The following is a 56,014-nucleotide window of genomic DNA, read 5'->3' on the forward strand; positions in this document are numbered from 1 at the left end:
GACATCGGCCCGTTCCGCGCCGAGCTGAAGCTCAGCCCGTCACTGAGCGGCGGCACCACCGTCGACATCCCTCCCCTGGGCGCGCTGCTGCTGGACAGCCACGACGGCCCGGCGTACCTCACCGTCGAGGTGGGCTCGCTGGACCAGGGGCGCACCGAGGCGCTCCTCGACGACCCGGCCAGCATCAGCCGGGCCAGCCAGTCGGCGGTGCAGGACGTCCGCGACGGCGTGATGCGGCTCGGGCTGCGTACGCTCGCCTCGGTGGTGCTGGCCACGCTGATCCTGGCGGCGCTCGTCTTCCGGGACGTCCGGCGTACCGCGTGGGCCGGCGGTATGGCGCTCGTCATCACGGCGGGCAGCCTCGGGACGGCGGCGAGCACCCTGCGCCCGCAGGCCATCGAGGAGCCCCGGTACGAGGGCCTGCTCGTCAACGCGCCCGCGATCGTCGGTGACGCTCGGCGGATCGCGAACGACTACACCAAGTACGCCGAGCAGCTCCAGCGGCTGGTCGGCAACGTCAGCAAGCTCTACACGACCGTCTCGGCGCTGCCGGTGGTGCAGCCGTCGCCCGGCACCACCCGGGTGCTGCACGTGTCGGACATCCACCTCAACCCGACCGGCTGGCAGTTGATCCGTACCGTGGTCGAACAGTTCGGCATCGACGTGGTGGTCGACACCGGCGACATGACCGACTGGGGCAGCGAGCCGGAGGCGTCGTTCGTCGGCTCGATCGGCCTGCTCAAGAAGCCGTACGTGTTCATCCGCGGCAACCACGACTCGCCGCGTACCGCCGCCGCGGTGGCGCAGCAGCCGAACGCGATCGTGTTGAACAACTCCGTCACCACAGTCGGCGGGCTGACCATCGCCGGCCTCGGCGACCCCCGCTTCACCCCGGACAAGGAGACCTCACCGGCCGGGAGCGGCCTCACCTCGGCCGTGGCCGACCAGGTGATCGGCGCCGGCGAACAGCTCGCCGCCACGATCGAGAAGTCGCCGCGCAAGGTGGACATCGCGCTCATCCACGATCCCGCCTCGGCCGGCCCGCTCTCCGGCACCTGCCCGCTCGTGCTCTCCGGGCACACCCACTCCCGGCAGGTGTCGAAGCTGCCGCAGGTGGAGGGCAAGCAGCCGACCACGCTGATGGTGCAGGGCTCGACCGGCGGGGCCGGGCTGCGCGGCCTGGAGGGCGAGAAGCCGACTCCGCTGACCATGACGGTGCTCTACTTCGACCAGCAGAAGCTGCTCCAGGCGTACGACGACATCACAGTCGGCGGCACCGGGCAGTCGCAGGTCAACCTGGAGCGGCACGTCATCCGCGACCCGGCAAAGGGTGACCAGGTGCCGGTCACCCCGACCCCCACCCGCGGCCCCTCCGAGTCGCCGTCGCCGGGTACGACCACCCTGAGCCCCACCCCCACGAGCTGACCGTCCCGGATCCTCGCCTTCCTCGCGGCCACGCCGGGCGCCCTGCCGCGTGACACCCGGTCACTGCGCGTCATGAAGCCGTCCGGCACCGGGATGCCCCACCGCCGCCTTTGCTCTGCACCCATCGGCGCGGCAGGCACCGAGAGTCACCGCGCGGATGGGTGCAGAGCAGCGAGCGATCCATTCCGCCCCAGCTCAGGGTGGTGCTGCGGATTTGGCTGCAGAGCAAAGGCGGCACGAGGCCATACCTCCGACCGCAGAGGCAGTCACTTTCCGCAACCGAAATCGCTTATGACCTTCCGTTACGGCAGCGGGCTGTCGTGCCACCCGGACCGGCCGGCAGCGACCCGCCGTCGTCGCGAGCCGGCGCAGCCGCGCAGCCGACAGACTGGGCGCGAGCCGGCGCGCTGGCGAGCCAGCGAGCCGACCGACCGGGCGCGAGCCGTCAGCGCAGCGCGATCGCGGCCAGCGCGGCGTTGACGATGCTGCCGGGCAGCAGGTCGTGCAGCTCGTACAGCTCCCGGACGCTGCCGGACTGGCCGAACTCGTCCACGCCGAGCGGCACCGCCGGGGCGCCGACCGCCGAGCCGAGCCAGGCCATCGCGTGCGAGGCCGCGTCGTGCACGGTGACCACCGGCACCCGGTCGGCGAACGCCGACCGCAGCGCGCCCGGGACGCTCGGCACGGTAGCGGTCCGCACACCCTGGCGCAGCGTCCGCTGCCACGCCCGGTAGAGCCGGTCCAGGCTGGTCACGTCGACCACGTGCGCGGCCACGCCCTCCTCCGCCAGCTCCGCGGCGGCGGCCAGGACCTCCGGCAGCACCGCGCCGGAGGCGGCGAGCTGCACGACCGGGGCATCAGCCAGATCGGGGTACGCCTGGTGCGCGTCGACGAGCCGGTACGCGCCGGCCACCACCTGCCGCCGCAGCACCGCGTCCCCGAGCCGCGCCCGGGCCGCCTCGAACGGCGCCTGGTCGACCGGCCGGGTGCTGAGCCGGAAGTAGTACGCCCCGTCCTCGGCCGGCGCGGCTGTGGCGGCCGGTGCGGCACCACCGGCGATCTGCCCGAGCGCGTCGCAGAGCAGCCAGTCGAGGCTGCCGGCGTACGCGGGCTCCAGGAACGTCACCCCCGGCAGCTCCAGGCCGACCGACGCGGTGATGGTGGACTGGTGCGCCCCGCCCTCCGGGGCGAGCGTGATGCCCGACGGGGTGCCGGCCACCACGAACCGGGAACCGGAGTACGTCCCGTAGAGGAACGCGTCCAGACCGCGCAGCACGAACGGGTCGTAGACGGTGCCCACCGGCAGCAGCGGCTGACCGGACAGGTCCCAGGACAGGCCGAGCTGGCCCAGCAGCAGGAACAGGTTCATCTCCGAGATGCCCAGCTCGATGTGCTGCCCGGCGGGGCTCTCGGTCCAGCGCAGCATCCGGTCCTCGGTCCAGGAACGCTGCTCCGTCGGGGCGAACACGCCCGTCTTGTTGATGAACCCGGCCAGGTTGGTCGAGGTGGCCACGTCCGGCGCGGTGGTCACCAGGTAGGGCGCGACCTGCGGATCGCGGGCCAGGTCGACAAGCACCCGGCCGAAGGCCTCCTGGGTGGAGACGGGCTTGTTCGCGCGTACCCTCGTGGTCTCCGGAACGGTGACGCCCAGCGCACGCTCGCGCGGCGGGCGGGACAGCGCCTCCCGGCGCTCGCCGGCCCGGATACCGGCCGGGGACGCCGGGTCGAGGCGGTCCCACTCGGTCTCCGGCGTCAGGCCGTGCGCGGCGCGCAGCGCGTCGACCTGCTCGGTGGTGAGCAGCGCCGAGTGGTTGCGCGGGTTGCCGGCGATGGGCAGGCCCCAGCCCTTGACCGTGTACGCGAACACGACGCTGGGCCGGTCGGTCACCGCGTCGCACTGGGCGTACGCGTCGAGCATGGCCTGCGCGTCGTGCCCGCCCAGGTCGGTGACGAGCGGGCCCAGCTCGTCGTCGCCGATGTCGGCGACGAACGCGGCCACCTCGGCCGGGGCGCCGTCCAGGAACTGCTTGCGCAGCGCGGGCCCGGCCAGCCCGAACAGCGACTGGTACTGCTCGTTGGGCATCCGGTCGATCCAGTCGCGCAGCGCCGCGCCACCCGGCCGGGCGTACGCCTCGGCGAGCCGACGGCCGTACTTGACCTCCACGACGTGCCAGCCGGCCGCCTCGAACTGGCCGCGCCACTGGTTGATCCGGATGCCGGGGACGACCCGGTCCAGCGACTGGCGGTTGAAGTCGACGAGCCACATCACGTTGCCGAGCCCGGTGGTGGCCGGGTCGGCGACCGCCTCCCAGATGTTGCCCTCGTCCAGCTCGGCGTCGCCGATGAGGGCGACGAACCGGGAGTGCGGGCGCGGGCCGAAGTGCGCGTCGACGTAGCGGCGGGTGACGGCGGCGAACAGCGGCGCGGCGGCGCCCAGGCCGACCGAGCCGGTGGAGAAGTCCACCTCGTCCGGGTCCTTGGTCCGCGACGGGTACGACTGGAGCCCGCCGCGTGCCCGCAGCTTCGGCAGGTACGACCGGTCGAGGTTGCCCAGCAGGTACTGGATGGCGTGGAACACCGGCGAGGCGTGCGGCTTCACCGCGACCCGGTCCTCGGCGTCCAGGTGCTGGAACCAGAGCGCGGTCATCGCGGTCACCAGCGAGGCGCTCGACGCCTGGTGGCCACCGACCTTCACCCCGTCACCGGTGTCGCGGTCGTGGTTGGCCGCGTCGACGATGCGGGTGGCGAGCCAGAGCACCCGGCGCTGGATCTCGTCGAGGACGTCGAGGTCGTGCTGGTTCACGGTGACTCCATCCGGGCGTCGCCGTTGACGCCCCGTGAGTGGGGTGAGGCGTTAGGAAGGGCCCCTTCCCATGCACCAGGCGTTAAGAAGGGGCCCTTCCTTGCACGTCAGGCGCCGAGGCGCGCCAGGATCAGCTCGCGGACGGTCTTCGCGTCCGCCTGGCCGCGCGTGGTCTTCATGACCGCGCCGACCAGCGCGCCGGCCGCCGCGACCTTGCCGCTGCGGATCTTGTCGGCGATGGCCGGGTTGGCCGCGATCGCCTCGTCCACGGCGGCGGTGAGCGCGCCGGTGTCCGAGACGACCTCCAGGTTGCGGTTGGTCATGATCTCGGTCGGCGAGCCCTCGCCGGCCACCACGCCCTCCAGCACGGTACGGGCCAGCTTGTCGTTGAGCTTGCCCGCGTCGACAAGGCCCTGAAGCTCGGCGACCTGAGCCGGGGTGGCGCCCACGTCGGCCAGCTCCACGCCGGTCTCGTTGGCGCGGCGGGACAGCTCACCCAGCCACCACTTACGGGCCGCCGCAGGGGTCGCGCCGGCAGCCACAGTCGCCTCGATCAGCTCGACCGCGCCCGCGTTCACCACGGACTGCATGTCGAGGTCGGACAGGCCCCAGTCCTGCTGGATCCGCTTGCGGCGCAGGCGCGGCAGCTCCGGCAGGGCGGCCTTCAGCTCGGCCACCCACGCGGTGTCGGGGGCGAGTGGCACCAGGTCCGGCTCCGGGAAGTACCGGTAGTCGGTGGCGGTCTCCTTGGACCGGCCCGACGTGGTGTCGCCGGTGTCCTCGTGGAAGTGCCGGGTCTCCTGCGTGATCCGGCCGCCGGCCTCCAGCACCGACGCCTGGCGCAGCATCTCCGAGCGCACCGCCCGCTCGACCGAGCGCAGCGAGTTGACGTTCTTCGTCTCGGTGCGGGTGCCCCACTCCTCGCCCGGGCGGTTCAGCGACGTGTTGACGTCGCAGCGCAGCGAGCCCTCCTCCATCCGCACGTCGGAGACGCCGAGCGAGCGGATCACGTCGCGCAGCTCGGCGACGTACGCGCGGGCGACCTCGGGCGCGAGCGCGCCGGTGCCGGGAATCGGCTTGGTGACGATCTCCACCAGCGGGATGCCGGCCCGGTTGTAGTCGACGAGCGACTCGGTGGCGCCGTGGATGCGACCGGTGGCGCCGCCGACGTGCAGCGTCTTGCCGGTGTCCTCCTCCAGGTGCACCCGCTCGATGCCGATGCGGACCAGCTCGCCGTTCACCTCGACGTCCAGGTAGCCGTCGGAGCACAGCGGCTCGTCGTACTGGCTGATCTGGAAGTTCTTCGGCATGTCCGGGTAGAAGTAGTTCTTCCGGGCGAACCGGCACCACTCGGCGATGGAGCAGTTCAGCGCCAGCCCGATCCGGATGGTCGCCTCGATGGCGGCCTTGTTCGCCACCGGCAGCGAGCCGGGCAGGCCCAGGCAGACCGGGCAGACCCGGGTGTTCGGCTCGCCGCCGAAGTCGGTCGGGCAGCCGCACCACATCTTGGTGTTCGTGCCCAGCTCGACGTGGGTCTCCAGGCCGATCACCGGTTCGAAGCGCGCGACGACCTCGTCGTACGCGGGCAGTGTCGTCGTCATCTGAGCTCCAGGCGCGATCCGGACAGAACCGTTCCAGCCTAATCGGCTGGCCCGGCCACCCCGCTGCCGGGCTTCGAGATCACCGCGTGGACCGCCCCGACGCCCCGGCCCGGCCCGGGCGTCACTCGGGTGGGGTGAAGGTCCGACGACGGTTGTACGCCAGCACGAGCAGGATGCCGCCGACGGAGAAGGCCACGACGCTCAACAGCAGCAGCACGAGCGGCGAACCCGGCCCGGTGGCCGGCAGCCACGTGCCACTGGCCTTCGACGGTGACGGCGTCGGCTGGGGCGTCGCCGGGCTGCCCTCCGACGGCGTGGCGGCCGGATCGCTCGCGGTCGGCGTGGCCGTCGGGTCGGTCGGAGCGGGCGTCCAGCCGGTCGGGGTCGCCGTCGGGGTGCCCGGGGTCCGGGCGGCGACGGTCAGCGACACCTGCTTCGTGGCGCTGGTGCTGTGCCCCTTCGCCGCGACGGTGAAGGTGAACGTGCCGGCGCTGCCCGGTGTGCCGCTGAGCCGGCCCTTCTCGTCGAGGGTGAGGCCGTCCGGCAGGGCCCCGGCGGCCAGGGCGAACACGATGTCCGAGTCGCCGTCGGCGGTGAACCGGAAGGAGTAGTGCTTACCGACTGTGGCGGCGGGCGGTTCGCCGGAGGTGAAGGCGGTCGCCGCCACGGCGACGACGACGGTGGCGTCCTGCTCGTCGAAGAGGCCGTTCTTGTCGGTCATCCGCAGCGTGAACGTGTATGTGCCGGCTGTGGTCGGCGCACCGCCGAGCGACGTACCCACCACCAGCATCCCCGGCGGCAGGCTGCCCGAGACCACCGACAACCCGTACGGCGCGGCGCCGCCTGTCGCCTCGACCGTGTGGATCGCGTACACCCGGCCGAGGTACATGGGAGACCGGGGCTTGCCGGACGTGATGACGACCTTCGGCTGGCGTACCTCGATCGTCGCCGTCTGCTCGTCGAAGAGGTCGTTCTGATCGGTCATCCGCAGCGTGAACGTGTACGTGCCGACTGTGGTCGGCGCGCCACCGAGCGACGTACCCACCACCAGCATCCCCGGCGGCAGGCTGCCCGAGACCACCGACAACCGGTACGGCGCGGTCCCGCCTGTCGCCTCGACCGTGTGGATCGCGTAGACCTGCCCGATGACCATGACCGACCGGGGCTTACCCGAGGTGATGGTGACGGTCTCGGTGGCGGCGGTGACCGGTTGCGCGGTGGCCGGCTGGGCGACACCCAGCAGCAGCGCGACGGCCATCGTCAGGGCCATGACCGGGCGAAGTGTCCCCATCGCACATCCAGGTCTCGATCGGAGCCGCTCGCATCCGCCAGCGGACCGTAGTCCAGTCGATCCAGCAGCCTCGAATCCTATTCGACCAGTGCCAGTGACAGGTGGCAATCCGCTGTTCGGTGATCACCGTGTCGGTACGGAGGCGGGTGGCCCGCCTCCGTACCCCCGGTTTCTAGAGCGTCGGCGGGGTGAGCGTGCCGACGGCGTTCTCCAGCGCGGCGGCGACCCGGTACATCCGGTCGTCGGCCATGGTCGGCGCCATGATCTGGAAGCCGACCGGGAGCCCGTCGGACAGGCCGCACGGCACCGAGATGGCCGGACCGCCGTACAGGTTCGTCGGGATGGTGAACAGGTCGGCCAGGTACATCTGGTACGGGTCGGCGGTGCGCGACCCGATCGGGAACGCCACGAACGGCGTGGTCGGCGAGATCAGCGCGTCGACCTGCTCGAACGCGCTGGTGAAGTCCCGCGTGATCAGGGTGCGGACCTTCTGCGCCTGGCCGTAGTAGGCGTCGTAGTAGCCCGACGAGAGCGCGTACGTGCCGATCATGATGCGGCGCTTGACCTCGGGGCCGAAACCGGCCTCGCGTGTCAGCGACATGACCTCCTCCAGCGACCGGTTGCCGTCGTCGCCGACCCGCAGGCCGAACCGGACGCCGTCGAACCGGGCCAGGTTGGAGGAGCACTCGCTCGGCGCGATCAGGTAGTACGCCGGCAGCGCGTACTTGAAGTGCGGGCAGGAGATCTCGACGATCTCGGCGCCCAGCTTCGCCAGCGCCTCGACCGACTCGCGGAACGCGGCCATCACGCCCGGCTCCGCGCCCTCGCCGGTGAACTCGGTGACCACGCCGAGCTTCACGCCGGTCAGGTCGCCGGTGGCGCCGAGCCGCGCCGCGGCCACCACGTCCGGCACCGGTGCCGGGATCGAGGTGGAGTCGCGCGGGTCGTGACCGCCGATCACCTGGTGCAGCAACGCGGCGTCGAGCACGGTACGCGCGCACGGGCCGGGGGTGTCCAGCGACGAGGAAAACGCCACAAGGCCGTAGCGGGAGGTGCCGCCGTAGGTGGGCTTCGCGCCGACGGTGCCGGTGACCGCGCCGGGCTGGCGGATCGAGCCGCCGGTGTCCGAGCCGATCGACAGCGGCGCCTCGTACGCGGCCAGCGCCGCCGCGCTGCCACCGCCCGAGCCGCCCGGGATCCGCTCCAGGTCCCACGGGTTACGGGTCGGCCCGTACGCCGAGTATTCGGTGGAGGAGCCCATCGCGAACTCGTCCATGTTCGTCTTGCCGAGCATCACCGTGCCGGCGGCGCGCAGCCGCTCGACGATCGTCGAGTCGTACGGCGGGCGCCAGCCCTCCAGGATCTTCGACCCGACGGTGGTCGGCACGCCCTTGGTGGTGAGCACGTCCTTCACCGCGACCGGCACACCGGCCAGCGGGCCCAGCTCCTCACCGGCGGCGCGACGCTCGTCCACCGACCGCGCGGCGGCGAGCGCACCCTCGGTGTCGACGTGCAGGAACGCGTGCACCCGGTCGTCGACGGCGCCGATCCGGTCCAGGTGCGCCCGGGTGACCTCGACGGCGGAGGTCTCGCCGCTCGCCACCAGCCCGGCGATCTCGACGGCGCTCAACTTCGTCAGGTCGGTCATGCCGGCACTCCCGCTGCGCTCGCTCATGAGGCCACATCCTCGTCCAGGATCCGCGGGACGCGGAACCGCTGCTCCTCGGCGTCGGGGGCGCCCGACAGCGCCTCCTGCGGGGTCAGGCCCGGCCGCACCACGTCCTCGCGGAGCACGTTTGTCAGCGGCACGGAGTGGGACGTCGGCGGGATGTCCGCCGCGGCTACCTCGCCGACCTGCGCGACCGACTGGAGGATCACATCCAGCTGGCCGGCGAAGGTGTCCAACTCCTCCTCGGTGACGGCGAGCCGCGACAGTCGCGCGAGGTGCGCGACCTCCTCGCGGGAGATGGCGGCCATCGGTGCCCCCTTCGTGGCTGTCCTGAGACGTCTGGCGGTGGGCCGGCCGCGCGTACGGGCGTGCTCGATGACGCGCGGTGACCGGAGCGAGTCTATTGTCCCGCCGTCACGACGACGCCTTCGACTCCCCCTCCGGCGCCGGAGCTCCACGGCTGCCCGCCTCGGCCGGGCGCACCGGACGGTAGCGGGACAGCCAGGCCACCAGGTCCTCGGCCGGCATCGGCCGGGCGTGGAACCAGCCCTGCGCCACGTCGCAGCCGGCGGCGTGCAGCAGCCGCCAGGTGCGCTCGTCCTCCACGCCCTCGGCCACCACGCGCAGCCCGAGCGCCCCGGCCAGCTCGATCATCGAGCGGACGATCGCCGCGTCGTCCGGGTCCTCGGCCATTCCGAGGACGAACGACCGGTCCACCTTCACCTCGGACAGCGGGAGCCGGCGCAGGTGTTGCAGCGACGAGTAGCCGGTGCCGAAGTCGTCGAGCGCGATGCCGACGCCGATCCGGTGCAACTGGGTGATGCTGGCGAGCACCCGCCGTGGGTCGGCCATCAGCGCGCCCTCGGTGATCTCCACCTGGAGCCGCTGCGGCGGCACGCCGTACCGGGTCAGCCGGTCGGCGATCTGGTCGGCGATCTCGCCGGTGTGCAGGTCGCGGACGCTGACGTTGAGCGCGGCACGCAACGTGAGCCCGGCCGCCGACCACTTGGCGAGCTGCTCCACCACGTCGTCCACCACGCGGCGGGTCAGCAGCCGCATCACCGCGCTCTGCTCGGCGACCTGGATCAGCTCGCCCGGGTCGACCATGCCCCGGCGCGGGTGCCGCCAGCGCAGCAGCGCCTCGACGCCCACCACCTCGCCGGTGGCGATGGCGATCTGTGGCTGGTAGTACATGGTGATCTCGCCCGGGTGCCCGGCCTGCTCCTCCGGCCCGCCGGCGGCGCTCCCGTCCGCGGTCGGCCCGATGACGCCCGGCGCACCGGTGCTGACGGCCACCTGCGCGTCGTGCGCGGCGTCGGTCCCGTCGGCACGGTCCGGCGTGGCTTCCCCGCCACCGACCACGAACGGCGTGACCACCGGCCCGGCGGCGGCGCCACCGGGAGCGGCCCGGCGGCGGATCGGGTCGGCGCCGGTGAGGATGCGCTCGATCAGGTCGTCCTCGTGCCGCTCCTGCGCGCGGTCCCGGCGGCGCCGCAGCCACCGGTTCGACCCGTCGCCGGACCGTCCCCCGCCCGCCCGTCCGCCGCCCCGGCCTCCGTCGCGCGCCGGGCGCTGGTTGCGCGACGGCCGCTCGGCCCGGGCCGGTCGCGCGCCCGGCAGCGCCGGCTCCAGCGCCGCTCCGTCACCCCCGCGTACGCCCACCGTCTCCCCGGCCGACGCGGACGGGCCGGACTCCAGCACCCGCCGCAGGTCGGCCAGCAGGCTCAGCCGCTCGGCCGAGTTGTGGTCGGACTCCGGCGCGTAGACCGCCACCGTGTCGTTGCGGTGCTTCGCGTCGTACATGGCCACGTCGGCGTGGCGCATCAGGGTCGCGAAGTCCTCGCCGTGGTCGGGGTAGAGCGCGATGCCGATGGCACCGCCGACGTCCAGCGGCAGCCCGTCCAGCGGCACCGGCTCGGCGAGCGCGGCGACCACCCGGTCGGCCCGCTCGCGCGCCTGGTCGATGTCGGTGAGCCGGGGCACCACGATGGCGAACTCGTCGCCGCCGAGCCGCGCCACCATGTCGCCGCCGCCGACCGCGCCCATCAGCCGGGCGCTCACCTCGACCAGGAGGCGGTCTCCCACCGCGTGCCCGAGCGCGTCGTTCACGTGCTTGAACCGGTCGAGGTCGAGCAGCAGCAGCGCCAGGTGCGCGTCCGGCGCGCCCCGGGCGGCCCGCTCGCCGTGCAGGTGCACCTGCTCGGCCACCTCGGTCAGCAGCGCCTTGCGGTTGGGCAGCCCGGTGAGCGGGTCCACGTCGGCGAGATGTTCCCGTTCGTCGGAGAGCCGGGCCATCCGGTAGACCGCGAACAGCGGCACCAGCACCAGCGGGATCAACGCCGCGCTGGCCCGGGCGGCGGCCACCAGGACCGGGGCCAGCAGCAGCAGCGAACCGGTGGCCAGCAGCTCGTAGGCAAGGCCGCTGCGGAAGCTCGGCCACCACCGGTCCCCGAAGCGCAACCGGACCGCGGAGCTGACCAGCCCGTAGTTGACCACGAACCAGGCCACCGTCGCGCCACCCACCGCCGCCACGTCGGTCCAGCGCAGCCCGCCGTCGTCGAACAGCTCGCCCGGGCCGAGCCGGGTGACTGCGTACGCGGCGGCGAGCGCGCACGCGTACTGGGCGGCGTTGAAGCCGGTGCGCCAGGGGGCGTACCCGAGCCGCCAGCCGCTGACCGCGACCGCCACGGCCTGCACCGCGACGGCCGGACCGAGGCCCCAGCCGAGCAGGATCGCGAAGGTGAAGCAGGTCGACGGGAACACCGCCGAGGTCTGCCGCCGGCCGGGCGGGACGAACGGGCGCGCGTCGCAGGCGACGGCGAGCGCCGCCATGGTCCAGAAGGCCGCCGGCAGCTCGGTCAGGCGGTCGGCGAGCCTGACGAGCGGCACGGCCGACACCAGTAGGGCGACCGCGCCGATCGCGCCGACGAAGCCGAAGAACGGCCCGCTCCGCCCGGGCGGGACGGAGTTACGCGGATCGCCGGTCTCCATCGCACCTCCCGGGGGAACGTCCTGGCGCGCGCCGTCACGCGTCGTACGCCAATGAAACGCCCTCCGAGGCGGTTTCCCCGACACGACAGTCACGAATCGGTCGTAGTCGTAATTAACTTGGTATCCGCCGGCGTTCGCCGTGACCAGCCCGTCAGCCCTCCACCCGGGCCACCTCGCGGGCGGCGTCGGGGCCGGAGTCGAGCAGAACGCGGAAGCCGTCCTCGTCGAGGATCGGCAGTTTCAGGGTGGCGGCCTTGTCTGCCTTGGAGCCGGGATTGTCGCCGACCACCACGAAACCGGTCTTCTTGGAGACCGAGCCGGTCACCTTGCCGCCCCGGGCCTGGATCGCCTCGGCCGCCTGGTCGCGACTGAACCCACTCAACGTGCCGGTGACCACCACTGTGACGCCGTCGAGCGGTCGCGGACCCTCGTCGGCGGCCTCCTCGGCCATCCGTACGCCCGCCTCGGCCCACTTGCGCACCACCTCGCGGTGCCAGTCGACGGCGAACCACTCCTTCAGGCTGGCCGCGATCGTCGGGCCGACGCCGTCCACCGAGGACAGTTCCTCCTCGCCCGCGGTCTCGATCGCCGCGATGGAGCGGAAGTGCCGGGCGAGCGCCTGCGCGGCGGTCGGGCCGACGTGCCGGATGGAGAGCGCCACCAGCACCCGCCACAGGTCGCGTTCCTTGGCCTCGGCGAGGTTGTCGAGCAGTTTGGTGGCGTTGCTGCCGAGGCTGCCGTCCTTGTTGACGAAGAACGGCGACCGGCTCAACTGCTCGGCGTCGAGCTGGAACAGGTCGCCCTCGTTGGTAATGATCTCGGCGTCCAGCAGCGCCGCCGCGCCCTTCTCGCCGAGCACCTCGATGTCGAGCACCTTGCGGCTGGCCAGGTAGAAGACCCGCTCGCGAATCTGGCCGGGGCAGGCCCGCCCGTTGGGGCAGCGGATGTCGACGTCGCTCTCCTTGGCCGGCGCGAGCGGTGTGCCGCAGGCCGGGCAGGTGGTCGGCATGACGAACGGGCGGGCGTCGGCCGGACGCAGCTCGACCACCGGGCCGAGCACCTCGGGGATCACGTCGCCGGCCTTGCGCAGCACCACCGTGTCGCCGATGAGCACGCCCTTGCGCTCGACCTCACGGGCGTTGTGCAGGGTCGCCAGCGCGACAGTGGAACCGGCCACCCGGACCGGTTCGAGGACGGCGAACGGGGTGACCCGGCCGGTGCGCCCGACGTTGACGTCGATGTCGAGCAGCTTGGTGTTGACCTCCTCGGGCGGGTATTTGAAGGCGATCGCCCAGCGGGGCGCCCGGCTGGTCGAGCCGAGACGGCCCTGGATGGAGACCGGGTCGACCTTGACCACCACGCCGTCGATCTCGTGCTCGACGTCGTGCCGGTGCTTGCCGTAGTAGGCGATGTATTCCGCCACTCCGGCCAGGTCGTCCACCACCTTCCACCTGTCACTGGTGGGCAGTCCCCACGCCTTGAGCGCCGCGTACGACTCGGACTGCGCGGCCGGGCGGTAGCCGGTGCGGGCGCCGATGCCGTGCACCACCAGGCGCAGCGGGCGGGAGGCGGTCACCCGTGGGTCCTTCTGCCGCAGGCTGCCGGCGGCGGCGTTGCGCGGGTTGGCGAACGGCGCCTTGCCCTGCTCGACCAGGCTCGCGTTCAGGTCGGCGAACGCGGCCACCGGGAAGTAGATCTCGCCGCGCACCTCCAGGAACTCCGGCACGTCGGGGAAGCCGTCGGCCGGGGTCAGCCGGGCCGGCACGCCCTTGATGCTGCGCACGTTGGCGGTGACGTCCTCGCCGGTGCGGCCGTCGCCCCGGGTGGCGGCGCGGACCAGCCGGCCCTTCTCGTAGGTCAGGTTGATGGCGAGCCCGTCGACCTTCAGCTCACACAGGTAGGGCACCGGGCCGCCCGCGTCGCGCTCGACCCGGTCGGCCCAGGCGGCCAGCTCCTCGTCGGCGAAGGCGTTGTCGAGCGAGAGCATCCGCTCGGCGTGCGCGACCGGGGTGAAGTCGGTGGAGAAGGTGCCGCCGACCCGCTGGGTGGGCGAGTCGGGGGTGCGCAGCGCCGGGTATTCCGCCTCCAGCGCCTCCAGCTCCCGCAGCTGCCTGTCGAACTCCGCATCGGTGATGGTCGGCGCGTCCAGCACGTAGTAGCGGTATTGGTGCTCGGTCAGCTCCTGGCTGAGCGTGGCGTGCCGCTCCCGCGCGGCCGGGGTCGGCTCGGCCCCCGCCGCCGCCTCCTGGGCCGCGTCGGCCGCTGTGGGAACCACTTCTTCGGACACGCCGCCGCCTTCGGACACCGCTGTCGACCTCCCGTGTCGGTGCTACCCGAGAACCGTAGCGGTCGGGACTGACAGTCGTCCGGCCACCCGCGCCGAGCAGGGCGGACCGGCACGCGTCGCGCCACCCGGGCGGGGCGGCCCCCGGCGTGCGACGATCGCGTCGGCGGCACTGGGCGGCAACGGTCGGGAGGCGGGCGGCGGATGCGCGACGGGGTGATCTGGGCGCTGGTGATCGTGGCCTGTGTCGCGGCGGGCTGGTTGTGGAACGAGTGGCGCCGCCGGGCGGCCGAACGCGCCGCCGGGACACGTGGCCGGTCCGACGGGCGGCGGCCGGGCACCGGTCGTGGCAGCCGGACCGGCGGACCGGGCGGCGGTCGGACCGGCACCGACCGGCCCGGTGGTGGACGGCCCGGCGGCGCGCGTCGCGGCGACCGGGCCGGCGCCGGGTCACGTGGTGACCGCACCGCGGCGCCGCCGCGGCCACGTGCGGCCGGGCGGGCGGACCGGGACGAGCCCCGGCCCGGGGAGATCTGGTGGGCCGACGTGCCCTACGCCGACGGGACCGGCTCGAAGGTGCGCCCCTGCCTGGTGCTGCGGGTCGACGGCGGGGACGCCGAGGTATTGAAGATCACCAGCCAGGACAAGTCGGATCGGGACGACCACCTGCCGATCCCGACCCGGGACTGGGATCCGGACGCCGACCACGACAGCTTCCTCGACGTCAGCGAGCCGATCCCGGTGCCGCTCGACGCGTTCGCCGACCGGGCCGGCACCTGCGACCCGGACCTGTGGCGGGGTGTGCGCCGGCTGAGCCACCTCACCGGCTGAGCGAGCCGCCCCCGGCCCGGCCGCACCCGCGACGAACCCGGGCAAACCGCCGTGTCGGTCGACGACTGCCGGAACCCGGACCGGTTGCGCGCCACGCGGGCGATCCCCCCGATCGCCGCCGTGTCACCCCGCGCCGGGCGTATCCCCCTCGAACGCGGCGGCGAGCGCGGTGAGCTGGCCCGCGTACTCGATCCGGCCGGCCCATCCGGCAGGCCAGGCGGCCGTGCCGTACGCGGCCCCGACGAACGCGCCGGCCAGCGCGGCGATGGAGTCCGAGTCACCGGCGGTGGTGGCGCCCCGGGCCAGCGCGCCGACCGGGTCGTCGCTGTGGCGCAGCGCGCAGAGCAGCGCGGTGGCCAGCGCCTCCTCGGCGATCCAGCCCTCGCCGGTGAACCGGCACGGGTCGCCGCCGTCGTCCGGGCGGGCCAGCGCCGCCTCCAGCCGGCCCAGCACGTGCAGGCAGTCGTCCCAGCCCTGGGCGACGAACCCGGCCGCGCTGCTCTCGCCGGACCGCTGCCACAGGTCACCGAGCCAGTCGTCCCGGTAGACGGTGCGCTGCTCCCGGGCCCGCTCGGTGAGCAGGCCCGGCAGCTCCGGCAGCGCCGCGCCGTCGCGCAGCAGCCGGACCGCGTACGCGGTCAGCTCGCTGGCCGCCAGCCCGGTCGGGTGGCCGTGGGTGAGACCGGCCTGGAGCTGGGCCAGCCCGGCCATGGTGTCCAGGTCGACGTCGAGCAGCCCGACCGGGGTGACACGCATGTTCGCACCGCAGCCCTTCGAGCCCGCCACGGTGGCCTCCTGCCAGCGGGTGCCCCGGGCCAGTTCGGCGCAGGCCCGCAGGCAGGTCATGCCGGGGGCACGGTTGTTCTCCGGGCTGACCGACCAGTCGACGAAGCGCTGCCGCAGCAGCGGCTCCACCGCCCCGGCCGTGTACGCGGGCGCGTCGTGCAGCGCCCACGCCACGGCCAGCGCCATCTGGGTGTCGTCGGTGACCAGGGCCGGATCGCCGGTCAGCTCGCGCGGACCGGCCGGACCGTAGCGCCGGACGATCTCGGTGACGGTGAGGAACTCGGTGGGCTTGCCCAGGGCGTCGCCGTAGGCCAGGCCGAACAGCGAACCGGCGGCGCGGCCGGTGGCGGTGGAGGCGGTCACGCCGGTGATCATGCCTCCGCCGCGCAAGTCGCGGAAGATCAGTCCCAGCAGAGGCAGAACGGGTGGCCGGCCGGGTCGGCGTAGACCCGGAAGCCCTCCCCCTCGCCGGGCAGCCGCCGCGCGCCCAGCGCCAGCGCCGCCTTCTCGGCCGCCTCGATGTCGTCGACAGTCACGTCCAGGTGGAGCTGCTGCGGCCGGGCCGGGTCGGGCCAGTCGGGGGCGCGCAGGCCGGGCGCCTTCTGGAAGGCCACCCGCGGCTGGTGCCCGGGCGGGCCGCCGAGCACCACCCACTCGTCGCCGTCGGAGTTCTCCTCCACCACGGGCAGGCCGAGCAGCTCGGCGTAGAAGGCGGCGAGCGCACGCGGATCGGGGCAGTCGATCACTGTGGAACGCAGTCGTCCAATCATGCCGGTCATCGTGCCCGGCGGGTACGACGGAAAAACGTCAGTCCTCGGCGAGACGCCGGCCCGCGTCGCGGCAGGCGGTCAGCACCGCGCGGGCGTACCCCGGGGTGGCACCGGCCAGGCCGCACGCGGGGGTGACCACCACCTGCTCGGCCAGCCGGCGGCGGGGGAAGCCGAGCTGGTCCCAGACCCGGCGGACCCGGTCGGCGACCTCGGCCGACGTCGGCGCCCGGCCGGACGGCGGCGGCAGCGTCGGCGCGGCGCCGGCCAGCAGCCCGAGCCCGGCGTCGATCGCCTCGCCGAGCGGGTCGATCTGGGTGACCAGCGACAGGTCGAGGGCGACGCCCACCGCCCCGGCGGAGCGGATCAGCTCCAACGGCACGTCCGGCGCGCAGCAGTGCACGAGCGCGGGTACGCCGGCCGCCTCGATCACGTCACGCAGCAGCGCCCGAGCCACCTCCGTCTCGACCGGGCGGTGGGTGCCGAAGCCGCTCTCGGTGGGCACCCGGCCGGCCAGCACCGACGGCAGGGACGGCTCGTCGAGCTGGAGCAGCACCGAGGCGCGGGGCAGCCGCCGGGTCACCGCCTCGACGTGCCCGCGCAGCCCTTCACCGAGTGAGCCCGCGAGGTCGCGTACCGCGCCCGGGTCGCGCAGCATCCGGCCGCCGATCGGCAGCTCCAGCGCGGCGGCCAGGGTGAACGGGCCGGCGGCCTGGACCTTCACCGGGCCGGCGTACTCCTCGGCCTGCTCGGCGAGCTGGTCGAGATCGCGTTCCATCAGGTCACGGGCGCGGCGCAGATCCCGGCCCGGGCGCGGGGCGATCCGCCAGCGGGCCGCGTACAACTCGACAGGCAGTTCGACCAGCAGGCCGGCGGTGCGGCCGACGAGGTCCGCGCCCGGCCCCCGGGCGGGCAGCTCGGGCAGGTGCGGGAGGGCGGGCAGCTCGCCGAGCACGATGCGCTGCGCCTCGGCGATGTCGGTGCCGGGCAGCGACCCGATCCCCGTCGCCGCACCGGTGGGCCAGGGCCACGCCTGCTCAGTCACCGCCGCAGCCTATCCGCTGCCCGTCGCCGGTCAGGCAGCGGTGATGGTGGCGGAGCCGAGCACCACGTCGCCGGCCGGGTCCGGCCGGTAGGCCACGATCGCCTGACCGGCGGCGACACCCCGGACCGGGCGGCGCAGCGACGCGCGCAGGCCGTCGGCGTCCACCTCGACGGCGGCCGGCACCACGTCGCCGTGGGCCCGCAGCTGCACCTCGCACTCGACCGGCCCCTCCGGGCGCGGCCCGCCGGTCCACACCGGGCGGACGGCGCGCACGTCGGAGACCTCCAGCGCCTCGGCCGGGCCGACCGTCACCGTGTTCGTGGTCGGGGTGATCGACAGGACGTAGCGCGGCCGGCCGTCCGGCGCCGGGCGGTCCAGGTGCAGCCCGCGCCGCTGCCCGACGGTGTACTGGTAGGCGCCGCTGTGGCTGCCCACCACCGCGCCGGTGAGCGCGTCCACCACCTGCCCCGGGGCCTCGCCGAGGCGCTCGGCGAGGAAGCCTCGGGTGTCGCCGTCGGCGATGAAGCAGATGTCGTGCGAGTCGGGCTTGCCGGCCACGGCGAGGCCGCGCCGGGCGGCCTCCGCGCGCACGTCGGCCTTCGTCGAGTCGCCGAGCGGGAAGATCGACCGGTCGAGCTGCGCGCGGGTCAGCACCGCCAGCACGTACGACTGGTCCTTGGCGAGGTCGACGCTGCGCCGCAGCAGGCCGTCCGGGCCGAGCCGGGCGTGGTGGCCGGTCACCACCGCGTCGAAGCCCAGGGCGACCGCCCGGTCCAGCACCGCCGCGAACTTGATCTTCTCGTTGCAGCGCAGGCAGGGATTCGGGGTACGCCCGGCGGCGTACTCGGCCACGAAGTCGTCCACCACGTCCTCGTGGAACCGGTCGGCCATGTCCCAGACGTAGAACGGGATGCCGAGCACGTCGGCGGCCCGCCGGGCGTCCCGGGAGTCCTCAAGCGTGCAACAGCCCCGGGCGCCGGTGCGGTACGTCTGCGGGTTGCGGGCCAGCGCCAGGTGCACGCCCGTCACGTCGTGCCCGGCCTCCACCGCCCGTGCCGCCGCGACGGCGGAGTCCACCCCGCCCGACATCGCCGCCAGAACCCTCACCGGCCCACTCCCCTCGTCCTCACCGAGCGTATCCGGGTCAGCGGGGCGTACGCAGAGCGGCCGCGCGGCGGGCCCGTTCCACCGCGGCGGGCAGCGCGGCGATCAGCGCGTCCACGTCCGCGCCGGTGCTGGTGTGCCCGAGCGTGAAGCGCAGCGAGGACCGGGCCCGGTCGTCGTCGGCGCCCATCGCCAGCAGCACGTGCGAGGGCTGGGCCACGCCGGCCGAGCAGGCCGAGCCGGTCGAGCAGGCGATGCCCTGGGCGTCCAGCAGCAGCAGCAGCGCGTCGCCCTCGCAGCCGGGGAAGGAGAAGTGCGCGTTGCCGGGGAGCCGGTCGGCCGGGTCACCGTTGAAGATCACCTCGGGGACCGCCTGCCGCACCCGCTCGACCAGCTCGTCGCGGAGCGCGGCGACGCGTGCGGCGTACTCCTGCTGGCCTTTCACCGCGGCCTCGACGGCGACAGCGAACGCGACGATGCCGGCCGTGTCGAGCGTGCCGGAGCGCACGTCGCGCTCCTGGCCGCCGCCGTGCAGCAGCGGGGTGGCCGCCACGTCGCGGGCCAGCAGCAGCGCGCCCACGCCGGTCGGCCCGCCGAGCTTGTGCCCGGTCACGGTGAGCGCCGACACACCGCTGGCGGCGAAGTCGACAGGCACCTGCCCGACCGCCTGGATGGCGTCGGTGTGGAACGGCACACCGTGCTCGGCGGCGACGGCGGCCAGCGCGGCCACCGGCTGGACGGTGCCCACCTCGTTGTTCGCCCACATGGCGGTGACCACAGCGACGCGCTCGCCGTGCTCGGCCAGCTCGGCGCGCAGCCGTTCCGGATCGAGCCGCCCAGCGGCGTCGACCGGAAGCCGGCCGGCCCGCGCGCCCTCGTGCTCGACCAGCCAGTCCACCGCGTCCAGTACGGCGTGGTGCTCGACCGCGCTGGAGACCACCCGGACCCGCTCGGCCCGGTCGGCGCGACGGGCCCAGAAGATGCCCTTCACGGCGAGGTTGTCGCTCTCCGTACCGCCGCCGGTGAAGATCACCTCGGAGGGGCGGGCGCCCAGCACGGCCGCCACCCGCTCACGGGACTCCTCCACCCGGCGCCGGGCCCGGCGTCCCGCCGCGTGCAGCGACGACGCGTTGCCGACCTCGCGGGCGACGGCGACGTACGCCTCGAGTGCCTCGTCCAGCATCGGGGTCGTCGCCGCGTGATCAAGGTATGCCATCACGGTTCAGCCTAACGGCCTGCGCACCCGGAGCCGGGGGCCGGACCGCCCCGTCCCACCCGGGGCGGTCCGGCCCGCTCACGCGGGAACGGCCACGATCACGCGGGAACGGCCGTGACCACGATGTTGTCCCGGTAGCTGCGGGTCTTCGCGTCGAACGGCCCGCCGCAGGTGATGAGCGTGAGGCGGGGCTTGCCGTCGCGGGCGAAGTACCGCTCCAGCGGGATCTTCGACTTCCGGTACTCCTCGCGGGCGACCACCCGGTAGGCGCGCTCGCGGCCGTCCGAGCCGGTGGCGGTGAGCTTGTCCCCCTGGTCCAGCTCACGCAGCCGGAAGAACGCCCCCTTGCCCTGCTCGGCGCTGTCCACGTGCCCGGCGATCACCACCGACCCGGCGCCGGCCTCCAGGCCCGGGCCGTAGCGGTACCAGCCGACCCGGTCCACGCTGGGCGGCACCTCGAACTCGTCGGTGCGCTCGTTGACGCCCACCGGGTTGACAGTGGCGGTGACCCGGATCGGCGGGATGCTCAGCTTCACCGGCGGCACGATCTCGTTGTCGGCGGGCAGCGTGCCCGGGTTCACCGGGACCGATCCGCCGCCGCTCGCCGCAGCGGCCGGTGTGGGTGTGGGCGTGGCGCCGGACAACGCTGTCACCTCGTCGCCACCGACGTCCTCGGCGCTGCCGGACCCGCACGCCACCACACCCGCCAGGGTGAGCGCGGCGGCGCCGGCGGCCATCGCCGCCAGCGCCCCGCGGTTGCGCACCGTCACCGGCGACCGGCCCGGGCGGTTGCCGCCACCCGCGCCGAGCCGCCGACCAGGAGCAGGACGCCGGCCCCGGCCAGCACGTACCACCAGGTGTCCACGCCGGTGCCGGCCTGACCGCCGGTGCCGCTGGGCACGCCGCCCGGCGCCGAGTGCAGGCCGTTGATGGTCTGGGCGACCACGCTCAGGTTCTTTGCCTCGGCCGAGCCGATCGCGTAGACGATGGTGGCGGTGCCCTCCTTCAGGTTCAGGTCGGCCGGGCCGATGGCGACGGTGTCGGTGCCGGCGAGCACCACGTCCGCCTTGACCGAGCCGGCGGCCACGTCCGCCTTGGCCTCCTTCGGGTTGGTCAGGTCCTCGAAGACCGGCGTGCCGCCGGCCCGCACGTCGACGGCCGGGGCGGCGGCGGTGTGCCGGACGATCAGCCGGGCCTTGCCGGCGCCCACCTTGGACACGTCGTTGACGAACGGGGTGATCCGCGGCTTGCCGTCGGCGCTCAGGTGCGCGGCGAGGCTGATGTTCGCCCCGCCCGGCACCTCGGCGTCGTCCACCTTCAGGATCGCCTTGTCGATCGCCTCACCCGGCTTGGTCAGGGCGATGTCGTACTCCCCCTCGGGCAGGGTGAGCGGGCCCGCGACGTCGCCGGGCTTGAAGTTGTCAAGCGTCTTCTCGCCGTTGACGTACACGTCGACAGGGGTGTCCGGGATGCCGTGGACCACGGAGACCTTCGACGAGGCGGCGTAGGCCGGGCTCATGGTGGCCGCGCCGACGCCGGCGAAGGTGAGGGCGGCCACCGCGCCGCCCGCGGCGACCCGACGGAACATCGCGTACTGCATTGTCTGCCTCCTGGTGGTTGATGCTGATTCGTCAGGCCTGGCTTGCAGAACGGGTTACGCCGGCTCCGTCGCACCCGGATGCGCCCGGATCGGATTTCTTTTTCCCGTCTCCGGGCGCATCCGCCGGACCCTCCGGCGACGAAGGAGAGGTGACGAGGGTCGTGACCGACACACCGGGAGAGTGGGGCGGGGGCTGTGGGAGTTACAGTCGGGCATGCCCCACGGAAGGCGAGCCGCCCGGTGACGGCGGCGAGGCAGGGCCCCGAACCGCCGGGCGAGGACGACCTCGCCGTCCGGTTCCGCGACGGCGACGAGGCCGCCCTGCGAGAGGCGTACGACAGGTTCGGCCGAGCGGTGCTGCACCTGGCCACCACGACGCTCGTGAACCGCAGCGACGCCGAGGACGTGACCCAGGCGACGTTCGTCGCCGCCTGGCTGGGCCGGGAGACGTTCGACCCGGCGAAGGGCTCACTGGTCGGCTGGCTGCTCGGGATCGGGCGGCGCAAGGTGGTCGACCGGATCCGGGCCGCGGCCCGGGAGACCCGGGTGGTCGAGACGGTGAAGCAACTGCCCGAGCCGGTCTCCACCGGCCCCGACCCGGACACCGTGGTCGACCGGCTGGTGGTCGCCGACGAGCTGGCCCGGCTCCCCGACGACCAGCGCCGGATGCTGGAGCTGGCGTTCTACGACGACCTGACACACCAGCAGATCGCGGCCGTGACCGGAGTGCCGCTCGGCACGGTGAAGAGTCACATCAGACGCGGCATGCAGAGCCTGAAACGCAGATGGGAGGTGGACGGTGCAGCACCTGGACCACGACCGGCTGGTCTTTCTGGCGCTCGGTGAGAGCGAGGCGGCTGACGGTGAGGCCACCCATCTGGACACCTGCGACCACTGCCGGGGCGAGATGGAGACGCTCCAGCACGTCGCCGGGCTCGGCGCGGGCACCCAGGGCCTGGCCGACCTGCCCGACCCGCCGGAGCACATCTGGCAGGGCATCGTCGCCGAGATCCGGGCCGCCGAGGAACTGCCGGCGCTGACCGACAGGCGCCTGCCGCGCCCGGCCGACCCGGTGGAGCGGGCCGCCGTACCCGCCGTCGCAGGTCGTTCGCGCCGCAGCCGGCGCTGGCCCGCCTGGGCGACCACAGCGGTCACCGCCACCGCCGCCGCGGTGATCGGCGTCGCCGGCACCGCAGCGGTGCTCGGCGGCGGCGGCGAGCAGGCCGATCCCCAGCCGCAGGTGGTGGCGAGCGCGCCGCTCGCGGCGTTCGGGTCGACGCCGAAGGACGCCTCCGGCGACGCCCGGGTGCTCGGCGACAACCGGTTGCATCTGCACGTCGCGAATCTCCCGAGCGTTCCGGGGTACTACGAGGTCTGGCTGATCGATCCGAAGACGATGGAGATGCTCTCCGTGGGTACGCTGAGCAACGGTTCGGGGGACGCTCTCCTGCCGATCCCCGGCAACATCGACCTGCGCACCTACACCGTCGTCGACATCAGCGCGGAGCAGTACGACAACAACGCCCGTCACTCCGGCGACAGCCTGCTGAGGGGCACCCTGACGGGCTGATCGGCGGGCCGGCTCAGCTCCCCGGCCCGCCGATCAGCTCCCCACGAGGAAAGGCCGCCGCCCGGTGATCCGGGCGGCGGCCTTCTCGCACGCGACGCTCACTTGCGCTTGCGGATCTCCTCGGCGGCCTGCGGGACGACCTTGAACAGGTCGCCGACCACGCCGTAGTCGGCCAGCTCGAAGATCGGCGCCTCGGCGTCCTTGTTCACCGCGACGATGGTCTTCGAGGTCTGCATGCCGGCCCGGTGCTGGATCGCGCCGGAGATGCCCAGCGCGACGTAGAGCTGCGGGGAGACCGTCTTGCCGGTCTGGCCGACCTGGAACTGGTGCGGGTAGTAGCCGGAGTCGACCGCGGCGCGGGACGCGCCGACCGCGCCACCGAGCAGGTCGGCCATCTCCTCGACCAGCTTGAAGTTGTCGGCGTTGCCGACACCGCGACCGCCGGAGACGACGACCGACGCCTCGGTCAGCTCGGGGCGGGAGCCCTTCTGCTCGGCGACCCGCTCGACGACCTTGGCGAGCTTGTCCGCGTCGGTGACCGACACGGTGAGCTGCTCGACCGCCGGGGTGGCCGCGGCCGGGGCCGGGTTGAGCGAGTTCGGCCGGACGGTGACCAGCGGCAGGCCCTTGGTGACCTTGGACTTGACGATGGTGGAGCCGGCGAACGCCACCTGGGTGGCGGTGCCGTCGGCGGCCAGGCCGACCACGTCGGTCAGGATGCCGTTGTCCAGCTTGACCGCGAGGCGGGCGGCGATCTCCTTGCCCTCCTGCGAGGAGGCGAGCAGCACGGCGGCCGGCTGGACGCGCTTGACCAGCTCGGCGACCACTGTGGCCTTGGGGGCCACCAGGTAGCCGTCGATCTCCTCACCCTCGGCGGCGTAGATCTTCTCCGCGCCGTACTCGCCCAGCTTGGCGCTCAGCGCCTCGGCGGCGCCGGCGCCACCGAGTACGACGGCGCTCGGGGTGCCCAGCTCGCGGGCGAGGGTGAGCATCTCCAGGGTGACCTTCTTGACGCCGAATTCCTTCGTGGCTTCGACGACGACGAGAACCTCAGACATGTCCCAGACCTCTCACACGAACTTCTCGGTGGCGAGGAACTCGACCAGCTTCACGCCGCCCTCGCCCTCGTCGGTGATCTTCTCGCCGCCGGAGCGCGGCGGGCGCTTGGAGTGCTCGACCACGGCGCTGGTGGCGCCGTCGAAGCCCACCTCGGCCGGGGCCACGCCCAGGTCGCCCAGGGAGAGCGTCTGCACCGGCTTCTTCTTGGCCGCCATGATGCCCTTGAACGACGGGTAGCGCGGCTCGTTGATGGTGTCCCAGACGGAGACCACGGCCGGGGTCGAGGCGGTGACCACCTCGTAGCCCTCCTCGGTCTGCCGCTCGACGGTCAGGTTCGCCCCGTCGACGGTGAGCTTGCGCGCGCCGGTCAGGGCGGCGACGCCCAGCCGCTCGGCGATCATGTGCGGCATGACCTGGACCCGGCCGTCGGTCGACTCGGCGCCGCAGATGACCAGGTCGGCGTTGAGCTGCCCGAGGGCGGCGGCCAGCACCTTCGAGGTGGCCACCGCGCAGGAGCCGTGCAGGGCGTCGTCGACGACGTGGACGGCCTTGTCCGGGCCCATGGAGAGCGCCTTGCGGATCGACTCGGTCGCCCGGTCCGGACCCATGGTCAGGATGGTGACCTCGCCGCCGTGCGCCTCCTTGATCTTCAACGCCTCCTCGATGGCGTACTCGTCCATCTCGTTGATGACGTTGTTCGCCGAACCGCGGTCGACGGTGTTGTCGTCAGAACGCAGGTTGCGGTCCGCGCCCGAATCGGGCACCTGCTTGACGAGTACGACGATGTTCATCGCGCTTCGACGACCCTCCTGTTTGGTGTAGCGATCACTCGCCCGGTCACGGGCGCAGCCTCCCGCGTGACGCAACGTGGGTCAACCGCGGGTTGCTGTGCACTTCCCCACGAGGCAATGTTACCCGCAAGTAGCATGCCCACCCCGGCGGCCCGGAGTGACGCAACTCACGACCGTCAGGCCGCCTCGCTCAGCGCCTGCCGGATCTTCTCGATCGCCGCCGCCTCGGCCGGCTCGATCCCCCGGTGCGCCAGTGCCACCCGCTCCGCCGCGGCCAGCACCACCGAGCGGTACGTCTCGACGTCGCCCGGCGACTTGGTGCGCAGGATCTCCACCGACCGGCCGAGCGCGGGCAGCACCACCGACTCGACCTCCAGGGCCGAGTCGCGGGGGATCTGCGGCAGCGGACCGGTGGTCAGCGCCTCCTTGACCACGCCCCCCACCTCGGCGAGCGCGCCCGAGGCGGCGAAGCTCTCCCGCACCATGGCCAGCACGCCGGGTACGGCGTTGGAGACCAGGAACACGGCCCCGAACGCACCGGTCTTCAGGGTGAGCCGCTCGTCCGCCGTCAACCGTTCCATGATCACGGAGTGTAGACGTACGGCGTGGAGGTGGTGACCGCAACGAGTCCGAGCCGCTCCAGGATGGGCCGGCTGTCCGGGGAGCAGTCCACCTGCAGGAGCGTCTTGCCACGCTGCTGCGCCAGCCGCGCCCGGTACGCCACCAGCGCCCGGTAGACGCCCTTCCGACGCCACCGCGGCAGCGTCGAGCCGCCCCAGAGGCTGGCGAAGCCGGTGCCGCGCTGGTAGCGGACCCAGCCGGCGCTGACCACCGTCCCGCCCGCCTCCGCCACCACGATCGTGATCGACTGCGGGTCGGCCTCGATCTCCCGGGCCAGCCCGTACACCAGGTGACTGCGGTCGGACTGCCAGACCTCCTCCTCCATGGCGGCGATCCGCTCCAGGTCGGCCCGGCCGGTGACCTCGCGCAGGCGTACCCCCTCGGGGAGCACCGGGACGGCGGCGGCGAGCGGCGCGACCGGGCCGACCACCACCGTCTCCTGGCCCTCCGGCACGAAGCCGGCCGCGCGCAGCCGGTCGCCCAGGTCGGCCGGCTCGTCGTGACCGGCGAGCTTCCACTCGACCGACTCGCCCCGGGCCCGGAAGAACTCGACCTGCCGGGCGATCAGCGCGTCCAGCTCGGCACCGGCCAGGCCGTCGAGCGTCCGGTAGGTGAGGAAGCCACGGTGGTCCAGGCCGAGCACGCGGAACAGCGGGCCGTCCCGCTCCACCGTCACACCGTCCGGCAGCGGGTCCGGCAGCTCCGGTCGGATCTGGGCGTCGTAGGCGTCGCGCAGCCCGCGCGCGTCAAGATCGGTCATCCACCCAGGCTAGGCGCGGGGTAAAGCGGATAATCGGCAGCGTGTGGGAGTCGATCAAGAGCTGGTTCGACCAGGGTGAGCTGCGTTCGGTCGGCACCCCGCCGGACTACCGCTTCTCGCTGGCGAACGAACGGACGTTCCTGGCCTGGCTGCGGACGGGTCTCGCGCTGGTGGCGGGCGGGCTGGCCGCCGCGCAGTTCCTCCCGCCGCTGCGCCTGGCCCACCTGCGCGAGGCGCTCGCCGTCGCGCTGCTGCTGCTCGGCGCGACCGTCTCGATCCGGGCGGTCGACCACTGGGCACGCACCGAACGCGCCATGCGGCTGAACGAGGAGCTGCCCGCGTCCCGCTTCCCGGCCGTCCTGGCGCTCGTCGTCGCGGTCGGCGCGCTGGTGCTGGTGGCGGCCGTGCTGCTGGGCGGCGCGGGGTGACCCGCGACCCCGGCCTGCAACCCGAACGCACCCGGCTGGCCTGGCGGCGGACACTGCTCACGCTCACCGCGGTGCTGCTGCTCCAGCTCCGGCCGGCTTTCCACGGCCGGGCCGTGGACGCGGCACTGACCGGGGTCGCGGTGGTGATCTGGCTCGCCGTGCTGGTGGTGACGTGGCACCGGGCCACCGGCACCGGGCCACGCCGGCTCGACAGCTGGTCGGTGCCGCTGACCGCGCTCGGCGCGGCCGGACTCGCGGTGCTCGGCGTGGCGCATGTGCTCGGCGGGGTGCACTGACGTGTCCGGGTGAGCCATCATGGGGCATGCCCCGCCTCTTCGTGCTGCTGTTCCTGGCTCAGGTCGTCCTTGCCGTCGTCGCGCTGATCAGCTGCCTCTCCGCCGACGAGGAGAAGGTCAAGGCGCTGCCCCGGATGATCTGGGTGCTGATCATTCTCTTCTTCCCGCTGGTCGGCTCGATCGCCTGGTTCCTGGTGGGCCGCGAACGCCCGGCCGGGATCGCGGGCGTCGCCGGCACGGCCGGCACCCCCGCTCCGGCTCGCCGCCCGCTCGCCCCCGACGACGACCCGGAGTTCCTCGCCTCGCTCGCCGAGCGGTCCCGCCGCGAGGACGAGGAACGGCTGCGGCTGTGGGAGAAGGACCTGCGCCGCCGCGAGGAGGAGCTGCGCGGCCGCCCGGACGACAGGGACCGCCCCGAGGTCTGACACGCGCCGCGGGCCGCCCGCCGGTCACCCGGCCGACGGCCCGCACGCGTCGTGTTCAGGCCAGGTTCGACGAGCGGGGGTACGCGTCTGCCGGGTCGGTCAGCACGTTCACCAGGTACGGCACGCCCGAGTCGAACGCGCGCCCCAACGCGGGCCCGAGGTCGGTGGCCTTCTCCACCGTCTCGCCCGCGCCGCCGAGCGCCTCGACCACCTTGTCGTAGCGCAGCCCCGGCTGGAGGTCGGCGGCCACGTCGTAGCCGTACATCGCCCGCATCGGGTGCTTCTCCAGCCCCCAGATGCCGTTGTTGCCGACCACGATCACCACCGGCAGCTTCTGCCGGGCCAGCGACTCCACGTCCATCAGCGAGAAGCCGGCCGCGCCGTCGCCCATCAGCACGCAGATCTGCCGGTCCGGGTGGCTGACCCGGGCGCCCATGGCGTAGCCCATGCCGGTGCCGAGGCACCCGTACGGGCCGGGGTCGAGCCAGGTGCCGGGCTGGGCCGGCTCCAGGTACCTCCCGGCGTACGACACGAAGTCGCCGCCGTCCCCGATGGTGATGGCATCGGGCGCGAGCGCCTTGCGCAGCTCGCCGTAGATCCGGGCCGGCCGGATCGGGTCGGTCTCGGCCGCCATCTCCTCAGCGTCGCGGGCCTTCGCCGCGTCCTCGGCGGTCCGCAGCTCGGCGATCCAGTCGGCGTGGTCGGCCCGGTCACCGGCGTGGTCGGCGAACGCGCCGAGGACCAGCCGCAGGTCACCGGCCGGCGCGGCGGCCGGCTGGACGTGCCCGGCCCGCTGGCTGGGCGCGTCCACGACGTGCACGACCTGGGCGTCGCCGAAGTCGCCGAAGGAGAGCCGGAAGTCCAGCGGGGTGCCGATCACCACGACCACGTCGGCGCCCTTGAGCGCGACCCGGCGGGCCTTGGCGAAGGCGAGCGGGTGCTCCGGCGGCAGCGCGCCCCGGCCCATGCCGTTCGTGAACACCGGCACCCGCAGCGACTCGGCGGCGGCACGAAGCGCCTCGACCGCGTCGCCCGCGTACACGTCGGAGCCGGCGATGATCACCGGCCGGGACGCGCCGGCGATCAGACGGGCCGCCTTCGCCACCTCGTCCGGGTCCGGCTCGATCGGCGCCGGCGGCGTGACCGCCGGCAGGTCGGCGTCGCCGACGGAGAAGACCGCCTCCAGCGGAAAGTCCAGGAACACCGGGCCGCGGTGCGGGGTGAGCGCGGTGGTCAGTGCCGCCGAGACCGCGCGCGGGATGTCGTCGGCGCTGAACACCGTCTCGGCGTGCTTGGTGACCGGCGCGACCAGCGGCAGGTGGTCCATCTCCTGGAGGCTGCCCGAGCCCCAGCGGAACTGCGGGGCCCGGCCGCCGAGCACCAGCACCGGCGAGGCGTTGAAGAACGCGCTCGTCAGGCCGGAGACGCCGTTCGTGACGCCGGGGCCGGCGGTGAGCACGGCCAGGCCGGGGCGGCGCTGGAGCTTTGCCACCGCCTCGGCGGCGAACACGGCGGACTGCTCGTGCCGCACGTCGTAGAGGGGGAAGCCCGCCTTGTGCGCGGCGTCGTAGAGCGGGAAGACGTGCCCGCCGGAGAGCGTGAACATCTCCCGTACGCCGTGCGCGCGTAGTGCCGCGAGCGCCAGATCGCCGCCGTGGCCCTCGACCCGTTCCGTCATGCCATTCCCCTTCATCGACCGACCGGGGTCACGCTACTGGCCGGTAGCGCGGATGTGAACAGCTCTCGCGTCAGCGGCCGGTGAAGCCCGGCTTGCGCTTCTCCACGAACGCGGCCATGCCCTCGCGCCGGTCGTCGGTGGCGAACAGCGCCGCGAAGAGCTGGCTCTCCCAGGCCAGGCCCGAGGTGAGGTCCATGTCCAGACCCGCGTCCACGGCCGCCTTCGCCGCGCGCAGCGCCTGCGCCGGCCCGGTCAGGAACGGCTTCACGTACGCCACCGCGGCGTCGTAGACCTCGGCGGCGGGCACCACCCGGTCGGCCAGGCCGATCCGCAGTGCCTCGGCGGCGTCGACCATCCGCCCGGTCATGATCAGGTCCTTGGCGCGGGCCGGGCCGACCAGGCGGGCCAGCCGCTGGGTGCCGCCGGCGCCCGGAATGATGCCGAGCTTGATCTCCGGCTGGCCGAGCTTGGCGTCCTCGGCGACGATCCGCCAGTCGCAGGCCAGCGCCAGCTCGCAGCCGCCGCCGAGCGCGTACCCGGTGATCGCGGCGACGACCGGCTTGGGGATGCGGGAGATCGCGCCGAGCGCGCTGGACAGGTCGGCGGCGCGCTCCGCCATGTCCACGTAGGACATGGCGGCCATCTCCTTGATGTCCGCACCGGCCGCGAAGACCTTCTCGCCGCCGTACACGATGACGGCGCGGACCTCGGCGTCGGCGGTGGCCGCGGCGGCGGCGGCGCGCAACTCCTCCTGCACCTGGGTGTTGAGCGCGTTCATCGGCGGCCGCTCCAGCCGGATGGTGCCGATGCCGTCCTTCACTTCCAGCCTGACGAACTCGCCCACGCTGCCCTCACTTCCTCGTCGAAGTCGCGTGCCAACCTTACGACTCGCCTCGTTGGGGTAGACAGTGTGGTGTCGGCGGCTCCCAGGTCGCCGCGCCGCAGTCGCCGCCGGCCCGCCACCGGGAGTGAGGCCATGATCACCTACTACGACGACCGTTCCGTCCAGGTCACCTCCACCGCGGTACGGGTGGACGGGCGCAGCTACCCGCTGGCCGAGCTGGCCACCGTGTGGCACCGGCAGGGCGACCGGTCCTGGCGGGTGCTCGCCGGCCGCGGCGCGATCGGCGCCGCGCTCGCCGGGCCGCTGGTGACCGCCGTGCTGGGCATCGGGCTGGCCGTGTGGCTGCAACGCTCGGCGGTGGTCACCATCGCCATCGTGGGCGTCTCGGTGCTGGTCGGCCTCGCCGTCGGGCCGCTCGCCGACTTCCTCTTCGAGCACCTGGACCGCTCCTACGCCCGGGGCAGCCGGGAGATGGAGATGTGGGCCCAGTGGCGGGGTCAGACGGTGCGGCTGCTGCACACCCGCGACGCGATGCGCTTCGGGCAGATCTACCGGGCGGTGCAGCGCGCCATGGAGAGCCTGCCCGCCGCGCCGGGTCGTCCCGCCTCCGGTCAGAACGTGATCGGTCCGTCCGGCAGCAGGCCGAGCCCGCGCAGCAGGCCGTAGGTGTCCTGCTCACCCCAGAACTGCACGATCCGGCCACCGGCCAGGCGGTACATCTTGCAGGCGCTCTGCACCGTGGTCGCCCCTGTCGCGTCCCGCCGGTACGTCTGCGCCAGCGACACCACCACCCGGTCCCCGGCCGCGAAGATCTCCCGGATCTCCTGGTCGAGCACTGTCAGGCCGGGTGAGGAGACGGCGGCCTCGGGATAGCGCCGGCCGCGTACCGCCGTGCCGGATCCGTAGATCTCCACGTCCTCGTCGACCACCTCGGCCAGTTCGGCGAGGTCCTTCGTGACGAAGGTGCGCAGGTAGCGCTTGACCACCTCGACGTTGCGCGCCTGCTCGTCGCCGCCGGTTCCGGCCCCGTTCCGGTCCGTCATGCCCAGCAGCCTACGGCGCACGCGTCGCCGGCATCGACACGCGCGGTTAGGCTGATTCATGGTCCTCTATTACCGGGACGACGCCGTGCAGGTCACCTCGGAGGCGATCCACGCGGGCGGGCAGGTCGTCGCGCTCGCCGACGTCACCTACGTCTGGCACGCGCGCGGCACCACCACACTCGCCGTCCGGGGACGGGTGCTGGGCCGGGGCGTGCTGGTCCTGCTGCTGTCGCTGCCACCACTGGTCGCCGTGGTCTGCGTGCTCTCGCTGGCCTGGTCCGCGCAGGACCGGGGCGAGTGGAAACTGGCCCTGATCATCCTGGCCGCGTTCGTGGTGGTGGGCCTGGCACTCACCCCGTTCCTGGAAGTGCCGCTCGGCTGGCTGGACCGCTCCTACGAACGCGGCAACCGGGTGCACGAACTCTGGGTGCAGCACCACGGCCGGGAGACGATGCTGGTCCGTACGCCGGACGCGCTGCGGTTCGGGCAGATCTACCGGGCCGTGCAACGCGCCGTGGAGCAGCAGACCGACAGCAGATAGACGGCGTCGGTCAGGCCAGCGGCAGCGTGGTCGCCATCGGCCAGGCCAGCACCACCGCCCCGACCAGCGGCGGCAGCCACCACGGCGCCGCCCGGCGGCGCAGCACCGCGGCCCAGGCCGCCTGCCAGGCCACCAGCGCCGCGAACAGCGGCACCACCAGCAGCACGAACCCGGGCGCCAGTCCGAGCACCGCCGCGACGGCCAGCACCAGCACGGCGATCCCGCAGGTGGCCGCGTAGCGGACGCCGTCGCCGTCGACGAGCCGCTGCGCACCGAGCAGGAAGACCAGGCAGCAGAGCGTCACCAGCGGCAGCAGCCACCACCGGGCCCCGACCGGCACGGTCGAGGTGAGACCGAGGTGAATCGGCAACGCGACCGCGAGCACCGCGTACCCGAGGAGCACGACGGCGACCACGGCGATTCTTGCGGCGCTCGCGTCCGCCGGTGGCCGCGCGACGGGCCGTGCGGGGCGCACGAGGTGCCGCGCGCCGGCCAGCAGCACGCCGGTGAGCAGCAGGAACACCGCGACGTATCCGCCCACGGCGAGCGGCAGCCGAGCGGTCGGCAGGAGCGCGGCCAGCACCGCGGCCAGCCCGGCCGCCGCCACCGTCGCGGCGAGCCACCGGCCGGTGTCCGGGCCGTCACCCGCGCCGGCGCGCGGACCGCCGGCACCCGCCACGGTCCGGCGCGGCAGCAGCGCCGCCAGCGGCACGAAGCCCAGCGCGAGCCCGGCCAGCAGCAGGGCTGCGGCACCCGGCCGGGTCGTCGGGGCCGGCGACGGACCGCCGGTACGACGCGGAAGCGCGTCCAGCACCGCGACGTGGGTACGCGGCGCGAACAGCACCGACACGTGCTCGGTGCCGGGTGCCACCACCCGCGTGCGGGTGCCCGGTGGCGCGTCCCGCGTCGCCACGTCGACCGCCTGGCGGAACCCGGCGAACTCCAGCCCGCCCACCACGAGCGTCAGCCTCCCCGGCCACCCGGCCGGCACGTCGCCGCCGTCGGGCAGCGAGATCGCCACGGTCCGGTCGATCTCCGGATGCGCCACCGCGTACCGGGTGACCGCACCGGCGCCCATCGAGTGCCCGACCAGGACGATCCGGTCCGGGTCGACGCCGGGACGCCCGCGCAGCCACGCGACGGCGACGTCCAGGTCGTGCCGCAGCAGCGCCCGGGTGCGTTCGTCGTCCCGCCCGGCGCCCGGCAGCCGGGATCGGCTGGCGCCGTGGCCGGCGAAGTCGAGCAGCACCGCGATCCCGCCCTGGCGGGCCACCGAGTCGGCGATCGGCCGCATCAGCCGGGCGGACCCGGCGAAGCCGTGCGCGATCACCACCCCGGGCCGCCGGTCACCGCCCACCCCGTCCGCCCGGACCTCGGTCAGCGGCACCCCGGCCACCGTCGCCCGCCCGGTGCTCAGGCCGGCGTCGGCGCGGGCCAGGAGCAGCGCGCCGAGGAGGACGGCGAGCAGCGCGACCACGCCGCAGGCGAGCAGTCGCCGCGACGCCGGGCCGGGGGTGGGCATGCCGGCACCCTACGCTCCGCCGAGGGTCCGGCGTGACCTTCGCCGCCTCGCCGCCGCCGGGCGGCACTGGCCCCGACGCCGCACACTGGATGCCATGGCGATCCCTCTTCCCCGGCCCGGCGCCGTGCTCGGCCTCACCCGTACCGCAGTGGACCAGGCGCTCGGCTCGGCCGGCGCGTTCGCGGCGGTGCCCGCCCGCGCGTTCGCCGTGCTCGACGAGGTGGAGGCGCTGCTGCGGCGGATCAACGGGGTGGTGGACCGGATCGAGGGCACGCTCGACCGCACCGACCGGGTGCTCACCGACGCCGAGACGGCGGTCCGCGAGGTGGCGGTGATCAGCGCCGCCGCCACCGCGGCGATCGACACGGCGACCGAGGTGGCCGCCGCCGCGACTGTCGTGGTCGGCGAGGCGCAGCGGGTCTCCGAGGCGGCGGCCACAGTGGTCGGCGAGGCCGACCGGGTGGCCCGCAGCGCGGCCGGTGTGGTGACCGAGGCGGAGACGGTGACCGCGCGGGCGGCGGGCACCCTCGCCACCGCCGAGAAGGCGACCGGCGTCGCGAACGAGCTGCTGTCCGCGTACGAGGCGACGCTGCGCCGGGCCGCGCCGATGGCGGCGCGTTTCGTGGAGCAGCTCAGCCCGGAGGAGGTCACCGCCGCGATCCGGCTCGTCGACGAGCTGCCGAAGCTCAAGCAGCACCTGACCTCGGACGTGCTGCCGATCCTGGCCACGCTCGACCGGGTCGGCCCGGACCTGCACGACCTGCTGGACGTCACACGCGACCTCAAGCTCGCGGTCGCCGGCATCCCCGGGCTCGGCATGCTGCGCCGTCGCGGCGAGCGCCGCACCGACGAGGTGTAAGGAAGGGCCCCTTCTTAACGCCTCCGGTAGAGGAAGGGACCCTTCTTAACACTCGCCGAACAGCTCGTCGATCTCCGCGCGGTGCGGCAGCGCCACCGAGGCGCCGAGCTTGCGTACGCACGCCGCACCGGCGGCCGCCGCCCAGCGCACCGCGTCGGCCAGGTCCCGCCCCTCGCCCCAGGCCACCGCGAGCGCGGCGGTGAACGCGTCCCCGGCGGCTGTCGAGTCGACCACGTCCACCGGCACCGCCGGCACGTGTGTCGCCGGCCGGTCCCGGTCGACGTACCAGGCGCCGTCACCGCCGAGCGTCAGCACCGCCCGGGGCACCAGGTCCAGCAGCGCCGCCGGCTCGTCCCGGCCCCGGCCGGTCAGCGCCTGCGCCTCCGGCTCGTTCACCACGAGCAGGTCGGTGGCCGCCAGCAGCTCGGCCGGCACCGGCCGGGCCGGCGCGGCGTTCAGCACCACCCGGGTGCCCGCCGACCGGGCCGCCAGCGCCGCCTCGGTCACCGTCTCGACCGGCACCTCCAGCTGCGCGACAAGCACGTCGGCGTCGCGTACGGCGGACAGCTCGTCGGCGGACAGCGACGTGAACGCGGCGTTCGCCCCCGGGGTGACCAGGATGGCGTTCTCCCCCGCGCCGCCGACCATGACCAGCGCGACGCCGGACGGGCCGTAGACCACCCGCAGGTGGCCGGTGTCCACGCCGGCGGCTGTCATCCGGGCCCGCAGCGTCACCCCGAACGAGTCCGAGCCGATCGCGCCGAGGAAGACGCATGACGCGCCGGCGCGTACCGCCGCGACCGCCTGGTTGGCGCCCTTGCCGCCGGGCAGCATGACGAAGTCGTCGCCGAGCACGGTCTCGCCGGGCCGGGGCAGCGCGGCGCCGATGCCGACGAGGTCCATGTTGGCGCTGCCGACGACGGCGACCCGGGTCTGCGGCACTGTTTCGTCCCGTCGCTCAGGCGGCGCGGGCGGCCCAGCGGTCGCCGGACCGCGTGACCACCAGCGGCAGGCCGAACGTCTTCGACAGGTTGTCGGCGGTGAGCACGTCGGCGAGCAGGCCCTGCGCCACCACGCCGCCCTCGCGCAGCAGCAGCGCGTGGGTGAAGCCGGGCGGGATCTCCTCGACGTGGTGGGTGACCAGCACCATTGCCGGCGCGTCCGGGTCGTACGCCAGCTCGGCCAGCCGGGCCACCAGGTCCTCGCGCCCACCCAGGTCGAGCCCGGCGGCGGGCTCGTCGAGCAGCAGCAGCTCCGGGTCGGTCATCAGCGCGCGGGCGATCTGCGTCCGCTTGCGCTCGCCCTCGGACAGCGTGCCGTACACGCGGTCGGTGAGGTGGCCGACGCCGAGCTGGTGCAGCAACGCGGCGGCGCGGGCCTCGTCGGTGCGGTCGTAGCTCTCCCGCCAGCGGCCGACCACCGACCAGGCGGCGGTCACCACCACGTCGACGACCCGCTCCTCGGCGGGGATCCGCTCGGCGAGCGTCGCCGTGGACAGGCCGACGCGGGTACGCAGCTCGTTGACGTCGGTACGGCCGATGCGCTCGCCGAGCACGTGCGCGACGCCGCTGGTCGGGTGCAGCCGCCCGGCGGCCAGATTGAGCAGCGTCGTCTTGCCCGCGCCGTTCGGACCGAGCACCACCCACCGTTCGTCCAGCTCGACCTGCCAGTCGACGTCGTGCACCAGCGCCGTGCCGGAACGCTTGACGCCGACCCCGTCGAGGCTGACCACCAGATCCGCGTCCACGGTCGAGGGGGCGAGGGCGCCCGGGGCGCCGGGGATCAGGTCACCAGTCACCGCTCCATCCAATCACGCACCCGGCCCGGCGCCCCCCACGGGCGGCGCCGCCGCCATAGGGTGGGGCGCCGTGTCGTTGGTCACCGCTTCCGGAAGGACACCCATGACCGACCGCTGCCGGGAGGAGCGCGGATGAGCCCGGTCATCGAGATCGCCGGTCTACGCAAGACGTTCCACACGCTGCGTCAGGGCCGCCGGATCGCCGTCGACGACTTCGACATGCTGGTCGAGGCGGGTCAGGTGCACGGCTTCCTGGGGCCGAACGGGTCCGGGAAGACCACCACGCTGCGCGCGCTGCTGGGGTTGGTCCGGCCGGACGCCGGGCGGATGCGCGTGCTGGGCGCCGAGTCACCCGAGCGCCTGCCGGACGTGTCCGGGCGGGTCGGCGCGATCGTGGAGAGCCCGCAGTTCTTCGCCAACTTCACCGCGCGCCGGACGCTGCGGCTGCTGGCGCTGGCCGGGGGTGTGCCGACCATCCGGGTGGACGAGGTGCTGGAGCAGGTCGGGCTGCGCGAGCGGGGCGACGAGCGGGTCAAGGGCTACTCGCTGGGCATGAAGCAGCGGCTGGCGGTCGCGTCGGCCCTGCTGAAGAGCCCGGAACTGCTGATCCTTGACGAACCGGCGAACGGGCTGGACCCGGCCGGGATCCGGGAGATGCGCGACCTGACCCGGTCGCTGGCCGAGGCCGGGGTGACGGTGCTGCTGTCCAGCCACATCCTCGCCGAGATCCAGCTGATCTGCGACCACGTGACGATCGTGAGCCGGGGACGGCGGGTCGCGTACGGGCCGGTGGCGCACGTGCTGGCCGGCTTCGACAAGCACCAGTGGCGGGTACGGGTGGCCGCCCCGGAGCAGGCCGGGCAGGTGCTGGGCCGGGCTGGCCTGTCGGTGTCCGTCGAGCCGGACCACCTGGTGGTGACCGGTGTGGTGGATCCGGAGACGATCAGCCGGACGCTCGGCGAGCAGGGCGTGTGGGTACGCGAGCTGGTCCCGCTGCGGCCGGACCTGGAGAGCGTCTTCCTGGAGCTGACCGGCGGCGACGAACACGTGGCGGTGCCACGGCAGGTCGACGGCGCGCCACCGCGCGACGGAGTGATCGATCTCGACGTCCGGGAGATCCGGGAGGTGGACGCGTGAACCTGGTCCGGGCCGAGCTGGAGCGGCTGGCCGCCCGGCGTTTCGTGCAGCTCATGGTGGTGCTGCTGGGTGTCGCCTTCGCGGTGACCGTGGTGACCACGCTCGCCGGTTCGCACCGGCCGAGCCCGGCGGAGCTGAGCCGGGCCCAGGCGCAGGCGGCGGAGAGCGTCCGCCAGATGGAGATGACGTACGACCGCTGCCTGCGAATCCGGGAGGGCTCGCTCCCGCCGAGCGAGAACGACTACCTGCCGCGCGACTGCGCCCAGATCGACCCGGCGCAGATCGAGGAGCTGCCGAGCGCGGCCGACTACCTCAGCGGCGTCTTCGTCTTCGCCAAGGAGGCCGAGCCGCTGCTCTACTTCCTGATCGCGTTCCTGACCCTGTTCGGGTTCCTGGTCGGCGCCTCCTACATCGGGGCCGACCTGACCTCGGGCGGGGTGGTCAACCTGCTGCTGTGGCGGCCCCGGCGGCAGACGGTGCTCGCCACAAAGCTCGGCACGCTGCTGGGCGGCCTGCTCGGCCTGTCGGTGCTGGCGTCGGTGGCGTACCTCGGGGCGTTCTGGTTGATCGGCCAGGCCTCCGGGCTGGTCGGGCGTACCAGCGGCGACTTCTGGCCGTCGCTCGCCGCGATCTGGGTACGCGGGCTGGTGCTGGTGCTGCTCGCCGCGGCGCTCGGGTTCGCCGTGGCCACGCTGGGCCGGCACACCTCGGCGGCGCTCGGCACGGTGGCCGCGTACGTGGTGGTGTGGGAGCTGGGGGCGAGGCTGGTGTTCCAGATCCTTCAGGTGGGCCGGCCGGACCGGTACATGCTGTCCAGCTATCTGACGGCGTGGCTGTCCGGTGAGGTGCGGCTCTGGGACAACAACTCCTGCGGTCCCGGGATCTCCGGCTACTGCGACGGTTCCTACACGCTGACCTGGCCGTCAGGGCTGGTGGTGCTGCTCGGGCTCACCGGCGCGCTGGTGACGGCGGCGTTCACCGTGTTCCGCCGCCGCGACCTGATCTGACAGACGGACGGCGCCCCGACCCGGCAACTCCTTGCGAACCCTGACGCCATGATGAAGGATTCCTTCACATGGCGCCAGGGTGCACGACGCGGTCAGCCGACCGTCGAGCCGAACACCTCGTCACGCACCGCGTCCAGCGCGGTACGCAGCGCGCCGCGCAGGATCGGCTCCTCGGTCAGCCCGGTGGTCACCACCCGGGGCCGGACCAGCGTGATCGCGGCGACCTCGTGCTGCACCCGCTCGGCAAGCGCCGCGCCGCCGGCCTGTCCGACCGCGCCGGCGAGCACCACGAGCGGCGGGTCGAGCACCACGCAGGTGCTCGCCACACCGAGCGCCAGCCGCCGGGCCAGCTCGTCGAGCATCGGCCCACCGGCGGTGCCGGCGGCGATGGCCGCGCGTACCACCTCGGCCGCCCGGGCCGCCGCGACGCCCTGCTCCGCCGCGTCCGGGCTGGCGAAACCGTGCTCGGCTGCCACCGCGCGTACCGCGTCGGCGCCGACGAGCTGCTGGAACGCCGGCTTGGCCCGCTTGGACACGTCGCGCGGGATGGGTGCGCCCGGCACCGGCAGGTAGCCGATCTCGCCCGCCGCGCCGCTGCTGCCGTGGTGCAGCCGCCCGCCCAGCATGATCGCCAGGCCGACGCCCGCGTCCACCCAGACGAGCACGAAGTCGGCTGTGCCCCGGGCCGCGCCGGACTGCGCCTCGGCCACCGCCGCCAGGTTCACGTCGTTCTCGAAGACGACAGGGGTGTCCAGGTCCTCGCGGAGCGCGGCGAGCAGGCCGCTGTGCCAGCGCGGCAGGTTGAACGCGAACGTGATGTCGCCGGTCTGCGGGTCGACCAGGCCGGGGGTGCCGAGCACGACGCGCCGGACGGCGGACAGCTCCGCCCCGGCGCTGCTGGCCGCCTGGACGACCGCGTTGTGCACCACGCCGACCGGGTCGTCGGTGTCCTTGGTGGACTGCTCGACCCGGCCGGCCACGGTGCCGGTGATGTCGGCGCAGGCCGCCACCACCCGCTCCGCGCCCACGTCCACGCCCACCACATACGCGCTGCCCGGCCGGACGGCGTAGAGCTGGGCGTTCGGGCCCCGCCCGCCGGCCTGCTCGCCGACCCGGGCGACCAGGCCGCGCTCCTCCAGCCGCTCGACGAGCTGGGACGCGGTGACCTTGGACAGCCCGGTCAGCTCACCGATCCGGGCCCGGGTCAGCGGGCCGCGTTCGAGCAGCAGCTCCAGCGCCGCACGATCGTTGAGCGCCCGCAGGAGTCGGGGGGTGCCGGGCAGCCGGGTCGCACTCATGCCAACGTCCTCAATTTTCAGTAAAGTTTTCTAACCACAAAACGCCTGCCGAGGGGTGCCCGTTAGCGTATCGGCCGCCCCCGTCCGCAGCGGTCGGACGACCCGGCAGGGAAAGGGGATACTCGTGGGTCTGGATCCAGGACTGCGCCGGCTCGCGCTGGGCACGCTGCTGGCCGCGTACCCGGGACCGGTCCCGCCGGACTGGGCGGTCGACCTGCTCGCCGACGGGCTCGCCGGGCACACCCTGTTCGGCACCAACATCCACGACCCGGCCCAGGTGGCGGCGTCCACCGCGGCGCTGCGCGCCGGCCGCTCCGACGTGATCCTCGCGATCGACGAGGAGGGCGGCGACGTCACCCGGCTGGCGCACGCCACCGGCAGCCCGTACCCGGGCAACGCCGCGCTCGGGGCGGTGGACGACCCCGGCCTCACCCGGCAGGTGTACGCGGCGATCGGCGCGGAACTGGCCGCTCTGGGCATCACCGTCGACCTGGCACCCACTGTCGACGTGAACACCGCCGACGAGAACCCGGTGATCGGCACCCGCTCGTTCGGGGCGGACCCGGAACGGGTGGCGGTCCACTCCGCCGCCGCCGTCGCCGGTCTCCAGTCGACGGGCGTGTCCGCCTGCGCCAAGCACTTCCCCGGGCACGGCGCCACGGTCGCCGACTCGCACCACGAACTGCCCACAGTCGACGTGCCGCCGTCGGTCCTTCGGCAACGCGACCTGCCGCCGTTCGCCGCCGTGGTCGACGCGGGCGTCCGCGCGGTGATGACAGCGCACATCCGGGTGCCGGCGCTGACCGGCGACGGCCCGGCCACGTTCAGCCGCGCGGTCCTGCACGACCTGCTGCGCGTCGAGTACGGCTTCACCGGCGCCGTCATCACCGACGCGCTGGAGATGAAGGGCGCGGTGCTCGCCGCCGGCGGGGTCGGTCCGGGCGCGGTCCGGGCCCTGGCCGCCGGCGCGGATCTGCTCTGCGTCGGCGCCCGGGTGGACGCCGAACTGGTCGAGTCGGTCGCCGCCGAGATCGTCGCGGCGATCGGCGACGGCCGGCTGGCGCGTGAGCGGGTCGAGGAGGCCGCCGGCCGGACCGCGGCGCTCGCCGCCGCCACCGGCCCCGCCGCCGCCCGGCCGCCCGCCGTCGCGGGCCTCGGCTACGCCGCCGCGCTGCGGGCGGTACGGGTCGAGGGCGACCTCACCCGCGCCACCGCGCCGCTCGTGGTGCAGGTGCACGCCACCTCCACCATCGCCGAGGGCCGGGTGCCGTGGGGGCTCGGCCCGCACCTGGCCGCCGGGGTCGAGCAGGCCCGCGCGGTGGCGGGCGAGACCGACCCGGAGCAGGTCCGGCGGCTCGCCGGTGACCGGCCGATCGTGCTCGTCGGACGACACCTGCACCGCCTGCCCGGCGCGCGCGAGCTGGTCGAGGCGCTGGCCGCCACGCATCAGGTGACGGTGGTCGAGATGGGCTGGCCTGGTGCGTGGCGGCCGGCGGGCGCGCGCGCCTTCGTCGCCACCCACGGCGCCAGCCACGCCAACGGCCGGGCCGCCGCCGAGGTGCTCCGCCTGACGGCCTGACCCACTCCCCACTCCCGGCCCGCTGTTTCCCGAACGGCGGGCCGCACTATTGAACGCATTCAAAATATGTCGTACGCTCAGGCCCTGAATTTGAACACGTTCAAGAGGGGCGACGGGGGATGGACGCGAAGGTCTGGATGTACCTGGCTTACCTGACGGTGAGCATCGGTCTGACCATCTGGGTGGCGCGGGCGCTGTCCCGCAACGGGTTGGTGTTCCTGCAGGACGTGTTCGCCGACAGCCGGCTGGCCGAGGCGGTGAACAGCCTGCTGGTGGTCGGGTTCTACCTGCTCAACCTCGGCTACGTCACGGTGGCCATGAAGGAGTCCGACCCGGTCGGCGACACCAGCCAGGCGCTGGAGCAGCTCTCCATGAAGGTGGGGCTGGTCCTGCTGGTGCTGGGTGCGCTGCACTTCTTCAACGTCTTCGCACTCGGCCGATACCGGCGCGGCCGCCTGCGCCAGCAGGCCACCCACCCGCCGCTGCCGCCGGTCAGAATGCTCCCGCCGCAGGGCGGACCGGTACCGGCGGGGCCGAACCCGCCGGCCCGGTGACGTCCGCCGCGGGCGGGCACCAGCAGGATCCCACCGGGCACGGGGCCGGTGGGATCCGCTGGTTCACCGTCCTGTACGACGCGGGCTGCCCGATGTGCCGGGCCGCCAAGCGGTGGCTCGCCTCGCGTGCCCAGCTCGTACCGCTGGAGTTCGTGCCGGCCGGGTCCGCCGAGGCCCGGCGGCGCTTTCCCGGGCTGGACCACGACGCCACGTTGCGCGACCTGACGGTGGTGGCCGACACCGGCGCGGTCTACCGCGGCGACGGCGCCTGGTTCGCCTGCCTCTGGGCGCTCGCCGAGCATCGCGGCACGGCCGAACGGCTGGCCCGCCCACACCTGCTGCCGCTGGCCCGGCGGATGGTGGCGACCGCCTCCGCGGTCCGCGAGCGGATCCGGGAACCGGGATACGGTGACGACGATGACCGAGCAGAGTGCGCCGACGACCGCTGCGAGCGGGTCGACGGCCCGGGGTGAGCAGACCCGCCAGCTGATCCTGGACACCGCGATGCGGCTGTTCCGCGAGCGCGGATACGCGCGCACGACGATGCGCGCGGTCGCCCAGGAGGCGGGCGTGGCGGTGGGCAACGCCTACTACTACTTCGACTCCAAGGAACACCTGGTCCAGGAGTTCTACGCGGGCACCCAGCGCGAGCACCGGGCGGCGGCCGACACGGTGCTCGCCCGGGAACGGGACTTCGGCCCGCGACTGGCCGGGGTGCTGCACGCGGGCATCGACGTGCTGAGCCCGTACCACGCGTTCGCTGGCGCCTTCTTCAAGACGGCGGCCGAGCCGACCTCGCCGCTGAGCCCGTTCTCCGCCGAGTCGTCGGCCCCCCGGGACATGTCGATAGCGCTGTTCCGTGAGGCGCTGACCGGTTCCACCGCCAAGCTCGACGCCGAGCTGCGTGAGGCCCTGCCCGAGCTGCTCTGGCTCGGCTACATGGGCGTGGTGCTCTACTGGGTGCACGACCGCTCGGACGGGCAGGTGAAGACCCGGCAGCTCATCGACGGCGTGGTGCCGCTCGTGGACCGGCTGGTGGCGCTGTCCCGGCTGCGCGTGCTGCGCCCGGTCACCCGCCAGACCCTCGCCCTGATAAGCACGCTGCGTCACTGACCCGACTGACCCAGTGACTGACGATCCCGCAGGTGAGAGTCCATTACCGGACAGCGACGCACCCCTTGTTCACCACCGGCTCTAGCACATAGCGTTACCGGTGCCGGGGCCTGGGAGGAAAGCTGCGGACCGTGGATCCGGCCCGGGATCCACGGTCCGCGCCGGACCGGTCAGCGGAATTCGCCGGCTCGGCGGGAGCAGCCGCTCAACGGGGGAAGACGCCGAACGCGGTGAAGCCCCGATCCGGGAATCCGGCCGCCTCGGCCACCCGCGCGGACGCGGCGTTTCCCGGGTCGTGCAGGTAGGTGGGGATCGCACCCTCGTCCAGCACCCGGCGCGCGGCCTGCGCGACCAGCCGCCGGGCCAGGCCGCGCCCGCGCGCCGCCGGCGCCGCGCCCACCGCCAGCTCGTGCCCGTACGCGTCGTGCCGCTTGATCCCCACGCCGGCCCGGTACGCGCCGTCAGCACCCCGGACCACGAGCACCTCCCGGTCGAACAGCCGCAGCCACGGCGGCAGTCCGGGCAGCGTGGGCGGCACCCACTCCCCCACCTCGGGCAGCGGCGCCGGGTCGGTGCACCAGCGCAGGACCGACGTGTGCGCGATGAACTCGGGTGTGCCGACCACGCCCGGCAGGGCGGGCAGCCACTCCCCGAGCGGCCGGTCACGCACCAGCGCCCGTACCGCCTCCACCCGGTCCGCGGCGACCGAGAGGACTGTGCTGTCGTCCGCCGTCACCGCGACGGCCGGGCGCAGCCGCCCGTCCCAGGCCGGACGGGCGCGGCGGTAGGACCGGACCACGTGCAGCCCGGGGCCCGCCGGCCACTGCCCCAGCCAGGTCGCCAGATGAAGGAAGACCCGCCGGTCGAGCACGTGATCATGGTACGCCGTGCCGCCGCGCCCGTGCCCGCGGAATCGGCCGATCGCACCGGGGTTGAGACGCGCGGTCGATGGGTAGAGGGTCGGCACGCCAGCGACGGGTGCCGATTCCCGCTTCCGCCACCGGCCGCAGGATTCCGGCGCTTCGCGGAACCGAAGGCATCGACCCTGCGTCACATCCATTTCCATACATGTACAAGTTTCTCTGGGACGGTAGTGGTCATGCCTCACGAACCGAATGACCGATTCCAGCAGGACGCGGAGCGCGGCTGGCGGGCCGCGGCGGACGCCGGACGATTCCCGGCGCAGCCGGCGTACCGTGAGCGCCGCGACCGGGCCACCTCCTGGGCCGAGGTGAACGCCCAGCCGGCCGCCGCCTCGCGGCAAGGCCTGACCCCGCTCTGAGAGGGCGGGCGACGACACACCGGCCCGGGCGGCGTACCGGCCTTCGCACACCTGTGCGGTAGCGTCTTGTGGTCCGATTTCCGGCCTACGACAGGAGAAGCTCCGCGCATGGGCAAGAAGACGATCCACGTCTCCGACTTCACCGGCCGGGTGCTGAGCCCCGACGACGAGGTGGTCAAGGTCGTCGTCCTGGAGCATCCGGATCTGGTCGCCGGCCCCGTGCAGCTCGACGCCACCCCGGTCGAGGTGGAGAGCATCGACGACGCGGCGCTCGACGTCGCGGTGGTGGAGATCCACGACCGGCACGGCCACGGCGAGCCGCGTCGCGTGGTGCTGACCGCGAGCGAGTTCGACGCGATGGCGACCGACGTGCCGATGGCTCGACTGCTGCGTACCGCCGAGCGGGTCAAGCCGCCGAAGGCCCGCCGTACCACCGAGAAGATCGACTACGGCACGATCGAGCACGCCGGGCGCCCGCATCGCGGCCGGGTCACCGAGGAGGAGGCCCGGCTGGTCCGGGAACACCTCGACGAGGTGAACAAGCGCCTGGCCGACGCCGGCATCCGCCAGGTCGACCCCGCCGACCCGGAGCACGCCGCCCGGTACGGCTTCCCCACCGCCGCCTGACACCCCGCCTCCCGGGCACGCGCCCTCGTGACGCGTGCCCGGCGCGGGGTCAGGCCCCTTTCCGGGTGATCTCGGCCAGCGCCGCCTCGAACGCCGATTCCAGCGCGGGCTTCTCCAGGCCGAGCCCGCGCAGCACCCCGTCGTCGCCCTCCTCCTCCAGCAGGGCGAGCAGGATGTGCTCCGTACCGATGTAGTTGTGGCCCATCCGCAGCGCCTCCCGGTACGTCAGCTCCAGCGCCTTCTTGGCACGCGCGTCGTAGGGGATGACGTCCGGAACCCGATCGGCCTTCGCCGGCAGCGCCGCGGTGACGGCCTCCCGCAGCCGTTCCAGGGGTACGCCCCGGGCCACGATCGTCGCGGCGGCGAGCCCTTCCGGCTCGGCGAGCAGCCCGAGCGCGAGGTGTCCCGGGGCGACCTCGGCGTTGCCCGCCGCCCGCGCCTCCTCCTGCGAGGCCAGCACCACGTTGCGGGCGCGTGGGGTGAACCGGCCGAACCCGGAGTTCGGGTCGAGCGTGGCGGCGGTCTCCGCCTTGGCGGCGGAACGCTTCTGGGCGGCCTGCTTGGTCACGCCCATGCTGCGGCCGATCTCCGTCCACGAGGCGCCGGAGCGGCGGGCCTGGTCGACGAAGTGCCCGATGAGGTGGTCGGCGACGTCGCCCAGGTGGTCGGCGACGAGGACCGCGTCAGCCAGCTGGTCGAGCGCGTCGGTGTGTGCCTTCTTGATGCCGTCGATGAGGTCGTCGAGGCGTACCGGATGGGTCATCTTGTGCGGTTCGGTCTCCTCCATGCGTCAACCATAGGTTGACGATGGCGCGGCGGTCAACCCTCGGTTGACGATGCGATCGAGGTTCCACCCTGCGGGTCAGCCGCGTACCCACCGCTGGTTGCTGCCGCCGTTGCAGGTCCAGATCTGCACCGCGGTGCCGTTTGTGGTGCCCTGCCCGTTGACGTCCAGGCAGAGACCCGAGCCGACCCCGACGATGGTGCCGTCGGCGTTGAGCCGCCACTGCTGGTTGCTGCCGCCGGTGCAGGTCATGATCCGCGCACGGCTGCCGGACGCGGCGCCCGGGACGTCGAGGCACTTGTTGCCGTACACGGCGAGCTGGTTGTTCGTGCCGACCGTCCACTGCTGGTTGGGCCCACCGTTGCAGTCCCAGATCTGCACGACCGCGCCGTCGGCCTGGCTGGCGCCGTTGACGTCGAGGCAGCGGTTGGCGCTCGCGCTGCGCACCTCTCCGGTCGGGCCGCTGGAACCGTCGCCCGGCGTGATCGCGAGGTTGTCGAACTGGGCGGTGACGCCCTGGCCGGTGCCGTACCCGATCTGGCCGGCCACCCAGGCGGAGTCCGACACGGTGCCGACGGTGGTGCCGTCGATCGCCGCGGTGAGGGTGCTGCCGTTGAGCTTCAACGAGAGGTTGTGCCAGCGTCCGGTACCCAGCGTCGCGGTGTTGCCGCTGGCCAGGGTGCGCCAGTTGCCGCTGGTGTTGTTGCTCCGGATCGACCAGGCCCCGCCGTCGGTGACCCGGAAGTAGTAGCCGTTGAGGTTCTGCGGGCCCTGGTGGTTGTAGGTGTTGCCGCGGCCGATGAGCTGGGCGTAGCCGGGCTTCTCCAGCAGCACGTCCGAGGAGACCGTGTAGTTGCGCCAGGTCAGATCGCCCAGCAGGGCGTACGGTTCGGCCTGGCCGGACGTCCAGTAGATCGGCGCCTGCTCGGACATCTGGCGGACGCACTGTCCGGTCCGGCCGCCACCGCAGCCGACGATCTCGAACGAGCCCTGCTGGTCCATCAGGTACCGGGCCTCGCGCCCGGTGGCGTAGCTGTCGAAGTTGTCGCGGTACGGCAGATCCAGGGTGCCCTGGACCGGGCTGACAGCCGTGCCCTTGCCCTGCCCACTCGTGGTGGTGATGCTGTAGACGTAGCCGGGCTGGACGGTGAGCGAGAAGCGCCCGCCGTTCGGTGTGATGTCGGCGCCCCGGACGAAGTGGTCGGCGCTGTTGTTGGACCTGAGGTTCGTCGCCCACACGCGCACGGTGCCGGCGGAGAGCCCGCCGGTGACGGTGACGTCGAGCTGCTGGGACGAGCCGGCGTCCTGCGTCTCGATGACCGTGCTCCAGTCACTGTTGTTTGTGGACTTCAGCGAGACATAGCTGCCGTTGCCGCGGTTGCCCCCGAGGTAGCCGCTGGACGAGTCGAGATAGCGCCAGCCCGGCGCCGTGAACTGGGTGGTGTGCGCCATCACCCAGGTGCTCTTGCCGATCGAGTAGGCGCCGGACCACGGCTGCTGCGCCACCGCCACACCGGTGGTCGCCCACGGGATGTTGGGGGTGATGGCGGCGATCACCGGCCAGTTGATGTACCCGGTCATCCTGCCGTCGAGGTAGCCGCGGTTGATGCCCCGGGCGAGGGCCGGCGCGCCGGCGTTGTAGTCGTCGGAGCCGTTCTCACTGGCCCACAGCTGCTTGCCGGTGGAGATCGCATTGGCGGAGCTGGGGCAGCTGGTCTGGGCGCTGCGGTAGCCGCAGACGTAGTGGCTGCCGAAGACCTGCACCGCGTTGGCGAACGCCGGGTCCCGCAGCGAGTCGTCGGCGGCGCCCCACCCGAAGTCGTCCGAGGCGACGATCTTCACGTTGCCGTAGCCGCGGGAGTCGAGCGTGGAGCGCAGGTTCTTGTACCAGGTGGTGTTGTAGCCCTTCTCGTTCCACCCGCCGAGGTAGTTGATGGTCAGCCCGTGCGTCGCCGCGCAGTCCAGCCACCCGACGAGGTAGTTGATCGAGTCGGTGGACCAGAAGTTGCCGTTGCCGATCCAGCCGGGCGCTCCCCAGGCCAGACCGACCAGGGCGATGGCGGGGTTCCGCGCCCGCGCCTGCTCCATCAGCCACCACTCGTAGCCCCGGTTGCAGTTCACGCCGCCCCGGGTGTGCTCGTGGCTGGGCTCGGCGCCGGAGGTGGAGTTGGTGTCGCCGCCGATCTCCACCTTCATCAGCTGCATCGCGGCGCCGTAACCCGGCTTGAACAGGTAGTCGAGGATGTCGCTGCGCTGCGGCTCCGGGTAGTCGATCAGGAGTCTGCTGTTTCCGCCGCCGCCGCTGACCGCACCGACCCCGTCGAGCGCGCGCCCGCCGGAGGCGCCGTTGACGGTGAGGGCGGTCGCCGCCCGGGCCGGCGCGGCGGGGACGGTCAGCGCGAGCGCCGTCACCATCGCGGCCACCGCCGCCGACGCCATCCGTCGCCACGCCACATGTCCTCGGCTCATCCTGCTGGACACCGACCCACCTCCAGATAGACACGCGTCTATCGAACGTTCTGCATGTTAGCGTTCACATCACGGGTTGGTCAACGCCTCGCCGCCCCGGCCCCCACCCCACCGAACGACGCTCGCGAAAACGGGTAGGGTCGGTCGGGGTGAGCACCCATTCGACGCTGCTGTTCGTGCTCGCCGCCGTCGCGATCGTCATCGCCGTGCGGTGGATCGCGGCCCGCACCGGCCTGCCGGCGGCGGCGCTCCTGCCGCTCATCGGCATCGCGTACGCGCTGCTCCCCGGCCCCAACGTCGGCCTCGATCCCGAGCTGGTGCTCATGGTCGTGCTGCCACCGTTGCTCTACAGCGCCGCGCTGGACTCCTCCCTGCTCGACATCCGCCGCAACCTGCGGATCGTGGTCAGCCTCTCGGTGGTGCTGGTGCTGCTCACCGGACTGCTCGTGGGCGTCGGGTTCCACCTGTTCGTGGCCGGCGCGACGCTGGCGGCCGGCATCGCCGTCGGCGCCGCGGTCGCCCCGCCCGACCCGGTCGCCGCCCTGGCTGTCGGCCGGCGGGTCAACCTGCCGCCGAAGATGGTCACGATCATCCAGGGCGAAGGGCTGCTGAACGACGCCACCGCGCTGACCATGCTCAGCGTCGCTGTCGCCGCCGCGGTGGGCGGCGAGTTCTCGTTCCACGCCGCGGTCGGGCAGTTCGTGCTGGCGGCGGCGGGCGGGATCGCGGTGGGCGTGGTCGTCGCCCGGGCGAAGCGGCTGCTCCGCCCGCTCACCGCGGACCCGCTGCTGTCGAACGCGATCTCGCTCGCGACACCGTTCGTGGCCTACCTGCTGGGCGAGGCGCTGCACGTCTCCGGCGTGCTGGCCGTGGTGGTCGCCGGCCTGATCGTCGGCCACCAGACACCGCAGTTCGGGTCCGGCGCCGCCCGTCTCCAGACCAACGCCGTGTGGCGGCTCGTCGACTTCCTCCTCGAAGGCTTCGTCTTCCTGCTGATCGGCCAGCAGCTCCCCGCCGTCGTGCGGGGCCTGCGCCAGTACGAGACGTCGACCATCATCATCGCGGTCGCCGTGTCGGTCGGCGTGGTGCTGCTCCTGCGCCCGGCCTGGCTGGTGCTGACCCAGTGGCTCCCCCGTTCGCTGCACACCCGGCTCGGTGGCGTCTCCGAACAGGACGACACCGACGAGCCGGACGCGGCACGGCGGCACGGCGGCGTCGACCGCGACGCCCGCGGGCTGACCGCCCGTGAGGTGGTGGCGCTGAGCTGGTCCGGTACGCGCGGCGTGATCAGCCTCGCCGCGATCTTCACGCTGCCGCTGACCACCCGCGACGGAGACCCCTTCCCGGACCGTGACCTGCTGCTGTTCTGCACCTTCGTGGTGGTCCTGGTGACGCTGGTCGGGCAGGGTCTGACCTTCGCGCCGCTCGTGCGGATGCTCGGCCTGCGCGCCAACGAGGCCGACCAGGCCCGGGTACGCAACGAGGCCCGCTCGGCCGCTGTGGAGGCCGCGCTGGCCCGCCTCGACACCGTCGCCACCGAGGAACCGGACAGCCGGGTCGCCGTCGACACCACGCGCGCCCAGTTGGAGACCCGGCTGGCCCGCTACCGGGGGCGGCTCGACCTGATCGAGCAGAGCGGATCGTCGGAGCTGCCCACCTCACCGGAGTACGAGACGGCGCTGCGGGTCCGCCGGACCGTCCTCGAAGCGCAGCGCGAGGAGTTGCTGCGGTGGCGCGACTCCGGCCGGCTGCCGGACGAGGAACTGCGCGTGCTGGAACGCGAACTCGACCACGAGGAGCTGCTGCTGCCGAAGCGGGCGCCGAGCTGAATCCTGTGCCCGGCGCCCGCCGGCCGCCTCACAGCTGGCGCAGGATCACCGGATCCTTGATCTTCTTGTCGGCGGCCAGCAGCAACGCCTTGCTGATGATCTCGGTGAGCCGGCTGTCACCCTCGAACGGCAGGAACATCTCCGGCTCCTTCACCTTCGCCGAGTCCGGGATGACGCACAGATACCGCTCGTCCGGGGCGATCAGGATGTTGCCCGAGCCGCAGTGGATGCGATACGTGTGCAGGTCGCCGCGTACCTCGAGGAACCTGTCGGTGACAGTGCAGCGGCCGGCGATCGCCAGCCGGGGGATCAGCTCCGCCAGCACGTCCCGGCGCGTCCGGCCGGTCGGGGCCAGCTCGCCGAAGCTGCTCTGCGCCCAGTAGTCGCGATGCCGGCCCGCCCGGCCGCCGTCGTACCAGTCCGGGTCGGATCCGACCCCGGCGGCGGCCACGAACAGGTCGACGTCGCGCATCACCTCGCTCAGCACGACCGGCGGAACCTCCACCAGCGGAACCGGCAGGCGCTCTCCCCTGATGAAGAACAGCTGGTCGGTCCCCATCGTGTCGAAGACGAGGTCGTCGTCCCGGTGCTCGATCCCGGCGACACCCAGTTCGGCGCGCAGCCCCCAGTCCGGGAGTGCCAGCCGGGGCAGGTTGTACGAGGCCCCGTCGTTACGGTGCTGCACGTACGACCAGCCGCGCCGGGACAGCAGCGCGTTGAGCCGGTGCTGACGCACGATGTGCGCGGCGAACCGGTTGGAGTACATGCCGGTGGCCCGCTCCGCGTCGGTGAGCAGGTACTGCTCCCGGTGCGCCTGCTTGAACGGCTGGGTGATCCCGTGCCGGGTGAGGAAGTCGCGCCACGGCCCCACCGCGTCGGGGTCGAGCACCGGATGCCACAACCGGACCGTCGCGTCGTCGGCCGGCTCGAACACGGCGTCGTCCACCGTTCGGAGTGCCGCACCGGCCCAGCAGCAGGCGACGCCGTCGACGGTCCAGACGAGCCGCCGGGCCAGGGTACGGGCCAGCGGATGGTCCAGGAACCGCTCGCGCCACTGCTCGACGGTCCACGAACGGTCCCGCCGCAGCAGCCCTTCCAGCCGGTCGCGGGTGGCGACGAGCGTGGCGGCGACGTCGGCGGCAGTCGCCTTCAGCTCCTTCACCTCGTCGCCGTGGTCCCTGCGCACCTGCGCCGGTGGCGTCTTGACCACCTTGGCGTCGGCGTTGCGCCACACCACTACGGCGTCGACACCGCGCACCTCCAGCTCGTACGAGCAGTCGCCCAGCTTGTCCGCCAGCGGCAGCCCGAAGCCGGGCAGGGCCATCTCCTCGACGTCCTCCCGGCTGACGCCGCGCGCCTCGGCGTGCCGGGCCAGCCCCTTCTCCACCAGGCGCAGGGTGCTCTTGTAGGTCAGCCGCGAGGACAACCGGGCCAGCTGGGCGAGGGCGGCCGGGTGATCGGTGTCGACGAGCGCCGCGACCGCTACGTTCGCCAGTTTCGGGCTCGCCGGGCCGTGGCCGGAGATCTTGCGGGCGGCCCGTTCCGCGATCTGGCCGAGGCTGCGCAGGGTCTCTTCGGACGGCGGGCACATCGTCCGCGTCCAGATCAGGCCCCACAGCAGCCCGACGTTGTAGCGGTCGATCATCCGTGGTGGCATGTCCTTGATGTGGCCGGGGCAGCATGTGGTCATGCGCAGCGGCAGGCTGCGCGCCTGCCCGACGAGCGGGAGCCAGTCGTCGAGCCGGGCGGTGAAATCGTCGACGCCCACCGCGTCGAGCAGCGACCGGGCCTGCTTGCGCCAACCGGCCGTCGGCTTCGCCTTGTCCACCTCGACCGGGCAGTGCGCCAGCAGCGCCTCCCACGCGGACCGGCGATCCGCCGGCATCGCCTCGATGTCCGCGACGGCGCGGTCGGCCCACTGCTCACCGACATTGGGGATCGGCCACATCCGGTCGGCCTCGTCGCTGATGTCGCTCAGCGAACGTTCGAGCCGGGTCCGACGCCAGGTCGCCAGCGCCGCCGGATGCGTACGCCCGGCCGCCTCCGCCGCCTTGATGGACTCCCAGGTGAAGCCCTGGAGCTGCGAGCTCCAGTAACCGAATCCCAGCCAGGCCTGACCACCGAGCCGATCGAGCCAGACGGCGCCGTCGAGCCCGCCACCGTGGCGCGCGGCACGGATCAGCTTGCCCCGGCCGTCGCTCTTCTCCCCCGGCACCGTGAGCGCGTCGAACACCACCTGCCGCACCGGCACCGGTTGTGCGGCCAGGAGTTCTGTCGTCCGGCGCCACGCCTCGCCCCGGGCCCGGTCCAACGGCTTCTCGTGCTGGTACGGCAGGTCCGGCAGACTGTCGATCAGGGTGGAGGCGGCAGCGACCCGCCTGTCGTGATCCGCGTCGTCGCCGGTCAGGTCGGCCACGGCGGCGGCGACCGACTCGACCTTCCGGGTGGCCTCCGGCAGCAGCTCGACCAACGGCGCAGCGAGATCGTAGGGCCCGTGCGGATCTTCGAGCGCAGCGAGCAGCGACGGAGCCGTCCCCGCCGGCGCCCAGCCGCACACCGCCACCACCCGGTCGACGAATTCCTGCTTGCCGGTCTCGTTGAGGTTCTCGGCGCTCGGGCCCCACCACTTCTTGGCGGTGGCGGCCACATTGTGCAGGGCCGACTCGGGGTCGTACGTCGTCATTCAGCCACCCACCAGCGGGACGAGTTTGAGGAAGGTGACCCGGGATCCCGCGTGCAGGCGGATCTTCTCGTCAAGGGCGGTGACCTGACGGTCGTCGACGAGCACCACGAAGGCGTTGCGGCTGAACGCGTCGAGCGTCGTCCGGGTGCGCTCCTCCGGGTCGACGTCCACGCCGGACTCGGCGATCTCCAGGAAGACGCGTCTCCGGATCAGCTCGTCGAGCCGCAGCTCCTCCTCGAAGACCTCGATGGTCCACGCCGGTCCACTCGGCGCTCCGACGACCTCGTCGGTGACTGTGATCAATGGCATGGCGGAGAAGATAGCGCTCGCCTCCGACACCGCACGCATTTTGTGTGACCTGACCGCGTACCGGACAGTCTCCACCTTGTACGAGATCGTTTCCGTGAGGCAGGTGGTGAGCGTGTCCTATCCCGCGTACCCGAGCAGGGCCGGCATGTCGGCGGTGGTCGACGCGGCTCGACGCGGCGACCGGGCGGCGATGGACGAGCTGGTCTCGCACTGTCTGCCGCTCGTTTACAACATCGTGGGCCGGGCCCTGAACCGGTCGGCCGACGTCGACGACGTGGTGCAGAACACGATGCTGAGCGTCGTCCGCGGTCTGCCGGGCGTACGCGAGCCGCAGCTTTTCCGCTCGTGGCTGGTGGCCGTCACCATGAACGAGATCCGCACCCACACGCAGCGCCGCCCCACCACGCCCGCGCCGCCGGAGGACATCGACAACGTGATCGACCCGCGCGCGGACTTCGAGGACCTGACGCTGACCCAGCTTCGCCTCTCCGACCAGCGCCGGGAGGTCGTGCTGGCCACGCGCTGGCTGGACGACGACCACCGCCGCCTGCTGTCGCTGTGGTGGCTGGTCGAGGCCGGTCACCTCACCCGCGCCGACCTGGTCGACGCGCTCAACCTGGCCCCTCATCACGTGACCGTCCGGGTGTCCCGGATGAAGGCGCAGCTGGACACCGCGCGGCTCGTGGTGCGGGCCCTCACCGCCCGGCCCGGCTGCGCCGCCCTGGCCGACACGGCCGCCGGCTGGGACCGCCGGCCGGAGCCGGTGTGGCGCAAGCGGTTCGCCCGCCACATCCGGGACTGCCCGCACTGCCCGGACGCCGCCTCGGACCTGGTTCCGGCCGAGCGACTGCTGGCCGGCCTGGCGCTCACCCCTCCCCCGGCCGCGCTCGCCTCGGACGTCAGCCACACCGTGCAGGCGGTCGCCGCCCGGTCCCAGGCCTCCCCGCCCGGCGGGCACGCCGTGAGCGCCGGAGCGAGGTGGGCGCTCCCGGTGTCCAAGACCATGGTCGGCGTCGTGGCCGCCGTCGCCGTGCTCGGCGGGGGCGGGCTCGTCCTCGCCAACTATCCGGACGAGCCGAACCGGCAGCCGGCGAGCGCGGCAGCCGCGCAGCCCTCGGCCGCGACCGCCACACCGGCGCTCACGCCCTCCCCGACCGCGGTGAAGCCGTCCCCGACGGCGGGGGAGCCGTCCCCGACCACCGCGCGGCCGAGCCCCGCCAGGTCGGTGAAACCGTCCAGGTCGCCGAAGCCGACCCTGTCGCCGTCCAAGGCCGCCGGCACGTCGACGGGGGTGTCCGCCGCGGAACGGCGACTGCTGGTGCTGCTCAACGAGCGGCGTCGCGCGCTCGGCCTGACCGAGGTCAAGCTGGGCGCGGCGCAGCACCGCGACGCGGAGACATGCGTACGGCAGAACCTGAACGCGGGCAGCGGGTTGACGCACTGCGGGCACGAGGTGCTGTTCGCGTCCTCCGGCACCGCCACCCCGGAGCAGATGATCGAGGCGTGGTTCAACAGTCCGGGCCACAAGACGGCGCTGACGTACGCGAGCTCCCGCTTCGCCGGCCCGGCCATCGTCTCCAACGGCAGCCGCCAGATCGCCGCCATCAACATCGACTACTGAGGGCCGCCGGAACCGGAGGCGTCAGAGCACGGCGAGCCGGTCGACAAGGAGCTCGATCCTGCGCTCGGTGTCCTCCGGCGGCAGTCGCCGCGCCCGGGTCAGGGTGGCCAGCCCGTGCAGGGCAGCCCAGAACACCTCGGTGAACAGCCCGGGGTGGACGCCCTCCCCGGCGACCTCGCCGAGGCTCTCGGACAGGGCGGCGAAGGCGTCCTTCAGCGGCTCCGGTGTGTCCGCCTCCGCGAATGCCAGGCCGCCGTCGAGCTGGAACATGGCGTCGTAGACCGCCGGGCTGCGCGCGGCGAAGTCGAGGTAGGCGCGAGCGAGCGCGGCCACCCTGGCGCGCGGGCCGTCCGCGGCGGAGGCCGCCGCCCGCAGTGCCGCCGCCATCTCGGCGGCGCCGTCGAGGGCGACCGCCCCGATGATCTCGCGCTTGCCGCGGAAGTGGCTGTAGAGGACCGGCTGGCTGTATTCGATGCGCTCGGCGAGCCGGCGGGTGGTGACGGCGTCCCAGCCCTGCCGCTCGGCCAGTTCGCGGGCGGTCGCCACGATGAGACGCTCCCGCTCCGCCCGCTCCCGTTCCTTACGTCGCTGTACGGACACGATCCGATTCTAGCACCGCTAGGAAGGAGAGCATCGACAGTGCTAGCGTCGACTCAATATCTAGCGTCACTAGATTCCAGGGAGCCAGTCATGCTCAGCGCACTCCAGGTGCTCACCCTCGTGGTCGTCGGCGTCATGGTGGGAGTGGAGTTCGCCGTCGCCTTCGTCCTCAACCGGATCCTCAACGCCCTCCCCGGCGACGGCGGCCAACTCGGTCGCGCGCACGGCGGCCGGATGCTCGGGGCCGTGATGCCGTTCTGGTACATCGCCGCACTCGTCCTCGTGGCGATCTGGGCGGCCGCCGGGTGGGGCCACCACGGGAACGGCCGTGCCGTCACGGCCGGCGTGCTGCTGATCGTCAGCGTGCTCATGTCGGCCCTGCTGCTCGTGCCGATCAACAACCGGGGAAAGACGTGGACACCGGACAACCGGCCCGCCGACTGGAAGCAGCAGATGAACCGCTGGGACCGCCTGCACTACGTCCGGGTCGCGATCATCATCGCGGCCTTCGCCCTGCTGGCCGCCGCCCTTGTCTGACCCGAGCCGGAGATGGAGAAGGCCCCGACCCGGTGTGAACCGGGGCGGGGCCTTGCTCGTCCGTGCGCCGCCAGGGACTCGAACCCCGAACCCGCGGATTAAGAGTCCGCTGCTCTGCCAGTTGAGCTAGCGGCGCTCACCGACAACGGGACGGAACGTTAGCAGCCCGCGCGCCGAACCCGGCACGCAGGGGGTGGTCACGTTCCGGACGTCGCGGCGAGGGCTGCGAACCGTCAGCCAGCGACCGCGAAGTGATTGACCATCGTCGAAATCTGGCGGCATAATCTGACCCGGAGCCGGGCTGGCCACAGGGCGATCGACCGTGACAACCGACAGGACATCGCCGCCAGCGCACCGCCGAGACGATGCGGACCGGCGGCTGCCCCGACCCGACCTTCGCGTCGCCGGATGATGCTGGCGGCGGCCGCCACCCTCCTGACCGCGGTGGCCTCCGGGGTGGCCGTCACCGCCGCGCCCTCGATGGCCGCCGCGTGCACCGGGTACGTGGCGCTGACCCAGCACATCCCCAAGGAGCACAGATGCGACTCACGCGTACCCGGCTCCGGTCGGCCGCTGCGGTGCTCACCGCAGCCGCCGTCGCCGTGGCCGCCGCACTCACGTCCGCGGTCTCCGCGCAGGCCGCCGCCGGCTGCCGGGTCGCCTACACGGTGACCAGTCAGTGGCCGGGCGGCTTCAGCGCGAACGTGGACGTCACCAACCTCGGCGACCCGCTGACCGGCTGGCGGTTGACCTGGTCGTTCACCGCCGGGCAGGTGGTCGGGCAGGCATGGAACGGCACCGTGTCCCAGTCCGCCGGACAGGTCACCGTCACCAACGCCGCCTGGAACGGCGGCCTGGGCACCGGAGCCACCGCGCAGTTCGGCTTCGGCGGCTCGTGGAACAACGCGTCGAACCCGGCGCCTACCGACTTCACGCT

The 56,014-nt window shown here is 73.3% G+C and carries 53 protein-coding genes and 1 tRNA gene (2 of these 54 cut by a window edge); 22 read left to right on the forward strand and 32 right to left on the reverse strand.

Annotated elements, in window-relative coordinates; genetic code table 11:
- Nucleotides 1-1,425, forward strand: the 3' portion of a protein-coding gene (locus AB0C17_RS02130) for a metallophosphoesterase (RefSeq protein WP_357476277.1). It extends 189 nt beyond the left edge of the window; only the last 1,425 of its 1,614 coding nucleotides appear in the window; its start codon lies off the left edge, out of view; it ends in the stop codon at nt 1,423-1,425.
- A 445-nt stretch (nt 1,426-1,870) separates the two neighbouring features.
- On the opposite strand, the gene AB0C17_RS02135 is transcribed toward AB0C17_RS02130, so the two are convergent.
- The 7 genes from AB0C17_RS02135 to ligA form a co-directional block, all read right to left on the reverse strand.
- Nucleotides 1,871-4,228, reverse strand: coding sequence for a pyruvate dehydrogenase (locus tag AB0C17_RS02135; RefSeq protein WP_357388231.1), 2,358 nt, complete (start codon nt 4,226-4,228; stop codon nt 1,871-1,873).
- A gap of 107 nt (nt 4,229-4,335) precedes the next feature.
- A complete protein-coding gene (gene gatB, locus AB0C17_RS02140; protein ID WP_357388233.1) occupies nt 4,336-5,829 on the reverse strand; it encodes an Asp-tRNA(Asn)/Glu-tRNA(Gln) amidotransferase subunit GatB in 1,494 nt (497 codons plus the stop codon).
- A 121-nt stretch (nt 5,830-5,950) separates the two neighbouring features.
- On the reverse strand, nt 5,951-7,099 hold the full coding sequence (locus tag AB0C17_RS02145; protein WP_357388235.1) for a putative Ig domain-containing protein: 1,149 nt from the start codon (nt 7,097-7,099) through the stop codon (nt 5,951-5,953).
- Between the two features lie 193 nt (nt 7,100-7,292).
- A complete protein-coding gene (gene gatA / locus AB0C17_RS02150) occupies nt 7,293-8,768 on the reverse strand; it encodes an Asp-tRNA(Asn)/Glu-tRNA(Gln) amidotransferase subunit GatA (RefSeq protein WP_357476412.1) in 1,476 nt (491 codons plus the stop codon).
- A 23-nt stretch (nt 8,769-8,791) separates the two neighbouring features.
- Entirely contained in the window at nt 8,792-9,097 is a 306-nt protein-coding gene (gene gatC / locus AB0C17_RS02155; RefSeq protein WP_013284468.1) for an Asp-tRNA(Asn)/Glu-tRNA(Gln) amidotransferase subunit GatC, read from the reverse strand.
- A gap of 106 nt (nt 9,098-9,203) precedes the next feature.
- A complete protein-coding gene (locus AB0C17_RS02160; protein WP_357388237.1) occupies nt 9,204-11,780 on the reverse strand; it encodes an EAL domain-containing protein in 2,577 nt (858 codons plus the stop codon).
- A 151-nt stretch (nt 11,781-11,931) separates the two neighbouring features.
- On the reverse strand, nt 11,932-14,085 hold the full coding sequence (gene ligA / locus AB0C17_RS02165) for an NAD-dependent DNA ligase LigA (protein ID WP_357467089.1): 2,154 nt from the start codon (nt 14,083-14,085) through the stop codon (nt 11,932-11,934).
- A 183-nt stretch (nt 14,086-14,268) separates the two neighbouring features.
- Between ligA and AB0C17_RS02170 the strand changes: the two genes are divergently transcribed.
- Nucleotides 14,269-14,895, forward strand: coding sequence for a type II toxin-antitoxin system PemK/MazF family toxin (locus tag AB0C17_RS02170; protein WP_357467086.1), 627 nt, complete (start codon nt 14,269-14,271; stop codon nt 14,893-14,895).
- Nucleotides 14,896-15,018: 123 nt separating this feature from the next.
- Here the strand turns inward: AB0C17_RS02170 and AB0C17_RS02175 are convergent, their stop codons facing one another.
- The 7 genes from AB0C17_RS02175 to AB0C17_RS02205 all read right to left on the reverse strand — a co-directional run bounded on the left by AB0C17_RS02175 (nt 15,019) and on the right by AB0C17_RS02205 (nt 21,413).
- Nucleotides 15,019-16,056 (reverse strand): ADP-ribosylglycohydrolase family protein, encoded by a 1,038-nt coding sequence (locus AB0C17_RS02175; protein ID WP_357388243.1) that lies wholly within the window; start codon nt 16,054-16,056, stop codon nt 15,019-15,021.
- Between the two features lie 26 nt (nt 16,057-16,082).
- Nucleotides 16,083-16,451: a VOC family protein gene (locus AB0C17_RS02180; protein ID WP_210898758.1), complete on the reverse strand. Its 369-nt coding sequence runs from the start codon at nt 16,449-16,451 to the stop codon at nt 16,083-16,085.
- Between the two features lie 37 nt (nt 16,452-16,488).
- Entirely contained in the window at nt 16,489-17,493 is a 1,005-nt protein-coding gene (locus AB0C17_RS02185; RefSeq protein ID WP_357467081.1) for a methionine synthase, read from the reverse strand.
- 30 nt (nt 17,494-17,523) lie between these two features.
- Nucleotides 17,524-18,600, reverse strand: coding sequence for a tRNA 2-thiouridine(34) synthase MnmA (mnmA, locus tag AB0C17_RS02190; RefSeq protein ID WP_357467078.1), 1,077 nt, complete (start codon nt 18,598-18,600; stop codon nt 17,524-17,526).
- A gap of 37 nt (nt 18,601-18,637) precedes the next feature.
- On the reverse strand, nt 18,638-19,813 hold the full coding sequence (locus AB0C17_RS02195) for a cysteine desulfurase family protein (protein WP_357467073.1): 1,176 nt from the start codon (nt 19,811-19,813) through the stop codon (nt 18,638-18,640).
- Between the two features lie 98 nt (nt 19,814-19,911).
- On the reverse strand, nt 19,912-20,583 hold the full coding sequence (locus AB0C17_RS02200; RefSeq protein ID WP_357388251.1) for a class F sortase: 672 nt from the start codon (nt 20,581-20,583) through the stop codon (nt 19,912-19,914).
- Nucleotides 20,580-21,413: a DUF4397 domain-containing protein gene (locus AB0C17_RS02205; protein ID WP_357388253.1), complete on the reverse strand. Its 834-nt coding sequence runs from the start codon at nt 21,411-21,413 to the stop codon at nt 20,580-20,582. The genes AB0C17_RS02200 and AB0C17_RS02205 overlap by 4 nt, the downstream gene beginning before the upstream one ends.
- 240 nt (nt 21,414-21,653) lie before the next feature.
- Here AB0C17_RS02205 and AB0C17_RS02210 point away from each other — a divergent pair, with 240 nt between their 5' ends.
- Nucleotides 21,654-22,259, forward strand: a complete 606-nt coding sequence (locus AB0C17_RS02210) for a sigma-70 family RNA polymerase sigma factor (RefSeq protein WP_357388255.1) — start codon at nt 21,654-21,656, stop codon at nt 22,257-22,259.
- Nucleotides 22,213-22,983: an anti-sigma factor gene (locus tag AB0C17_RS02215; RefSeq protein WP_357388257.1), complete on the forward strand. Its 771-nt coding sequence runs from the start codon at nt 22,213-22,215 to the stop codon at nt 22,981-22,983. Before AB0C17_RS02210 ends, AB0C17_RS02215 begins: the two co-directional genes overlap by 47 nt.
- A 98-nt stretch (nt 22,984-23,081) precedes the next feature.
- Here the strand turns inward: AB0C17_RS02215 and AB0C17_RS02220 are convergent, their stop codons facing one another.
- From AB0C17_RS02220 to AB0C17_RS02235, 4 genes are all read right to left on the reverse strand, one after another.
- Nucleotides 23,082-24,041: an electron transfer flavoprotein subunit alpha/FixB family protein gene (locus tag AB0C17_RS02220; RefSeq protein ID WP_013474293.1), complete on the reverse strand. Its 960-nt coding sequence runs from the start codon at nt 24,039-24,041 to the stop codon at nt 23,082-23,084.
- A gap of 12 nt (nt 24,042-24,053) precedes the next feature.
- Nucleotides 24,054-24,833, reverse strand: a complete 780-nt coding sequence (locus tag AB0C17_RS02225) for an electron transfer flavoprotein subunit beta/FixA family protein (protein WP_120571331.1) — start codon at nt 24,831-24,833, stop codon at nt 24,054-24,056.
- Nucleotides 24,834-25,009: 176 nt separating this feature from the next.
- Nucleotides 25,010-25,414: a hypothetical protein gene (locus tag AB0C17_RS02230; RefSeq protein ID WP_357388260.1), complete on the reverse strand. Its 405-nt coding sequence runs from the start codon at nt 25,412-25,414 to the stop codon at nt 25,010-25,012.
- A 2-nt stretch (nt 25,415-25,416) separates the two neighbouring features.
- Complete coding sequence (locus AB0C17_RS02235) at nt 25,417-26,214, reverse strand: GNAT family N-acetyltransferase (protein ID WP_357388262.1); 798 nt, start codon at nt 26,212-26,214, stop codon at nt 25,417-25,419.
- A gap of 41 nt (nt 26,215-26,255) precedes the next feature.
- On the opposite strand from AB0C17_RS02235, the gene AB0C17_RS02240 reads away from it, so the two are divergent.
- Genes AB0C17_RS02240 through AB0C17_RS02250 form a run of 3 tightly spaced genes read left to right on the forward strand, consistent with a single transcriptional unit; the run spans nt 26,256 to nt 27,363 of the window.
- Entirely contained in the window at nt 26,256-26,642 is a 387-nt protein-coding gene (locus AB0C17_RS02240) for a DUF202 domain-containing protein (RefSeq protein ID WP_357388264.1), read from the forward strand.
- Nucleotides 26,639-26,938: a DUF202 domain-containing protein gene (locus tag AB0C17_RS02245; protein ID WP_357388266.1), complete on the forward strand. Its 300-nt coding sequence runs from the start codon at nt 26,639-26,641 to the stop codon at nt 26,936-26,938. Before AB0C17_RS02240 ends, AB0C17_RS02245 begins: the two co-directional genes overlap by 4 nt.
- Before the next feature lie 26 nt (nt 26,939-26,964).
- Entirely contained in the window at nt 26,965-27,363 is a 399-nt protein-coding gene (locus AB0C17_RS02250; protein ID WP_357467066.1) for a PLD nuclease N-terminal domain-containing protein, read from the forward strand.
- A gap of 55 nt (nt 27,364-27,418) precedes the next feature.
- Here the strand turns inward: AB0C17_RS02250 and AB0C17_RS02255 are convergent, their stop codons facing one another.
- Nucleotides 27,419-29,041 (reverse strand): acetolactate synthase, encoded by a 1,623-nt coding sequence (locus tag AB0C17_RS02255; protein ID WP_357388270.1) that lies wholly within the window; start codon nt 29,039-29,041, stop codon nt 27,419-27,421.
- 70 nt (nt 29,042-29,111) lie between these two features.
- On the reverse strand, nt 29,112-29,885 hold the full coding sequence (locus tag AB0C17_RS02260) for an enoyl-CoA hydratase-related protein (protein WP_357476279.1): 774 nt from the start codon (nt 29,883-29,885) through the stop codon (nt 29,112-29,114).
- 132 nt (nt 29,886-30,017) lie between these two features.
- Between AB0C17_RS02260 and AB0C17_RS02265 the strand changes: the two genes are divergently transcribed.
- Entirely contained in the window at nt 30,018-30,551 is a 534-nt protein-coding gene (locus tag AB0C17_RS02265; protein WP_357388274.1) for a DUF6232 family protein, read from the forward strand.
- Here AB0C17_RS02265 and AB0C17_RS02270 read toward each other — a convergent pair.
- Nucleotides 30,497-30,928, reverse strand: a complete 432-nt coding sequence (locus AB0C17_RS02270; RefSeq protein WP_357388276.1) for a nuclear transport factor 2 family protein — start codon at nt 30,926-30,928, stop codon at nt 30,497-30,499. The two genes, AB0C17_RS02265 and AB0C17_RS02270, sit on opposite strands and share 55 nt — an antisense overlap.
- A 58-nt stretch (nt 30,929-30,986) precedes the next feature.
- Here AB0C17_RS02270 and AB0C17_RS02275 point away from each other — a divergent pair, with 58 nt between their 5' ends.
- A complete protein-coding gene (locus tag AB0C17_RS02275; protein WP_357388278.1) occupies nt 30,987-31,469 on the forward strand; it encodes a DUF6232 family protein in 483 nt (160 codons plus the stop codon).
- Nucleotides 31,470-31,479: 10 nt separating this feature from the next.
- Here AB0C17_RS02275 and AB0C17_RS02280 read toward each other — a convergent pair whose 3' ends face one another.
- The gene (locus AB0C17_RS02280) at nt 31,480-32,991 is read right to left on the reverse strand and encodes an alpha/beta fold hydrolase (RefSeq protein ID WP_357476281.1); all 1,512 of its coding nucleotides are present in this window, start codon (nt 32,989-32,991) and stop codon (nt 31,480-31,482) included.
- A gap of 94 nt (nt 32,992-33,085) precedes the next feature.
- Here AB0C17_RS02280 and AB0C17_RS02285 point away from each other — a divergent pair, with 94 nt between their 5' ends.
- Nucleotides 33,086-33,850: a hypothetical protein gene (locus AB0C17_RS02285; RefSeq protein ID WP_357388282.1), complete on the forward strand. Its 765-nt coding sequence runs from the start codon at nt 33,086-33,088 to the stop codon at nt 33,848-33,850.
- Nucleotides 33,851-33,895: 45 nt separating this feature from the next.
- Here AB0C17_RS02285 and AB0C17_RS02290 read toward each other — a convergent pair whose 3' ends face one another.
- Both AB0C17_RS02290 and AB0C17_RS02295 read right to left on the reverse strand, forming a co-directional pair.
- A complete protein-coding gene (locus AB0C17_RS02290; protein WP_357390232.1) occupies nt 33,896-34,792 on the reverse strand; it encodes a ribokinase in 897 nt (298 codons plus the stop codon).
- Nucleotides 34,793-34,808: 16 nt separating this feature from the next.
- Nucleotides 34,809-35,660, reverse strand: coding sequence for an ABC transporter ATP-binding protein (locus AB0C17_RS02295; RefSeq protein ID WP_357476283.1), 852 nt, complete (start codon nt 35,658-35,660; stop codon nt 34,809-34,811).
- Between the two features lie 120 nt (nt 35,661-35,780).
- On the opposite strand from AB0C17_RS02295, the gene AB0C17_RS02300 reads away from it, so the two are divergent.
- Both AB0C17_RS02300 and AB0C17_RS02305 read left to right on the forward strand, forming a co-directional pair.
- Nucleotides 35,781-36,785 (forward strand): ATP-binding cassette domain-containing protein, encoded by a 1,005-nt coding sequence (locus AB0C17_RS02300; RefSeq protein WP_357390236.1) that lies wholly within the window; start codon nt 35,781-35,783, stop codon nt 36,783-36,785.
- Nucleotides 36,782-37,792, forward strand: a complete 1,011-nt coding sequence (locus AB0C17_RS02305) for an ABC transporter permease subunit (protein ID WP_357390238.1) — start codon at nt 36,782-36,784, stop codon at nt 37,790-37,792. The genes AB0C17_RS02300 and AB0C17_RS02305 overlap by 4 nt, the downstream gene beginning before the upstream one ends.
- 92 nt (nt 37,793-37,884) lie before the next feature.
- Here AB0C17_RS02305 and AB0C17_RS02310 read toward each other — a convergent pair whose 3' ends face one another.
- Nucleotides 37,885-39,090, reverse strand: a complete 1,206-nt coding sequence (locus tag AB0C17_RS02310) for an ROK family transcriptional regulator (RefSeq protein WP_357390240.1) — start codon at nt 39,088-39,090, stop codon at nt 37,885-37,887.
- Nucleotides 39,091-39,214: 124 nt separating this feature from the next.
- On the opposite strand from AB0C17_RS02310, the gene AB0C17_RS02315 reads away from it, so the two are divergent.
- The 4 genes from AB0C17_RS02315 (at nt 39,215) to AB0C17_RS02330 (ending at nt 42,336) form a co-directional block, all read left to right on the forward strand.
- On the forward strand, nt 39,215-40,669 hold the full coding sequence (locus AB0C17_RS02315) for a glycoside hydrolase family 3 N-terminal domain-containing protein (RefSeq protein WP_357390242.1): 1,455 nt from the start codon (nt 39,215-39,217) through the stop codon (nt 40,667-40,669).
- 119 nt (nt 40,670-40,788) lie between these two features.
- On the forward strand, nt 40,789-41,223 hold the full coding sequence (locus AB0C17_RS02320) for a hypothetical protein (RefSeq protein ID WP_357390244.1): 435 nt from the start codon (nt 40,789-40,791) through the stop codon (nt 41,221-41,223).
- Nucleotides 41,220-41,696: a DCC1-like thiol-disulfide oxidoreductase family protein gene (locus AB0C17_RS02325; RefSeq protein WP_357476286.1), complete on the forward strand. Its 477-nt coding sequence runs from the start codon at nt 41,220-41,222 to the stop codon at nt 41,694-41,696. The genes AB0C17_RS02320 and AB0C17_RS02325 overlap by 4 nt, the downstream gene beginning before the upstream one ends.
- Nucleotides 41,641-42,336 (forward strand): TetR family transcriptional regulator, encoded by a 696-nt coding sequence (locus tag AB0C17_RS02330; protein ID WP_357476288.1) that lies wholly within the window; start codon nt 41,641-41,643, stop codon nt 42,334-42,336. Before AB0C17_RS02325 ends, AB0C17_RS02330 begins: the two co-directional genes overlap by 56 nt.
- A 205-nt stretch (nt 42,337-42,541) precedes the next feature.
- Here AB0C17_RS02330 and AB0C17_RS02335 read toward each other — a convergent pair whose 3' ends face one another.
- Nucleotides 42,542-43,207, reverse strand: a complete 666-nt coding sequence (locus AB0C17_RS02335) for a GNAT family N-acetyltransferase (protein ID WP_357476290.1) — start codon at nt 43,205-43,207, stop codon at nt 42,542-42,544.
- Nucleotides 43,208-43,435: 228 nt separating this feature from the next.
- On the opposite strand from AB0C17_RS02335, the gene AB0C17_RS02340 reads away from it, so the two are divergent.
- Together AB0C17_RS02340 and AB0C17_RS02345 are read left to right on the forward strand one after the other, a co-directional pair.
- Nucleotides 43,436-43,618, forward strand: a complete 183-nt coding sequence (locus tag AB0C17_RS02340; protein WP_357476292.1) for a DNA repair protein — start codon at nt 43,436-43,438, stop codon at nt 43,616-43,618.
- A gap of 108 nt (nt 43,619-43,726) precedes the next feature.
- A complete protein-coding gene (locus AB0C17_RS02345) occupies nt 43,727-44,245 on the forward strand; it encodes a hypothetical protein (protein ID WP_357390254.1) in 519 nt (172 codons plus the stop codon).
- Between the two features lie 49 nt (nt 44,246-44,294).
- Here the strand turns inward: AB0C17_RS02345 and AB0C17_RS02350 are convergent, their stop codons facing one another.
- Both AB0C17_RS02350 and AB0C17_RS02355 read right to left on the reverse strand, forming a co-directional pair.
- Nucleotides 44,295-45,032, reverse strand: coding sequence for a Clp protease N-terminal domain-containing protein (locus AB0C17_RS02350; RefSeq protein ID WP_357390256.1), 738 nt, complete (start codon nt 45,030-45,032; stop codon nt 44,295-44,297).
- Nucleotides 45,033-45,107: 75 nt separating this feature from the next.
- Nucleotides 45,108-47,498 carry an RICIN domain-containing protein gene (locus AB0C17_RS02355; RefSeq protein WP_357476414.1) on the reverse strand — a complete coding sequence of 797 codons (2,391 nt, stop codon included), beginning with the start codon at nt 47,496-47,498 and terminating at the stop codon, nt 45,108-45,110.
- Between the two features lie 149 nt (nt 47,499-47,647).
- Between AB0C17_RS02355 and AB0C17_RS02360 the strand changes: the two genes are divergently transcribed.
- Complete coding sequence (locus tag AB0C17_RS02360; protein ID WP_357390258.1) at nt 47,648-49,327, forward strand: Na+/H+ antiporter; 1,680 nt, start codon at nt 47,648-47,650, stop codon at nt 49,325-49,327.
- Nucleotides 49,328-49,355: 28 nt separating this feature from the next.
- Here the strand turns inward: AB0C17_RS02360 and AB0C17_RS02365 are convergent, their stop codons facing one another.
- A complete protein-coding gene (locus AB0C17_RS02365; protein ID WP_357390260.1) occupies nt 49,356-52,010 on the reverse strand; it encodes a DUF4132 domain-containing protein in 2,655 nt (884 codons plus the stop codon).
- A complete protein-coding gene (locus AB0C17_RS02370) occupies nt 52,011-52,319 on the reverse strand; it encodes a hypothetical protein (RefSeq protein ID WP_357467032.1) in 309 nt (102 codons plus the stop codon).
- Between the two features lie 112 nt (nt 52,320-52,431).
- Here AB0C17_RS02370 and AB0C17_RS02375 point away from each other — a divergent pair, with 112 nt between their 5' ends.
- Complete coding sequence (locus AB0C17_RS02375; protein WP_357390264.1) at nt 52,432-53,940, forward strand: sigma-70 family RNA polymerase sigma factor; 1,509 nt, start codon at nt 52,432-52,434, stop codon at nt 53,938-53,940.
- A 21-nt stretch (nt 53,941-53,961) separates the two neighbouring features.
- On the opposite strand, the gene AB0C17_RS02380 is transcribed toward AB0C17_RS02375, so the two are convergent.
- The gene (locus AB0C17_RS02380; RefSeq protein ID WP_357390266.1) at nt 53,962-54,540 is read right to left on the reverse strand and encodes a TetR/AcrR family transcriptional regulator; all 579 of its coding nucleotides are present in this window, start codon (nt 54,538-54,540) and stop codon (nt 53,962-53,964) included.
- A 90-nt stretch (nt 54,541-54,630) separates the two neighbouring features.
- On the opposite strand from AB0C17_RS02380, the gene AB0C17_RS02385 reads away from it, so the two are divergent.
- Nucleotides 54,631-55,077: a DUF1772 domain-containing protein gene (locus AB0C17_RS02385; protein WP_357390268.1), complete on the forward strand. Its 447-nt coding sequence runs from the start codon at nt 54,631-54,633 to the stop codon at nt 55,075-55,077.
- Between the two features lie 63 nt (nt 55,078-55,140).
- Here AB0C17_RS02385 and AB0C17_RS02390 read toward each other — a convergent pair.
- Nucleotides 55,141-55,213: transfer RNA gene (locus tag AB0C17_RS02390), tRNA-Lys, on the reverse strand.
- Between the two features lie 403 nt (nt 55,214-55,616).
- Here AB0C17_RS02390 and AB0C17_RS02395 point away from each other — a divergent pair.
- A protein-coding gene (locus AB0C17_RS02395) for a cellulose binding domain-containing protein (protein WP_357476294.1) crosses the window boundary here: on the forward strand, nt 55,617-56,014 show its beginning. It continues 1,138 nt past the right edge of the window; the window shows 398 of its 1,536 coding nt (coding positions 1-398); its start codon is at nt 55,617-55,619; its stop codon lies off the right edge, out of view.

The sequence above is a fragment of the Micromonospora sp. NPDC048887 genome (assembly GCF_040649715.1).
In the GTDB taxonomy this organism is placed as follows: Bacteria; Actinomycetota; Actinomycetes; order Mycobacteriales; family Micromonosporaceae; genus Micromonospora.

What these genes read in the sequence shown, in the direction of transcription:
- AB0C17_RS02180 (WP_210898758.1), bottom strand. Translation starts at nt 16,451, where the DNA reads ATGATTGGACGACTGCGTTCCACAGTGATCGACTGCCCCGATCCGCGT.
- AB0C17_RS02250 (WP_357467066.1), top strand. Translation starts at nt 26,965, where the DNA reads ATGCCCCGCCTCTTCGTGCTGCTGTTCCTGGCTCAGGTCGTCCTTGCC.
- AB0C17_RS02225 (WP_120571331.1), bottom strand. Translation starts at nt 24,833, where the DNA reads ATGAACATCGTCGTACTCGTCAAGCAGGTGCCCGATTCGGGCGCGGAC.
- gatC (WP_013284468.1), bottom strand. Translation starts at nt 9,097, where the DNA reads ATGGCCGCCATCTCCCGCGAGGAGGTCGCGCACCTCGCGCGACTGTCG.
- AB0C17_RS02385 (WP_357390268.1), top strand. Translation starts at nt 54,631, where the DNA reads ATGCTCAGCGCACTCCAGGTGCTCACCCTCGTGGTCGTCGGCGTCATG.
- AB0C17_RS02300 (WP_357390236.1), top strand. Translation starts at nt 35,781, where the DNA reads ATGAGCCCGGTCATCGAGATCGCCGGTCTACGCAAGACGTTCCACACG.
- AB0C17_RS02370 (WP_357467032.1), bottom strand. Translation starts at nt 52,319, where the DNA reads ATGCCATTGATCACAGTCACCGACGAGGTCGTCGGAGCGCCGAGTGGA.
- AB0C17_RS02175 (WP_357388243.1), bottom strand. Translation starts at nt 16,056, where the DNA reads ATGATCACCGGCGTGACCGCCTCCACCGCCACCGGCCGCGCCGCCGGT.
- AB0C17_RS02270 (WP_357388276.1), bottom strand. Translation starts at nt 30,928, where the DNA reads ATGACGGACCGGAACGGGGCCGGAACCGGCGGCGACGAGCAGGCGCGC.
- AB0C17_RS02255 (WP_357388270.1), bottom strand. Translation starts at nt 29,041, where the DNA reads ATGACGGAACGGGTCGAGGGCCACGGCGGCGATCTGGCGCTCGCGGCA.
- AB0C17_RS02235 (WP_357388262.1), bottom strand. Translation starts at nt 26,214, where the DNA reads ATGACCGATCTTGACGCGCGCGGGCTGCGCGACGCCTACGACGCCCAG.
- AB0C17_RS02330 (WP_357476288.1), top strand. Translation starts at nt 41,641, where the DNA reads ATGACCGAGCAGAGTGCGCCGACGACCGCTGCGAGCGGGTCGACGGCC.
- AB0C17_RS02145 (WP_357388235.1), bottom strand. Translation starts at nt 7,099, where the DNA reads ATGGCCCTGACGATGGCCGTCGCGCTGCTGCTGGGTGTCGCCCAGCCG.
- AB0C17_RS02340 (WP_357476292.1), top strand. Translation starts at nt 43,436, where the DNA reads ATGCCTCACGAACCGAATGACCGATTCCAGCAGGACGCGGAGCGCGGC.
- AB0C17_RS02365 (WP_357390260.1), bottom strand. Translation starts at nt 52,010, where the DNA reads ATGACGACGTACGACCCCGAGTCGGCCCTGCACAATGTGGCCGCCACC.
- AB0C17_RS02320 (WP_357390244.1), top strand. Translation starts at nt 40,789, where the DNA reads ATGGACGCGAAGGTCTGGATGTACCTGGCTTACCTGACGGTGAGCATC.
- gatB (WP_357388233.1), bottom strand. Translation starts at nt 5,829, where the DNA reads ATGACGACGACACTGCCCGCGTACGACGAGGTCGTCGCGCGCTTCGAA.
- AB0C17_RS02355 (WP_357476414.1), bottom strand. Translation starts at nt 47,498, where the DNA reads ATGAGCCGAGGACATGTGGCGTGGCGACGGATGGCGTCGGCGGCGGTG.
- AB0C17_RS02220 (WP_013474293.1), bottom strand. Translation starts at nt 24,041, where the DNA reads ATGTCTGAGGTTCTCGTCGTCGTCGAAGCCACGAAGGAATTCGGCGTC.
- AB0C17_RS02195 (WP_357467073.1), bottom strand. Translation starts at nt 19,813, where the DNA reads ATGGCATACCTTGATCACGCGGCGACGACCCCGATGCTGGACGAGGCA.
- AB0C17_RS02345 (WP_357390254.1), top strand. Translation starts at nt 43,727, where the DNA reads ATGGGCAAGAAGACGATCCACGTCTCCGACTTCACCGGCCGGGTGCTG.
- gatA (WP_357476412.1), bottom strand. Translation starts at nt 8,768, where the DNA reads ATGACCGACCTGACGAAGTTGAGCGCCGTCGAGATCGCCGGGCTGGTG.
- AB0C17_RS02285 (WP_357388282.1), top strand. Translation starts at nt 33,086, where the DNA reads ATGGCGATCCCTCTTCCCCGGCCCGGCGCCGTGCTCGGCCTCACCCGT.
- AB0C17_RS02170 (WP_357467086.1), top strand. Translation starts at nt 14,269, where the DNA reads ATGCGCGACGGGGTGATCTGGGCGCTGGTGATCGTGGCCTGTGTCGCG.
- AB0C17_RS02350 (WP_357390256.1), bottom strand. Translation starts at nt 45,032, where the DNA reads ATGGAGGAGACCGAACCGCACAAGATGACCCATCCGGTACGCCTCGAC.
- AB0C17_RS02310 (WP_357390240.1), bottom strand. Translation starts at nt 39,090, where the DNA reads ATGAGTGCGACCCGGCTGCCCGGCACCCCCCGACTCCTGCGGGCGCTC.
- AB0C17_RS02230 (WP_357388260.1), bottom strand. Translation starts at nt 25,414, where the DNA reads ATGGAACGGTTGACGGCGGACGAGCGGCTCACCCTGAAGACCGGTGCG.
- AB0C17_RS02275 (WP_357388278.1), top strand. Translation starts at nt 30,987, where the DNA reads ATGGTCCTCTATTACCGGGACGACGCCGTGCAGGTCACCTCGGAGGCG.
- AB0C17_RS02205 (WP_357388253.1), bottom strand. Translation starts at nt 21,413, where the DNA reads ATGCAGTACGCGATGTTCCGTCGGGTCGCCGCGGGCGGCGCGGTGGCC.
- AB0C17_RS02160 (WP_357388237.1), bottom strand. Translation starts at nt 11,780, where the DNA reads ATGGAGACCGGCGATCCGCGTAACTCCGTCCCGCCCGGGCGGAGCGGG.
- AB0C17_RS02280 (WP_357476281.1), bottom strand. Translation starts at nt 32,991, where the DNA reads ATGCCCACCCCCGGCCCGGCGTCGCGGCGACTGCTCGCCTGCGGCGTG.
- AB0C17_RS02265 (WP_357388274.1), top strand. Translation starts at nt 30,018, where the DNA reads ATGATCACCTACTACGACGACCGTTCCGTCCAGGTCACCTCCACCGCG.